This is a genomic window from Faecalimonas sp. LCP19S3_D12 (assembly GCF_052121495.1).
GTDB lineage: Bacteria > Bacillota > Clostridia > Lachnospirales > Lachnospiraceae > Faecalimonas.
In genome coordinates this window covers 1-57671 of sequence record NZ_JBQKED010000007.1, presented here as the reverse complement: position 1 = coordinate 57671, position 57671 = coordinate 1, and the positions used below count along the sequence as shown (strand labels likewise).

Here is a 57671-nt window from a genome sequence, read left to right as displayed (position 1 = left end):
GTATGGATGATTTCCCTTCCATCCGCAACATAGATGAATACACTGGTTTCATCTATGGCATGATCAGCTGCAACAGTGATATCGAAGTTATTTTTATTGACGGAATTTTAAAACAGACTAGCATTTCCCTTGAAAATATTCCAAGATTTGTCGATCGTTTAAGCAATATCTCGAAAAAGCACAATGTAGATTTCTACGTAAGCGTAAGCGCTGACAGAGAAGGTCTAAAAGATGTGAAGATGGAAAAATGTGAATTTTTAAATTAGAACGCGAAAAGAGTTGTGGGTCAGCCTCACAACTCTTTTTTTGCTTTTCATTTATTTTAAATCGGTTACAGTGTTCATCTTTTCTCCCACTTTGTACTCTACCGTAATCTCCTGACCTACATCGTACTTGATGATGTCGATATAGTCCACTACAGATACATCAAAGATGTCCTCGGAGCCTTCTATCATAATGTAATAGTGTGAATTTCCATCCACGACACCTTGCGCAATCTTTGTAATCTTACCTGTCAGTGTCTGGGTTTCCCGCGTATCTTCCTCTTCCACTTGGATTCCTTCTTTTAAGAGCAGCTCTTGATACCTTTCTTCACATTCATTTACCGTATCTCCGATTGCAACAACCTGATATTTATGGACATTCACCATCGCATATTTCTTGACAAGTCCTGCCTCGTCCTTCAGCGCAATGAAATATGTCGGTTCGCCGGAAATATTCAAAAGCAGCGGAAATGCAGCCTTATAGCCAAGATCCTGCACCTCTCCCTGAGCAGAATTCATCGCTGAACTCTCTGTTGCCCCTTCAATAGCGTAATATTTTGTCTCCATCGTACGCTGATTCATCAATACAAACCCTACATTTGACTGATCACCGCTTACGGATGTAACACCTGTATACACCCACACATCATCATCAATTGCAAGATAATTGTATCCTTCTGTCGTCTTCAGACAATCTTTCTGTCCAAGCACACTATTGAAAAATCCGTGTTTCAAAGAGCCATAGTAATCATATAACTGAACTAACAGATCTGCCGAATATGCACGGTCAATCCATTCCGGTACTTCATCAATCGCATAGTCCACTGTCTCACCGGTAATCGCATTGCAGAGAACAACCCGTCCGATTGTCTCACCACCAAACAAACCAATGTTGAATTTCTTCACCGGACACACCCAGTATGGAACCCCGTCATCGTCAATTTCAAAACTTAAATCATTAAAAATATAGGTTGGATATTTAAAACGCAAATGTCTGTAAATATTTCTGTTGAAATACTCAGATGTGGAATACTTCATCCCTTTCTCTAATTTTACAAGTTCTGTTGTCTGCGTCGCCATATCAATTCGGATATATGCCGGAATCCCATCCGACTGATTCGTCAGCCATTTGATTGGGTTCGCATAACGAAGCGGCGATACTCTCACCGGCTTATCCCGGTAGTTGATCTGGGTGTAAATATCGTCCACTTCAAACTGAGATACCATATCTACCATGCTTCCCATCTTACGGTTTCCGAGAATCGTAGCAGAGTCTTTGTCCAAAAGCGGAATCTGATCAAACGATAACTCTTCAATATCTTTTGTGAATTCTCCGTCTTTCACAGTTAAAAGCTTTTGATATTTCTTTGCATTGACAATTGGGGAGGACAATAATGTTCCCACTCCATAAATCAACACAACGCCTAACAGAACAAACAAAATTCCCTTCACAACCTTGGACTGCTTAATCTCATCTTTTCCAAGACGCCTTTTCCATATATAATACACCAGAAGCGCCACAATCAGTAGAATGATAAAAATCCAAAATTCTGATGAATGGATATTGATTGCCGGAATGGTTACGTAATAATAAATACATGCCAACAAAATGACAATCAGTATTCCAATAAGTTTCTTACTTGATTTTTTCATAATCTTCTCTCCCTTAAAATTTTCTTCTCCACAAGTTCGATGAAAACAACATTAAAAACGGGAAAATTTCCAATCTTCCGACCAGCATATCAAAACAGAATACAATTTTTGATAACACAGAAAATTTCGCAAAATTTTCAACCGGACCAACCGCTGCAATTCCCGGTCCCACATTGTTCAACGTTGTGAGCACCCCGGTAAATGTTGTTGCAAAATCAAAATTATTGATGGATACAACAAGAACAGATGCTATCACAATAAAAATGTATGCCATAAAATACACATATACCGCATGCATCGTCTCACCACTCACTCTTTTTCCATTGACCTTTACAACACTGACTGACTTCGGATGCAGTGTCTTTTTCACTTCCTGCTTGATACTTTTTAACAAAATTAAAATTCTCGATACTTTCATACCACCACCGGTCGAACCTGCGCACGCCCCGACAATCATGACCATGAGCAGTAAACACTTCGACAGCTCCGGCCAAAGGTTATAATCTGCGGTCGCAAATCCGGTTGTTGTGATAACGGAAGCCACCTGAAATGCCGCATAGCGGAATGATTTCAGCGGTGTCTCATAAATGTACATAATGTTGAACGTAATGATAATCGTCGTAGCTGCGATGATTCCCAGATAGGCTCGGACTTCTTCATTTTTAAATACAGCCTTTACGTTCTTTAACAGCAACAAAAAATACATATTGAAGTTGATTCCAAACAGAATCATAAATACTGTGATCACACCATCTATATATGCGCTGTCATAAAACGCAACACTGTTATTCCGGTTGTTAAACCCTCCGGTTCCTGCAGTGCTGAATGCATGGATGACACTATCATACAGATTCATTCCCCCCGCAAGCAAAAATCCAACTTCTATCAAAGTCAGTGCAAGGTACATTCCATATAAAATTTTTGCTGTTCCTCTCACCTTGGGAACCAGTTTATCCGCTTCCGGTCCCGGAACCTCTGCACGCATCAAGTGCATCGTATTCTTGTCATCTAAAGATGTCAATACCAGCACAAAGACAAGCACTCCCATTCCACCAATCCAATGTGTCAGACATCTCCAAAAATTCATGCCCATCGGCAAAGATGCAATATCCGTCAAAATAGTAGAACCTGTTGTTGTAAAACCGGACACAGTTTCAAACAGTGCATCGATATATTTCGGTATCGTTCCGGAAATATAAAACGGAAGAGCTCCGAATACAGACCATAAAATCCACGCCAATGCAACAATCACAAAACCTTCTTTTGCATAAATCATCGTATTCTCGGGCTTTTTACGTCCGAAGACCAAAAACAACACTACTAAGACTGCGCTTGTGATCAAAAATGAGCGCATCGTCACTTCTGCATATATTGCGGAAACGATTGCCGGGATGAGCATTACAAGAGCCTCTACCCCTAACATTCTCCCTAATACAAAACTTGTCATTCTATAGTTCATAATTGCATCTTCCTCTAGCTCAGGATATCTGTGATATCTTGAATCTTTCTTTCCAAAGTTACAACTACGACACTATCGCCTACCTGAAGGACGTCTTCACCATTCGGGATAATAATCTGACGCTTTCTCCCAATGCAGGCAATCAGGTTATTTGGCTTAATCGTAATATTTTTAAGCGGTACATTCGTATAATTATTCTCTTTTCTGATGATAAATTCCAACGCCTCTACCTGCCCATCAACGAGACGGTACATCGTCTCCACATTCGCACTGCACAGAGAATTTTGCCTCGCACGCACATAGCTTAAAATGACATCTGCTGTTGCACTTTTTGCAGACACAATACTGTCAATCCCAAGTCCTTCGACCATCTGTGCTCTTGTGTCTTCGTTTACCTTTGCGATAATCTTATTCACACCCTGCATCTTTGCAAACAATGCCATAATAATATTCTCCTCATCCATACCGGCAAGTGCAATAAGTGCGTCTGTCTCATGAATTCCTTCTTCGATCAAAAGATCATGATCCGCCGCATCCCCATGAATAATGGTAGCCTTAGGCAGAGACTCACACAAAGTTTCGCACTTTTTTAAGTCTTGCTCAATAATCTTAACTTGCATTCCCAAAGACAGTAGTTGTTTTGCAAGGTAAAATCCCACTCGTCCACCTCCGCAGATCAAAACTCTTCGAATCTTATTCTTGCAATCTCCCAAAGATTTAAAGAACAATTCAATCTCCCGATGAGATGCTGCAATATGAAGTTTATCCCCTTCCTGCGGAACAAATTCTCCGTCTGGAATATAAACTTTCTTTCCTCTTTGTACTGCACAGACGAGTATCTTAATCTGATATTTTCTATAAATCTCCGCCAGACTGTGACCAATGATCGGATTCCCTGAACGCAGCATAAATTCAACCAGTTCCACTCTTCCTTTCACAAATGTCTCAATCTTACTCGCCACCGGAAAAATCAAAACTCTTGAAATCTCATTCGCAACTGCCAGTTCGGGATTCACCGCCATACTCAGCCTCAAATCTTCTTTCAAAATATCTATCTGTTGATAGTAAATCGGGTTGCGAACTCTGGCAATCGTATGCCTTGCCCCTAGTCTTCTTGCAATCAGACAACTCAACATATTGAGTTCATCTGTAGATGCACATGCAATGACCAGATCTGCGTGTGGCACATCTGCTTCTCTTTGCACTTCTGCACTCACTCCATCCCCAGTAATACAAATAATATCCAGCTTGTTAGTTGCCGCCTTTAATTTTCCTGCATTATTATCAATTAGCACTACATCATAATTATCCTCAGAGAGCTGCTTTGCAAGTTTATACCCTACTTTCCCATCTCCAATGATTACAATCTTCATCGATTTTCCCTCAACTTTTTATTTTCATTCTTTCTGGATTCCCCTATAAATTCCAGACAGCATGGCAATTATAGCACCTTTACCTCAAAAGTACAATACATTCTCCAAAGGTTGTGTCACACAGACAAAAAGGTAAGGGCACCTCTCAAAAGTAATGCCCTTACCTGCCTTATTTATTCCTCAGCTGCACGCTTTGCAATCTCTTTTTCCTGCACATCAGAAGGTGCCTGTTCATAACGAACAAATTCATATTCATAAGAACCTCTTCCACCTGTCATAGAACGGAGTACGGTGCAATATCCAAATACCCCGGTCATTGGAATGTCTGCCTCAATGATCTGTGCACCACCTGCAATCGGTGTCATTCCAAGTACACGTCCACGACGTTTGTTCAGATCTCCCATAACATCTCCGGTATATTCATCCGGCACTGTCACTTTAATCTTTGCGATTGGCTCCAATAACACAGGACTTGCTTCCATAAATCCTTTTTTGAACGCCTGCATTGTCGCTGTCTTAAATGCCATCTCAGAAGAATCCACCGGGTGATAAGAGCCGTCATATAAAACTGCCTTCACACCTACAACCGGATATCCTGCTAAAGGTCCTTTCAGTACAGATTCCTGCAAACCTTTTTCTACTGCCGGGAAGTAATTCTTTGGAACTGCTCCGCCAACTACAATCTGTTCAAATACATATGGTGTCTCTAAATCTCCGGAAGGTTCAAATTTCATCTTTACATGACCGTATTGTCCATGCCCTCCGGATTGTTTTTTATATTTTGTATCTACATCTGAATTCTTTCGGATAGTCTCTCTGAAAGCAACTTTCGGTGTCTCCAAATCCACATCTACTTTGTAACGGCTTGCTAGTTTGCTCACAACAATCTCTAAATGTTGATCTCCCATACCATACAATAACGACTGACGATTCTCACTGTCATTTACCGCCCTCAACGTCACATCTTCTGCCATCATCTTTGCCAGCGCCTGAGATACCTTATCTTCGTCCCCTTTCGTCTTCACCACATATTTCATATATGTATATGGAACGGAATATTCCGTCTTTCCATACAGAACCGGAGTATTCTTCGTAGAAAGTGTATCACCTGTCTTTACGCCGGACAGTTTTGCGATTGCACCGATATCACCTGCGTGTAATTCTGAGACTTCCACCGGTTTATTTCCCTGCATCGTATATAATTTTCCGAGTTTCTGTTCCGTGTCATTCTCTGTGTCAAACAGTATATCCTCACCTTTTAAGACACCTGAGCATACTTTTACAAATGAATATTTTCCAATAAACGGATCTACCATTGTCTTAAACACATACGCTGTCTTTCCTTTTGAAAAATCATAATTTGCTTCAAAAATATCATTTGTCTTGCGGTTGATGCCCACACAAGTTCTCTTATCCGGACTAGGGAAGAAACGCACAATGTCAGACAACAGATTTGCCACTCCCTGCGCCTCTATATTTGATCCCATCGCAACAGGTACGATATCGCCGTCCATTACTTCGGTACGCATTGCAGAACGAATCTCTTCGATTGAAAATTCTTCTCCTGCAAAATATCTTTCCATAAAGTCTTCGCTCGTCTCGGCAACCGCCTCCATCAGTGAATCTCTTAAAAGCTGTAAGTTCGGCAAGCAATATTCCGGAATCTCACATTCCTCTCTCTGCCCGATTCCGGTATATCTTCTTCCCGCATTCTTGATGACGTTGATATACCCCACAAGCTTTTCATTCTCACGAATCGGTTGAAAATGCGGGGCGATCTTCTTGCCGTATCTTGCCGTCAGATCTTCCACAACCTGTCGGAAACTTGCATCATCCACATCCATCTCTGTCACATACACCATTCTCGGAAGATTATATTTGTCACATAACTCCCAGGCTTTTTCCGTTCCTACTTCTACTCCTGCTTTTCCCGAAACAACAATTACGGCTGCATCCGCTGCACTTACCGCTTCTTCTACTTCTCCAACAAAATCAAAATATCCCGGTGTATCCAAAATATTGATCTTTGCTTTTTCCCACTCAATCGGGATCAGACTTGTACTAATCGAAAACTCTCGTTTTTGTTCTTCTTTATCAAAATCACTAATCGTGTTATGGTCGGTTATCTTGCCCATTCGATTGGTTGCTCCTGATACATAAGCCATTGCTTCGACTAAACTAGTTTTTCCGCTGCCTCCGTGTCCTAAAAGTACCACATTTCTAATTTCGTCTGTTCTGTAAACTTTCATATTTTGCTGCCTCCTTATTTTTGTAGTTTCTCATGTGTATATTGTACTAAAATTCACTCAAAATTACAACTCTTTTATTAAATTTATACAATTTATTTGTCTTTTACTTTAGTGTACAATAATTGATAAGTGAAAATAAAGAAAGGATAGCAAATATTATGAACAAACCTTACAAAATCGGTTTTATCGGGCTTGGATTGATTGGCGGTTCCATCGCCCGTGCAATCCGTCAGTATTACCCTGATTCCGAGATTATCGCCTTTGACAAAAGTAGAGAGACGCTCGCGCTCGCCACGCAAGAATCTATAATCAACGTAGCCTGCACTTCCATCGATAACAACTTTTCCAACTGTCACTATATTTTCCTATGTGCACCGGTCTCATATAACACTGCGTATTTAAAGCAGATCAAACACTATGTTACCAAAGACTGTATTCTCACTGACGTAGGCAGTGTAAAGACTTCGATTCACGAGGAGATCATCTCTCTTGATATGGAAGAAAATTTTATCGGAGGACATCCAATGGCTGGTTCCGAGAAGTCCGGTTTTTTAAATTCCAAACCGATGCTGATTGAAAATGCGTACTTCATCCTGACTCCATCTTCGACCGTATCGCAAGATAAAGTGACTGCATACAGCACTTTTGTAGAATCGTTAAAAGCACTTCCGGTCATCTTGGATTACAAAGAGCACGATCTGATCACTGGAACAATCAGCCATCTGCCACATATTATTGCATCCACCTTAGTCAACTTTGTAAAGGATACGGATACAAAAGATGAGTTGATGAAACAGCTTGCTGCAGGAGGATTTAAGGATATCACGAGAATTGCCTCTTCTTCTCCGACAATGTGGCAGCATATCTGTCTGAAAAACGGAGACAATATTGTCAAAATTTTGGACGCTTACATTGACATGTTGAAAAATGCAAGAGATTCTGTCGCAGAAAGCTCCGAGCAAAAATTATATGATTTATTTGAGACATCTAAAAATTACCGTAATTCCATTCCGGAAGGTTCCTCCGGACCGATCAAAAAAGTGTTTGCGATCTACTGCGATATCATCGACGAAGCAGGGGGAATCGCAACAATTGCGACCATACTTGCCTCAAACAATATCAGTATCAAAAATATTGGCATTATACATAACCGTGAATTTGAAGAAGGTGTTCTGCGTATTGAATTTTACGATGAATCTTCTTCCCATAAGGCAACTGAGTTGCTGCAAAAATACCGCTATATTGTATATGAACGTTAAAAAGACGGGATTCCCGTCTTTTTTTCTTGCACAATATACTAATCATAAAATTCCGTTAAACAGTTTTATCAATACCGGAACCGCTGCCGAACAGATAATTCCATTCAAAACTGCCATCATCACCACTTCTCCTGATGTATATTTCATCAGCATCGGAAGTGTCGTATCCTCACTCGTAGCTGCAGCGGGAGCAATCGCCGCATATCCGTTAAAATATTTTACTACAACCGGTATGATCATAAACGAGAAGATTTCCCGCAAAAGATTACACAGAAACGCAATCGTACCAATTTTTGCACCTGCTAGCTCCGTCACCAGAACTCCAGAAAGGCTGTACCAGCCAAGCCCCGACACAATCATCAGACTGTCCCTTAAGCTTTCCCCTAAAAACAGACTGCACACAACACCTCCAAAAATGCTTCCCAAAATAACTCCTATTGGAATCAATAAAATTTTCACATGATGCTCTCTTAATTTCTGGAATACACCTTTGTTCGCTCCAACGCTGATCCCGACAGAAAACATCAGCACATACAACACATGCTCTGAGTGTCCGGTCAGAAAATCAATTATATCCTCCGGAAGAATTCCATTTCCCAGAAACACTCCCGCTGCCAGACAGCACACTGCGATCACAACCATCATATTTCCGCATCCTCCTTACTCTTCATAAATACTTTCGTAAGTCCATAGACGATCAAAATAGATCCTGCCACCGCAGACAACATATAGAGCACACTCTTCCAGCCAAGTTCTGCCAGTTCATTAAAAAAGTTTTCTCTGCTTCCAAGCGAGACGCCCATAATAAAAATCAAAATCCCGGTTAAAACAATCTGAAGCACTCCATTTACCTTCAATGTTTTCTTCAAATTCAGTTTCATACCGATGATAACTCCAAGCATCATAATTACAAGTATTAACATATTTCCTCCAACTAGTAGTATTTTACGCACACCTGTTTTCCCATCTTCCTTGCCACCTCCTGAAGCTGTTCTACCAGATTCATTCGGATACTTAAGTCAAATGGAAGATTGGAATTTTGGTGTGCTTCATTCGTTGCCGTCCCCACAAATAAATGAATGTCCGTACATTCTTCGATTAACAGCCTTGCAAGTCTGGATGCTCCATTATCCGCATCCAACTCATCAAAAAATTCCACGTCAAAATCATCTCTCTCATATTTCTTGAGCAGTTTTAATGCTTTTCCAAGTGTCAGAACTCCCTCTGTCACCAAATCCAAACCTTCAATCGCAGCAGTCGGCGGCACTGATGAATCTTGATAATTCACCGATGTGACAATGTTTTTCTGCAAAACTCGCGCCATAATATTCGCACTCGTCCCTCCTGACACAACCTTTGATCCCTCTTCTGACATAAATTCCCGCACCATACGCTCATCATCATCTTTGCTTTTTGGCGGACCGGTAAAAATGTTCACGATTTTTCGATTGGTCACACGCATGACTGCAATCGTCGTGTCATCCCCCGGACGGTGGGCATACAATTCATTGCACAGATCACTCAAAAGAGCGGTCAATCTCGAAGCAGAAAGTGTATCTTTTGTGCATTTCAGCGTATATTCTGCCATCTCGTTCCACGTCCAGCTCAAATTCATAAGCTCTCCTTCTCCGGCGTAGGTCACACCATCGCTCATCAAAACAAAGCAATCATTGAGCTTTACCTGAAAACGATATTCACGTATTGTTTTCCCTTCGATTATACGTTCTTTGTACGGATAATCCACAATCTTTTTATCCCGGATAAAAATGCAGCTTGGATTGTCAAATTCGACGAGATACGCTTCTCCATTGTGAGCAATCTGAAGAATGCTAAACGTTGCATACGCCACCTCTCGCACTTTGCAGATCGGCAGGGTCTTTGCGATCGTCTCCACCGCAAGCTCAATGGAAGCTCCATCCCGAAACATTGTCTTTAGGATTTTTGAAGTGAGTGTTGCAAGTATGTTCGCTTTCACACCGCTTCCCATCCCATCAGCCAGAATCAAAACATCTGCCTTATCCGTCTTCAGCACCTCCACCTTATCTCCGCAGAGTTCTTCCTGATATTTGTTCAGACTTTTCCACGCAACATCCACACTAACACCCATGCTACTCCTCCTCATCCATCAGGATTGAATCCCGTAATTTCGTAAGCGTAACCTTTGTCTCCGCCGTTGTCTCTCCTAAAAGTCCCGCAATTTCCTGCGCCACCATCATCTGCTTATCAATAACCTTCTGTGCAGCATCGATTGTCTCCATCTTTAAACGGTACCGCTTTTCCTTCGCCTTCTCCTCTTTCGTGATATCCTGATAAATGACAAGCACTGATGTAAGATTCGGAATATACACAATTTTTTCTTCCGCCTTCAAGTGAATCTGCGGTAAATCTACTTTTTTACTCATAATAGACTGTTTCGTTTCAAGCACCATCTCGATATCTTCCGTCTCGATAAACTCGAATATGTATCGCTCCAGCGCTTCTTCCCTGCTGACTCCCAAATGCTGCTGCGCCATTCGGTTGCACTCTCGAATCCGCATCTCATCATCTATGATGAAAATCAGATTCGGTGTCACATCCAGCACAATATTCGACATCGATTCTGCCTGTGCAATCGCATACGGAAGACACATCCCAAGTTCTGCCTTCTTCTGAAATACCGCTGTCGCTTTCGCCCGACAGGTCGAATACCCGCATGCACCACAGTTCAATTCATCCTCTTTTTTATACTTTCCGATTGCCTGCAGTAATTCTGTCAATTCCTCCTCTGTCGGAACTTGTTCGTGCTGACTGCGATCCAAAAATGTTTTTTGCATTGATATGCAATCATATGGAATATCCTCAGAAGCGGGTGCATGTTCCACCTGTGCTTCAATCTGCACCTTCGCTTTCACAAAAGAATTCTGCCACTGATCCGATGCCGGTCCTTTAATGCAGCCGCCGTCACATACATTTGCCTCGATAAAGCAGTGGCTGAGTTCTTCCTTCTCCATACTTTTAAATAGTTCCATACAGGCATCCAGACCGTCCACGTAAAGTTTGTGATATGTATCCTTCATCTCTTTTTGTTCCATCACGGACTTTACAATTCCTCCTCCAACCGGATAAATGCGGTTGATCCTCGGATCCGGATTTCCAAACAGTTTCTCTTCGCATTCCGATATTGCGATTCCTTCTGCTTTCAGCCATCCGCCAAGCTCCTCGAATGTCAGAATTGCGTCCACAGCCCCAAATACCCTGTCATCTCCAACTGCCTCTTCTTTTTTTGCAATGCAAGGCCCTAAAAAAACAACCTTCACATCCTCACCATAGATCTTTTTGATCAGCCGCCCATGCGCGATCATCGGCGATACTATCGGAGTCATATATCTTGTCAGACTTGGATAGTATTTTTCGATCAGATCATTCACACTTGGGCAACAGGTTGTAATCAGATTTTTCATTACTCCTTCTTCCAGAAGTTTCTGATATTCACGTGTGACAAGCGCCGCTCCCTCTGCCGTCTCGCGCACTTCAAAAAAACCAAGTTTTAACAGTGCATCCACAACCTGTCCCGGATTTTTATACTCCAACACTCCAAGATAAGATGGAGCAATAGAAATCACGGTTTTCATCCCCTGTCTCAGATACCCTTTGACACGCTCCATATCACTTGCGAATGTTTTCGCATTCTGCGGGCAGACCTCCAGACAATGCCCACAGTGAATACAGGCTTCCCGAATAATATGCGCCTGTTCATTTCGAACTGAAATTGCTTTTACACTGCAATTTCGGACACATTTATAGCAATGCCTGCAATTTGCATCTTGAAAATCAATCACTTTCATTTTCAATCTTCTCCCCTTTCCCAGAGTCGCATTTTCTTCTTTTTAGTATACTCAATTTCTCCGGTTTCCGCAAGGAAAACCCCTTCATACCACTACCGATATGAAGGGGTTCTCTCATTCTTAATTATCATCTTTTTTTCTGCGTCCCAAGATATAGCCGCCCGCTAAAATCATAGATGAGAAGATGCCCAATACGCTTGTCGGATCTCCTGTTTTTGCCGGTTTCTTGCTGTCTGGCTTGTTCTTATCCAGCTCAGTCTGAGTTGTTGTTTCCTTCAATGCACCATATGCTGCATTCAACACTTCTAATGCTTTGTCAACACTGCTTTGTGTCGCATTTTCATCTGCCAATACCGCTTTCGCATCTACCAATGCTTTTGCAAACATTTTCCAGCTGTCCGGTGTATAGGCTTTTTCCTCTAATTTACTGTAGGCATCTACTTTTTCCTGCAATTTAGATTTATCAACTTCTGGTTGAGGGTTCGGAGTCTCTGCTTCTTTCAGATTTTCACGCGCTTGCACTAAATCCTGAAGCATTGCATTCACAGTATCCTGTGTTACGTTTCCATCTGCCAATACTGCTTTTGCCTTATCTAATACTTTCACAAATGCCTCCCAACTATCTGTTGTGTATGTATTTGAATCTAGTTTGCTGTACTCATCCACTTTCGCCTGCAATTTCGTTTTGTCTACTTTTGACTCCGCTTTTTCCAGCTTTCCGTATGCTTCCACTAAGCTTTGAAGCATTGCATTTACTGTCTCTTGTGTCGCTTTGTCATCTGCTAACACTGCTTTTGCATCTGCCAATACCTGTTCAAATATCTCCCAGCTGTCTGCCGTATATGCATTTGGATCTAATCTATCGTACTCATCTACTTTCGCCTGTAATTCCTTTTTATCCACTTCTGGTGTTTCAGGTTCGTTTGATTTTTCTTTCAGACCTGCAATCGCATTTTTCAAAGTCTTTGTACCTCTGTCCACAACTTTTTGTGTAATTGCATTTTCTTTTATATTTTGCGCATTTTCATATGCTATTTTAAATGCATCATAAGACTCTTCTGTATATTTGTCCTGTTCCTGTTCTTTTGTTTTTGCAATCGCAAACTGCTCTTCTAAGGCTTTGTAATCAATCTCTTCTGTTTTTTCACCTTGAACAACGACATTCACACTTGCTTTTTTGTTCTCAGTATTTACAATATCATTCAGACTCAACATTCCGTCAACAGTATGTGTATCTTCTGTGCCCATATCTACATTTCCAGCTTTCCAGGTTACTGGAACAAGTACCTTCATAGGATCTTTCATCTCTTCGACTGTAACCCAAACTCCATTTACAGTCGGAAGCTTCGCATTATCAAATGCACTGTCTTTCTGAACGAAAATATCCATGTTTCCAGATACACTTTGAACGCTCGCATTTTCATGTACATATCTTCCGATAACTTGTGCATCATTGATTCCAATGCCATGACCTGCCGCTGCACTATTCATCTCTTTGAAAAGCATTTTCACATAGCGGGCAGAAACCGGCGTCTCAAACTGAATATCGTCTTTTGGATGCGCCTCACCATCGTGTTCTCTTGTTAAGGTTTTTACCGTCGTCCAAGTCTTGTTGTCATTTGATACTTGTACTTCATAATTTATCGGATATACTTTATTAAAATACGAAACTTTCAGTCCATCAATCAAATTGGTCTGCTCACCAAGATCAATCGCAAACCACGCTTCCTCACTTGTGGCTTCCTCTCCTTTAATGAGATCACTATCCCATTTTGTAGTTTCGTCTCCATCATTAATGGACTCTGGCTCACCATTGCTTGTTCCCGATACTGTCACTGTTTTTTTCAGACCAATATTCTGCTGTTCCGTAATTTTCAATTGAAGTGATTTTAATGCCTCCTGCAATTTTACGGTTGCCTGCGTCACTTGATCCTGTGTCGCATTTTCATTCTCTGCAACCTTCTTCGCCTCTGCAATAACTGCTTTCAAGCTTTCTTTTGAAGCTTTTGTGTAGTCTTTTGACTCTACTTTTCCCTCAGCTTCTTTGATTACCTCGTTGAGAGTAATTTTATCTACAGCTTTTATTTCACGTCCGTAAATCTCAATTTCTTTTACACCAACACCATTTCCTGTTGCCGCTGTATTGAGCGTATTAAAATACAATCTCACATATCTTGCGGTGAATGGTGTTTCAAAATCAATCGTTTCCACTGGGTTGACCGGACCATCATTATTTTTTGTCATAGTCTTTGTAATATCTTCCCAGTGTTCCCCATCCTCAGATGTCTGTACAATCCATGAGGTCGGATAAATTTTGTTATGGTAAGAGACTACAATTTTATTCATCTCATACTGCTTTTCTGAACCAAAATCGAGATAAATCCATGCATCCCCGATATCCTGCGCTTGTTGTCCCTGTCCATTCTTAATACTATTGCTATCCCACTTTGTATTTAAATCATTATCATTTACATTGTTTTTGTCTCCATCCGAATGACCTGATTCTTCTACTTTAGCAACTGATGCAATATTTTTGTATGGTTTTTCACCCGGTTCAACAACTATCGGATCTACATATGTTCCTATGTCATCTGATGTATTTTCCCCAAATACAACATTAATTTCATGTAGTGAAACTTCCTCTTCCTTTTCCCACTCGATGCGAATGGATTTTATCGGTTCTTTTTCTTTGACATCCATCACAGTAACACTCTTATCTAATGTACCGAGAAGTTTCTTTCCATTCTGTGTTACCGCATATAATTTGCCAGATCCAGCTGCCCCCTGCAAAACAGAAATCTGAGTTATATTCGTATTTTCCGACAGTCTGTATTCAACATAATCCTTTGCCTTTACTTTTGCTGTAACTAAAGATGATATATCTTTATCCACAATTGCATTGAGATTCCCTTCAATACTTCCAATGATTGTATCTGCCTGCTCACCAGTCTCTACCTTATCATTAATCTGAATTTCATGTAATTTCAATTCATTGTTATTTGCTCCTGTAAAATAAATTCGCATATATCTTGCACTTGCACCTTTTCCATTTCCCCTTACATAACGATATGGCACTTCAAATACGGAATCATCATTCACAACTGTTGCTACATCTGTCCACGTTGTATTATCTTCCGAAATTTGGATTTTCGCATTATAAAATCTTTGATCTCCGTCTGTCGTCACAGCAGTCACATCGTGGATCTCCATCATATTCCCAAGATCAAATGTGACAAAAGTATCTTTTACTTGCTTTCCCCTTGTCAAGGCATATGTAGATAAATCACCGTCAAAAATATTATCATAGCTTCCTTCTGCCAAGCCTTCTGTATTTGTTGCAAGAAATGTTGGTTCTGCATGCAATCTTCGTACAGTCATTCCTATTTTTTTGATGTCTGTCTGAACTGCTGCATCTGTTTTATTAACCAAACGCAAATATTTTACACCTACATCTCCATTTGCTTTTGAAACATCTGTCCAATCTAATGCATTGTATGAATATTCCAAAGCAAGTCCTGTCTCTTGGGTAAGCTCTTTTGAAAAAGCAGTGGCAATCACCGGCTGTTTCAATTTGATTCCTACATACTGTCCTTTGTTCAATGACACTGTATTCAAATCTCTGACACTTATTTCTGAACCATCCAAAGTTAACGGAGTAGCTTTCAGTGACTCCACATTTGTATAAACCCTATCTTTCGCCACTTCCTTTTTATTGACTGTAAACTCTCTTACATGAGTCCAATAATTAGGCTTAGAACCAAGTCCAGTCTCTACAAGATAATACCTCACATATCTTGCCTTTATATTTAGATTATCCACACTAATGGAATGCCCGTCAGCTTCACCATTGGAATTATCAACAAGTGTTTTCCAATTCTTTCCATCTTCTGAATATTCCAAACGCGCCTTATGGAAAATATCATGATCTTCACCATTATTTCCTTGAAGAATGGAAATATCTTTCACATTGATTACACCGCCAAGATCAAGTCCGAAATAATCTCCACTTTGCTGATTCATATTCCAAGTTACAGCTGTCTCAGAATTTCCATCATACATTTTCTTTCCATTTGCATCTAATGTTTGTTCTGCTCCGCCAATTCTTGCATATAAAGTAGGTTTCAACATTTCACCACTTGGATCTAAAATTGGCGCAAGCTTATTTTTCGATGCAGTGATTAACTTTTCTACAAATGGCGCAATTCTTTTAGACCCCGACTTGGCAATACTGTTAGATTCGTTCTTATACGTATAAGATGCCTCGTAACCTTTGCTCGCACCACTTAATTTTTCCCATGCCAAAGAAGGATTATTGTCTTCTAGTGCGATTAGACTTTCAATTGCCTTTTGTCCTGCCTGTGTCAAATCATTAAGCGAGTTCAGCCATGGTTCTAGTTCTTTTACCAAGTCTTTGTTGGTACATTTTTCTTTAAACTCCTTTACTGCAGCAACAATATCTTTAAATTCTTGTGCCACTTGTTTTACTGTTTCATTGTCCTTGATAGTTTCTTCTGAATCTACTAATGCCTTCACCGTATCAAGTTTTTCTTTCAAATATTCTGATTCTGGGAATCCATTCGGTATTCTGCCAGACCCCGGACAGTTCGCAACATTACTTGCAATTTTGAAATAAGCATCTCTTACTTCTGGCTGCAAATAATTAAATGCACTCTCCCAAATTTTCTGTGCATTCTCCGTATAATTCGCATTATTCCAAACTAGAGCCGCCAACTGATATAAGCCAACCTCATTTGCATAGGCATATCTACTCGGGTTAGAATGGAAACCTGCAAGCCCTGTTACTCCATTATTTGCATAATGTGTGATATCACCAAGAAAGATTCCTGATCCTGCGTGCTCATTAACCGGATAATTCAACCAAAAATCCGGGGCATGATTTGTCTTTTCTTTCAAAAAGTTTACCGTCTCCTGCGTGATTGGCGCATTTACATCAGCTCCAGTCCAATAGATATTAATATCTTCATCTAACTTTTTCATCGCCTCAAGTTCTTCACCTTTTCCAGACCACGCCTGATTATAGCCTTGTGGACAGTAAGTCAAAGGCTTACAGCCTTTTTCTTTCAAATATTTATTAATTTTATTCAACACTTCCACAACTGTTGCATGAGAACCACCACCGAAGTCATCATTCAACACGTCAATTCGCTTCACACCAATTCCAATTAACTGATCTAACTTATCCGTCAGTTTTTTGTACTGAGTTTCAAAATTAGGATCTGATGTACTTGTAAACGTTTTAAAGAAAGAGCCTAAATGAATAGACCAGGCAAATTCGACCTTCGTCTCCTTTCCTTTTTCCACCAACTTCTTTAACTCATCTAATGTGTCTTCTGGGTATTTCTCAGCCCACTTACTCGTATGGTATTCATCCCCCTTTGCTGCATAGACATAACTGTTCATCTTATAGTCTTTTGCAAACTCCATCAGATCAGCGCGCTCTTTAAAATCCCATGCACCGTAAAATCCTTCGATATAGCCTCTAGTCGCAACTGTCGCATAATCTTCAATATGTGCATCTAAGAACTTCTTCCCCGAGAACGAAGAAAACATCATCTGCAAAGTAGAAACACCGTGGAAAGTAGCATCTGTATCTTTTCCCTCGATTACAATTGTTTTTGTTTTTGCATCAGCATCTAAAATGTAAGCATCCGACTTCTTAAACAACTCTTTGTCATTCTGAGAAACAGACTTTTCTTTCATATATGTATCAGCTGCACCGTCTGTCTTTTCCACACCAAGGATAATATTCGTATCTCCAGATTGTACATTCTGAGATTCCGAAGGTGTGATTCCATACTCTTTCAAAACCTCTTTCACATATTTTTTTGTATGTTCATCGACACCCTTTTCTGTTACAATTGTCACTTTTTCCTTATCTAATGTAAACTCCTGTTTTTGTTCCGGATACGTCACTTTCTGTGGAAGTGGATAGATTGCATAGGCATTCGGGTCTTTGGAACAATCATTTTGCTCCGCAGGTGCCGCTGGTGTTGTTTCCTCATTCTTCTTTGCAGCAGCTGCCGGAAGAACAGAGGTTGCTGTCATCGCACAAACTAACGCTGCACTTGCTACACGTAAGGATTTTCGTTTCTTTTTCATATTTTTGCTCCTCTCGTTTCTTTTTTCACATATAGTTCATTATAGCATATTTACAATTTCTTCCAAAGAGTTTTTTTCTTTTTAGATATATTGTATAAATACTTTTTTTATTTTTTGCTATAAACAGACAAAAGACAGATTACCGTGTAACAATCATCATTGTCTTATCACACAGCAATCTGCCTTTTGTCATTACTAGAGCAAATTAATCGTTCTCTTTACATAAGATGTATGTAAAATCTCATGCGCTTTATGACTTCCCGGTCTTCCCAAAAATTCTTCATATAATTTCTGAATCGAAGGATTCTCATGGGATTTTCGAATTGCTTTTTTTGCATCATTGTCATACAGTACTTTCGCACGTGCCATTCTCACATCGGTAAAGTTTCTTACATCCGCAGAAACTTGTGGCTGTCCACCGCCATTTACACAGCCTCCCGGACATCCCATAATCTCAATGAAATGATAGTCTGCTTCTCCTGCATTGACTTTGTCAAGCAGCTCTTTTGCATTTCGCAGTCCGGATGCGACTGCTACTTTCACATCCATTCCCGCTACATGGTAAGTCGCTTCTTTAATTCCATCTGTTCCTCGTACATCTTCAAAGTCCACTTTTGCGAGTTCTTCTCCCGTAAGCGTCTCCACCGCCGTCCGAAGTGCCGCTTCCATAACACCACCGGTTGCTCCAAAGATTACTGCTGCTCCTGTTGATTCTCCGAGCGGATCATCAAAATTCTCTTCCGGAAGTCCTGTAAAATCAAGTCCTGTACGTTTGATCAGTCTTGCAAGCTCTCTTGTTGTAATAGCAATATCCACATCCGGTACGCCCGCCGCATTCTGGTCCTTGCGTCCAATTTCAAATTTCTTTGCAGTACAAGGCATCACACTCACACACACGATATCCTTTGGTTCCAGCCCCATCTTTTCGGCATAATAGGTCTTTGTAATTGCTCCAAACATCTGCTGCGGTGATTTACAGCTCGACAGATTCTCTGTCATATCTGGAAAATAATGTTCACAGTATTTGATCCATCCAGGTGAGCAGGAAGTAATAAGTGGAAGTACACCACCATTTTGTACTCTGTCTATAAATTCATGCGCTTCTTCCATAATAGTGAGATCTGCACTGAAATCCGTGTCAAACACTTTGTCAAATCCGATTCTTCGAAGCGCTGCCACCATTCTGCCCTCCACGTCAGTTCCAATCGGATATCCAAACTCTTCTCCCAACGCCGCTCTTACGGAAGGCGCTGTCTGCACTACAACATGTTTTTCCGGATCGGCAATCGCCTCTAACACTTCATCTATATAATCCTTTTCTTGAAGAGCCCCAGTCGGACAGACTGCAATACACTGTCCACAAGACACACAGCTTGTATCTCCAAGACCCATCTCAAACGCCGATCCAATACTCGTTGCAAACCCTCTGTGATTCGGTCCAATCACACCGATTCCCTGTACTTTCTCACAGACTGCCGAACATCGTCTACACAAAATACACTTATTGTTATCCCGAATCATATGTGCCGCCGTTACATCTAATTCATACTCATTTTTCTCACCATCAAAATAGTCTTCCTCTGCAACTCCAAGTTCACGGCACAACTGCTGCAATTCGCAGTTCCCACTTCTCACACAAGAGAGACATTTTCTGTCATGAACAGACAAGATTAACTGCAGAGTCTTCCTTCTTGCCTCCAACACTTTCGGTGTATTCGTCCATATCTCCATCCCATCACTGATTGGATGTACACAGGATGCAACCAAAGTCTTTGCACCTTTTACTTCCACCACACAGATTCGACATGCCCCGATTTCATTAATCTCTTTCAAGAAACAGAGAGTAGGTATTTTGATTCCAGCCAAATGTGCTGCTTCCAAGATTGTAGACCCTGCCGGCGCCGACACGGCTCTGCCGTTTAATTTTATCGTTACATTTTCCATCATCTTACCTCCCCTATTACTCTTTGTAAATAGCACCAAACCGGCATTTTTCCATACATGCTCCACATTTGACGCATCTAGACTGGTCAATCATATGTACTTCTTTTACCGATCCAATAATCGCATTGTTCGGACACGTTCTTGCACAAAGTGTACAGCCTTTACATTTATCCGCATCAATTTTGTATTGCAGCAACTCTTTACAGACTCCCGCAGGGCATTTTTTATCTACGATATGTGCAATATATTCGTCCCTGAAATAGCGCAGAGTAGAAAGTACCGGGTTTGGAGCCGTCTGTCCAAGCGCGCAGAGCGAGTTATCCTTTAAGTGATAACAAAGTTCCTCCAATTTATCCAAATCTTCCATGGTTGCCTGCCCCTTTGTAATCTTATCCAAAAGTTCCAGCATACGTCTTGTGCCGATACGGCAAGGTGTACATTTCCCGCAAGACTCATCTACCGTGAATTCCAAAAAGAATTTTGCAATATCCACCATACAAGTATTCTCATCCATAACAATCAGACCACCTGATCCCATCATGGATCCAATTTCCATCAAGTTGTCGTAATCGATCGGAACATCAAGATGTTCTGCCGGAATGCATCCGCCTGACGGTCCTCCCGTCTGAGCCGCCTTGAATTTCTTTCCATTCGGAATTCCTCCGCCGATTTCTTCCACAATCTCACGAAGTGTCGTTCCCATCGGAATCTCCACAAGTCCGGTATTATGAATTTTACCACCTAACGCAAACACTTTTGTTCCTTTTGATTTTTCTGTTCCCATACCCGCAAACCATTCCGGCCCCTTTAAAATAATCTGCGGAATATTTGCCCAAGTCTCCACATTATTTAAAATCGTCGGTTTTTGGAATAAGCCTTTCAATGCAGGGAATGGCGGACGCGGTCTTGGCTCACCACGATTTCCTTCAATGGATGTCATCAATGCCGTCTCTTCTCCACAGACAAATGCTCCCGCTCCCAGCCTCAAATCAATATCAAAATCAAATCCGCTTCCAAAAATATCTTTGCCAAGCATTCCGTACTCTCTCGCCTGACGAATTGCGATTTCCAAACGTTCAATTGCGATTGGATATTCCGCACGCACATAGATGTACCCTTGTGACGCCCCGATTGCATATCCTGCAATTGTCATTGCCTCCAACACAACATGAGGATCCCCCTCGAGCACCGAGCGATCCATAAACGCTCCCGGATCTCCTTCATCGGCGTTGCAACAGACATATTTTTGATCTGCCTGATTGCCTTTTGCAAATTTCCATTTCAACCCCGTCGGGAAACCTGCTCCTCCGCGTCCTCTCAGTCCACTGTCCAAGATAACCTGAATGACGTCATCCGGTGTCATCGTCGTCAAGACTTTTCCAAGAGCCTCGTATCCGCTCGTCCCTATGTATTCTTCAATATTTTCCGGATTGATCACGCCACAGTTGCGAAGCGCAATTCGCTTTTGTTTCTTATAAAATTCCGTCTCTTGAAGCGGCAGTATTCCATCTTCACTGACCGTCTCCTGATATAAAAGACGAGTAACAATTCTTCCGTTTAACAAATGTTCCGATACGATTTCCGGAATGTCCTCTTCTTTTACCATGGAATAAAATGCGCCCTCCGGATAAACGATCATAATCGGCCCCAACGCACACAGCCCGAAACATCCTGTTTTCACGACTCCAATCTCATTTTCCAGACTATTTTTTCGAATCTCTTCATGCAGTTTTTCAATAATTTTCTTGCTGCCGGAAGAAGTACACCCGGTACCTCCGCAGACCAACACATGCTTGCGATACGGGTTATCTTCTGTCCAGACTCCGTCTTCTGAACGAAACTCTACCTGTCCCTGCATCTTTTCTTTGATTGCTTTCAATTCTTCCAGTGACTTCATGCATATCCTCCATTTCTATTTTCATACGATCCTAATCATATTTTGCTAAAATATCATCTATGTCATCTACAGTCAAACGTCCGTAGACATCATCATTTACCATCATGACCGGCGCAAGACCGCATGCCCCGACACATCGGCAGGCATCCAGTGAAAATTTACCGTCAGGTGTACACTCCCCACCCACGATTCCAAGCTTTTCCATCAGATAATTATAAATATCCCCGGAACCTTTTACATAACATGCCGTGCCAAGACAGACTGAAATGCGATATCTTCCTTTTGGATTGAGCGTAAACTGTGAATAAAACGTTGCAACTCCATATATTTTCTCCAACGGAATCTTCGTCTCATTTGAAATCATTGTCTGCACTTCTATCGGAAGATACCCGTATATTTCCTGAGCCTTTTGCAAAATGGGCATCAAAGCACCTTTATCATCCTTCAATTCCGCAATCACCTGCAATAACGCCTCTTCCTGCTCTTTTGTTCCATGAAACGGAACCCCTCCTGTTTTAGAACACATCCTGAAACCTCCTTTTACTGTAGTTTTCCGTTCTGCACCTTGTGCATCTCGATATACCACTTCATATTAACACAGATTTGTGCAAAAATCTATATTTAAGCACTTTTCTTTTATGTATTTTTACTATTATTTAAATTCATTTTTGATAATTTTTGTAATTTTATACAAAATCCTGAAATTAGACAGGCTTTAAAAGACAATAATAAAAAAAGAAACCTTGTACAAATCTTACTAGAAGAATCTACAAAATTTCTTTTTAGATAAAAATAAATTATGATCAAACTATTCCGGATGCTATCCGCCTAAAGTTACATCTTGTTTGTCATACCACCTGATTGCTTTATCAAAATCTCTTTCTTTATAATCCGGCCAAAGATTTTCTACCACATAGAAATCTGCGTAGACTGACTGCACAGGCAGCATCCCCGACAATCTTCTCATATTTCCCCAACGAATTACCAAATCAATTCGGGAAATATCCTTCGAATGTATTTGAGTCATTACATTATTCTCTTGCTCCATACCCTCTTTTCTTATCGCGCTCAAATCCCATTCCCAGCCGTAATTCACAAGAAAATTCACCTTGATATCAGCAATTCCGATTTCCTTTCTCTGTGTATATTTCAAAAGTTCTTCCGGGAAATGTACTGAGCTCGAATCTCCCACAACCAAAAGCGATACATTCCCTTCTTTTTGAATCAGCCGCACTGCATCTACGCACGCTTTTTTAAATGCATTTTGCTGCACTTTCGGCCGTTTACAATTGTCCACAGTAAACCCATAATACGTAATTTCCGCGACTCCATACTCCTTTGCTTTGCGCAGCACTTCAAGTCCCGGGTTCAGTCCGTGCTGATACCCATCTTTTTTCTCCATCTGATGTTGTGTCGCCCATCTCCTATTTCCATCCGGTATAATTGCAATATGTTTTGGAATTCTCAACGCAGTCCCTCCTAAATTTTGATACAAGGACTATTCCCATAATAACCGATATTTATTCCAATCACACAGAAAAGCCCCGGAACTTCAAGTTCCGAGACTTCATTTTTCACCGTCTATTTAATAAACATCGCATCCCCAAAGCTGAAGAAACGGTATTTTTCTTTCACAGCCTCCTCATAAGCCGAGAGCACCTGTTCTCTTCCTGCCAATGCAGATACCAACATGACCAATGTAGACTCCGGTAAATGAAAGTTCGTGATCAGGCAATCCAACACCTTAAATTCATACCCCGGATAAATGAAAATCTCCGTCCAGCCATTCGTCGCATGAAGTTTTCCATTTTTATCTGCAGCAGATTCAATTGTGCGACAGCTTGTTGTTCCGACACAAATTACGCGATGCCCGCTTTCTTTTGCACGATTAATCTTTTCAGCCGCCTCTTCCTCAATCTGATAAAATTCTGAGTGCATGTGATGCTCCAATATATTATCGACTTTTACAGGACGGAATGTTCCAAGTCCTACATGTAAAGTCACACGTGCCATCTGCACGCCTTTCTCTTCAATCTCTTTTAACAACTCCGGAGTAAAATGCAGTCCGGCTGTCGGAGCTGCCGCAGAGCCGGAATGTTTCGCATATACCGTCTGATATCTGTTTTTATCTTCCAATTGGTGTGTGATATACGGCGGCAGCGGCATCTGTCCTAATTGATCTAAAATTTCCTCAAAAATTCCTTCGTATTCAAAATGGATCAGACGATTGCCTTCTTCTACGATATCAACGACTTCACCGACTAAACGACCGTCTCCGAAACTGATTCGAGTTCCCACTTTCGCCTTTTTCCCAGGCTTTACAAGCGTCTCCCATACATCGTTTTCTTTTCGTTTTAGCAACAATACTTCTATTTTTGCATCCGTGCCGATTTTGGAACCAATCAGCCTTGCCGGAATTACTTTTGTATCATTGATAACAAGACAGTCCCCTTCCTGCAGATAATCTATAATCTCCCGGAACACATGGTGCTCCACCCTGCCAGTCTCTTTATCCAACACCAAAAGTCTTGAGCTTGAACGGTCCTCCAATGGATCCTGTGCAATCAATTCTTCCGGTAAATCAAAATAAAAATCTTCTTTTCTCATCTTTTTGAAACTTCCTTTCTTATCCAATGCCGCCATATAAAATCCCCAATATATAGACAACAATCGTCAAACCAACAAAAATATATTTTGTCATTGGCTCAAACCATTTTCCAATCTTTTTCTTTCGTCCCATCTGTACCTGCTCTCTTGCAAACCCAGGAGGGCATACCCAGAAAAACATAATTGCGGCAAGCAATGCTCCCAGTGGAATAATGTAAATTGAAACCACATCCATCCATGTGCTTACCACATCACCGGATTCAATGACAACTCCAACCGCCACAGCCACAACTGCCACAATTGCGACTGCTATCTTTCTCGATACTCCAAAGCGTTCCTGAATCGCCTCCACCGGCGTCTCAAACAAATTGATCAACGAAGTGACTGCCGCAAATAGAACTGCCACGAAAAAGAGAATACAGAAAAATGTTCCGACCGGCATCTGCTGAAATACTTTCGGCATCGTAATGAACATCAACGCAGGTCCTGCACTTGGATCTAATTGGAACGCAAACACTGCAGGCAAAATCACAAACGCTGAAAGAAGCGCTGCCAATGTATCAAAAATCGCCACGTTTCTCGCACATGCAATCACATCTTCATCTTTTTTCAGATAGCTTCCATAAACTATAGTTCCTGAACCTGCTAATGAAAGCGAAAAAAATGCCTGCCCAAGTGCATACACCCAGGTTTTTACATTTCCAAGTTCACTCCATTTTGGCTTTAGCAAAAAGGAATACCCAGATGCAGATCCTTCCAGAAAGAACACTCGCACCGCCAGTATCAGGAACAGGCAGAAAAATGCAGGCATCATAAACTTATTAACCTTTTCAATACCTTTTGCAATCCCAAACAGCATGATCGCAAACACAATCACCAAACCAAGCAGATGCCACGGAATACTTCCAAATGAAGCAGATATCTCTCCGAAGTACTCTTCCGATTTTGTTTTCATCAGACTTCCCGTCACAGATCCGACCAAAAATTTCAAAATCCATCCCACAACAACCGAATACCCGATTGCAATTCCAAGCGAACCAAGTGTCGGCACAAGTCCGACGAACTCGCCCCATCTTCCGCCTCTCATCTTCGATGCTCCGCGAAACGCCCCGATAGGACCAGCTTTCATCGCACGTCCAAACGCCATCTCACCTGCAACACCCGCAAATCCGAGCACAAAAACAAATATAAAATACGGTATCAAAAATGCAGCACCGCCACCTTCGCCTACACGATATGGAAACAGCCAGATATTCCCCATTCCAACAGCAGAGCCGATACATGCCAGCACAAAGCCAAACCGATTTTGAAATGTCTCTCTTTTTTTGTTTGTCATCTCTTTCCCCTCTTCCTCATTTGCATTTTCGCATATATAATTACATTATATATGCTTTGTTCTAAAAACGCCACCCCTTTTTCAATGAATCATCTGATTCACCAGCAGCCAGTTTGCCCGAAACGGACGCATCAAGTTCCAATACCCGACGCCACGGATATCCTTTTCTGCAGCCAGCTGCAATTTTGCATAAATACTTCTCACATCTTCAAACCAGACTTCATATCTCCTTCCACCAATTTCATAATAGAAAAACGGACTTTGATAACGCTCATCGTACTGAATCTCCACACCTCGCTCTGCCGCGATGACATTCGCCTCAACATTTCCAATCAATCTTGCTTTTGTCACCCCCCGCTCATATGGAAGTGGCCAACTGTACCCATAATTAGGAATCCCAAGCACAATTTTTTCTTTCGGAATTTCCGTGAGGGCATACTCCAACACCTGTCGGACATTTGGCAGCGGCGCTACCGGAAGCGGTGGTCCGTATGTATACCCCCATTCATACGTCATCAGAAACACCGTATTTGCACTTTGCCCCAACAGATGATAATCCATTGCCTCATACAACAGCCCTTTTTGATAAGAAGAGGTCTTCGGAGCAAGCGCCACCGACACCCGATATCCATTTTCATTCATCGTCTCCCGTAAACGATTCACAAAATCTGCATACCCTACCCGATCTTCCGGCCGAATATATTCAAAGTCCACATCTACACCTACATACCCCTTTTCTCGTACTGTCTCCAAAAGATTTTCAATCAAATTGTCCTGAACCGTCTCATTTTCCGATAATATTTGAATCAACCCACTGTTAAAGGTCCCCGTCTCCGCAAACGGCGTCAGCACCAGAATCGGTTCCACCTGCTGATTCCAAGCCTCCTGAATCACCCACGTCTCGTCAATCTGAGGTGGTATCAATTCTCCTTCTGCCGTAAATCCATAAGAAAAAATAAGTATTTCATCTATATAAAGAAGTACCTCACGCAAAATATACGGCTCAATAAACGGATATGCATACCCGCTGATCCTACCTTGCATAAGCGGTTCTCCCTCATAAGAAATGACCAAACTCTGTCCCTCTAACAAATAGGTCTGATTCAACAGAAACGGATTGTTTTGATATAGATTTTTGACCGTGATACTATATTCTTCCGCAATCTGCTCCACCGTCTGTCCTTCTCTCACAATATGAACCCGACTCGGCATCAGAATCAAAAGAGCTTGCCCCGGAACAAGATTTTGCTGCGCTGCCAGCTCATTGTCATACACAATCCGGTCAGCTGAGACATCATATAGCTGAGCGATCGAATAGATTGTCTCTCCACTTTTTACAACATGTATCGGCATGGTTATTCTCCACTTTTATTTCTTTACTTTTAATATATTCATCTATCGATAACCCCAAAACCGACTCCTGGATTTTTTCCCGATAAAATATAGTCTTTCAAAGCTCTTTGAAGGCTTGTTCTTTCTGGGTAAGTTTCTTTCTCTTCACGTATTTCTCCAAAAACTCTTTCCTCGGCCTGACGAACATGCATATTCACTTTCTGTATTTGAAACCGCTTTTGAAATTGAATAATACTTGTATTTTCATCCAGCATTTCCAAAAGCGCCGGTGATAGCAACCACGATTCACAGTCATATGTGCGGTATGATTGATCAAAAAATTTATCCGCCTGAAAAAATGCATCATCACAGGCTGTTTCAGACAGCGGTTCTCCCTCTGGCACATGTACATGAATCTGCTTTTTCTTCTCATCCAATTCAAACTGAAGCCGCCCCAACCGAAATAGTTTCATTTTCAAATGACATTTCAACCATCTTTCCTCTGTAAGTCCAATCATCTTTTTCTCTTTCACGCAATGCCAATACCAAATAGTAAAATCTGAAAAAGTATTCCAAAATATCTTATCTGATATTCCTCTTTTTACATACTGCGGATAGAGCTCTATCGCAAAACGAACGTACAGATACAAAATAAGCTGTTCTTTCTCTTGCTCCTTCTCTAGCTTTTGAAAAAATACTTGTTCATTTTCGTAAAATAATGACTTCCATTTTTGATATATTTCCCTTGTCATTTCGTATTGCAACACACATCTTTTTCCTTCTTCTGGCAATTTAATTTGTTCCATAAAATTACTAATCTGTTTTTGCATATCCACTTCACATTTGCCCATTCTCCTCTTCCTCCTACATCTAGTTTCGTCTTACACAAAAAGTACCGCCATCCGACGGTACTCTCCTTCTTTTATTTACTGTCTTAATTCAATTCCCATTTCTTCCAATGCCTTCAAGATTTTCGTCATCGCAGAAGTCACATCTGCCTCTTCCAACGTCTTATCCTTTGCACGGAACACAATAGAATATGCAACAGATTTGAATCCTGCTTTAATCTGCGCTCCCTCATAAAGGTCGAATAATTTGTAGCTTTCTAAGTAAGCGCCGCCTTTCTTCGCAATCACTTCCTCGAGCTGACCAACCAAAATTTCTTTCGGCACAACCATACTGATATCACGAGTCACTGCCGGATATTTTGCAATTCCTTCATATTTTCTGTCAAATGTAGCAAGTTCCACTACCTCCGGCATATCAATCACTGCAACATAAGCTCTTGTCCCGATTCCGTAAATATCTGCCACTTCTGGATGTACTTCTCCCAAGTATCCTACTACTTTTCCACCGTAAATGATATTTGCCTGACGTCCCGGATGCAAGAATGTCTTTCCTGCGTTTGGATCATATGTCTCTTTTTCATGCATACCGATTTTTTCAAAGAATTCTTCTACAACGCCTTTCATGCTGAAGAAATCACCTTCTCCATACATACCAAGTGTGAACTGCATACGTTCTTCCGGAAGTTCTGTGACCGGAAGCTGTTTTGGAAGATAAATATTTCCAAGTTCATACAAACGAACGTCTTTATTTCTTCTGTTATAGTTTGTCGCAAGCGATGTTAACATTCCATTCAAAGAAATTGTTCTCATAATACTGTAATCTTCTCCAAGCGGATTCATAATCTCCACCGCTTCACGGAGTTTTGAGTCCGCCGGAAGCAACAGTTTATCAAATACTTTTGGACTTTCAAAAGAATATGTCATTCCCTGACTGAATCCACAGAACTCTGCAATATTTCTGGCTACTTCCTCCACACGAAGTTTGAATGACAATTTTCCTGTTGTTGCCTCTCCCCTTGGAAGTGTTGTCGGAATATTGTCATATCCGTAAAATCTTGCAACTTCTTCTGCAAGGTCTGCAAGTCTGAATAAATCATGTCTGAATGTCGGTGTGATCACTTCTTTTGTCTCTGCATCATATTCCAAACCGATTTTTTCAAAATATCCAAGCATTTCTTCTTCTGAAATATCTGTCCCAAGCATCACATTGATTTTCTCTGCATCAAATGGAACGCGAACCGGTTCTTTTACTTTTCCATATACATCAACGGTTCCTCCGACAACTTCACCTGCACCTAATTCTTCAATCAACTGGCAGGCTCTGTCGATTGCCGCTTTCGCATTGTTCGGGTCAAGTCCCTTTTCAAATTTTCCGGAAGCATCTGTACGAAGTCCGACTTTTTTGCTTGATTTACGGATATTTGTTCCATCAAAACATGCCGCCTCAAACAATACGTTCTGCACATCATCTGTAATCATAGAGTTTTCTCCACCCATGATACCCGCGATGCCAACTGATTTTTCTCCGTCGCAGATCATTAGGACAGATTCGTCCATCTCTCTTTCCTGTCCGTCTAATGTCACAAATTTTTCTCCTGCTTTTGCTGTCTTTACAACAATCTCATTTCCGGCAATCGTAGACAGATCGTAAGCATGCATTGGCTGCCCATACTCTTCCATCACATAGTTTGTGATATCAACAAGGTTGTTGATCGGGCGGATTCCAACAGAAGCCAGTCTTCTTTGCATCCATCTCGGAGATGGTCCGATTTTTACATTTTTCACAACTCTTGCACAGTAGCGTGGGCAAAGCTCTGTGTTCTCCACAGTTACTTTAATATAATCATTGACATCTTCGTCATTTCCAGTCTCTGTCACAACCGGAGGGCAGAATTCTTTTCTAAAAGTTGCCGCTGCTTCTCTCGCAATTCCCACTACACTAAAGCAGTCCACACGATTTGATGTCACTTCGTATTCAAATACAACATCATTTCTTCCAAGTGCTTCAATCGCGCTGCTTCCAACTACTGCCCCTTCCTCGAAAATATAGATTCCGTTCTCTGGAGCCTCCGGGTACATATCTGTTGTAGATCCAAGTTCTTCGATGGAACACATCATACCAAAACTTTCCACTCCACGAAGCTTTCCTTTTTTGATTTTGATTCCGCCTTCTACAACTTTCCCATCATGGCTTCCCGCTACACGTCCACCGTCTAATACAACCGGCACCTTTGCCCCTTCAAATACATTCTTCGCTCCGGTTACAATCTGAACAGTCTCTGTTCCAACATTCACCTGGCAGACAACCAGTTTATCCGCATCCGGATGTTTCTCAATTTTATCAATCTGACCAATTACAATTTTTTCAAGGTCTGCATCCAACACCTCAAATCCCTCTACTTTTGTTCCGGAAAGCGTCATCGCATCTGTGTATTCCTGCGCTGTGACATCAAGGTCCGGCACATATGCTTTTATCCATGATAATGATGTATTCATTTTCTAAATCCTCCTAAAAATTTCTACTTTTTGGCATATCTTATCTAGCTCCAGAATTCAGCCTCTTCGATGCTGCGCAGTACGCTGTACTGCTTTCTAATTCTGTCGCGCCGCTTGCACACAGAAGTAAATACTTCGCTTCGCTCGTGCTTCCTTCTCGTGTGTGCTCGCTAGAATTGCTTTAAGAATCTAATATCGTTTTCGTATAATAATCTCATATCGTCGATTTCGTATTTCAACAGTGCAATACGTTCCAATCCTACACCGAATGCGAATCCGTTGTATTCTTCCGGATCAATTCCGCACATTTCCAGTACATGTGGATGAACCATACCGCAGCCTAAAATCTCAATCCATCCGGAACCTTTACAGAAACGGCATCCTTTTCCGCCACATTTAAAGCAGGTCACATCCACTTCAGCGCTTGGCTCTGTAAATGGGAAGTGATGTGGTCTGAATTTTGTCTTTGTCTCTGGTCCGAACAATTCTTTTGCAAATACTTCCAGTGTTCCTTTCAAATCTGCAAATGAAATGTTTTTGTCAATCACAAGTCCTTCAATCTGATGGAAGGAAGGTGAGTGTGTCGCATCCACTTCATCCGAGCGGAACACTCTTCCCGGTGCGATCATACGAATTGGAAGTTTTCCCTGTTCCATCACACGCGCCTGCACCGGAGAAGTCTGTGTACGAAGTACGATGTCTTTGTTGATATAGAATGTGTCCTGCTCATCTTTCGCCGGATGATCTGCCGGAATATTCAATTTCTTAAAGTTGTATTCGTCATACTCTACTTCCGGTCCTTCCACCACTTCATAGCCCATGCCGATAAAAATTCTTTCAACTTCTTCCAGCGCAATTGTATTCGGATGACGATGCCCAACCATGTTTTTCTTAGATGGAAGTGTAACGTCAATAACCTCTTCTTTTAATTTTGCTTCACGGATCGCTTTTTCCATTGCTGTCTTTGCATTGTTAAGAGCTGTCTCAATCTCTTCGCGAGCTTCATTGACAAGCTGACCAACCTTCGGTCTGTCCTCAGCCGCTACATCTTTCATTCCTTTTAAAACAGCTGTAAGCTCTCCTTTTTTCCCAAGGAACCTTACTTTTACATCATTTAATTTTTCCGGCGCATCTGCTGCCTGAATCTGTGCCAACGCTTCTTCTTTGATGCTTTGTAATTTTTCTTTCATCGTTTTTATCTCCTTTAATTTTTTTACTTATAAAAAGAACCCCGCCCCCAAAAAAGGGACGAGGCTATATCGCGGTACCACCCTACTTCTCACAGAAATCTCCGTGAGCACTCGGACTGCGTAACGTGCAGATACGTTATCTTCTACTTTTCTTTATATCGTTCAAAGATACAGCTCCCGTGCGAAATTCGATTCCCATTTGAACTAAAGGAAACTTCCAGCCGATGATTTCCTCTCTCTGTTAGAAAATAGTGCTCTACTAAACACGTTCCATGCCTTTTTCTATTCAAAATTCCTTTTCATTTTAACACATTAATTCGTAATGTCAAGATGTTCCTCAACCAAAACATTAATTTCTCCGCCCAAAAGCATGACATACATACAGAAATATAGCCACAGCATAATCAATACAATCGTCGTCAAACTTCCATACATATTGGAAAATCCTTTGAAAATATCCATGTAAACCGAGAAAATGAAAGATGCCAGCGTCCAACCAAACGCCGTAAACACAGCCCCCGGAAACTGATACTTCATCTTTCCCTTATGATTTGGGAGAAAACGATAAATACAGGTAGAAAATACAATCAGCACTAACAGCGTCGTAACCGTTCGAATTTCAATAATAAAATCCGTCACATACCGGAAAATCGGAACATGTTCGTTGACAAACATACTAATACTGTTACCAAATCCAAGCAGGACAAGAGACAACACAATCGCAATGATAAAAAGTACCGTGTAGAAAGCTGCCCGGATTCTCAAAAAAATATAGTTTCTTGTCTCAATTTCCTCATGAATGCAGTTCAGTCCGTTTGTGATTGCAAGCACCCCGCGCCCCGCAGACCACATCGTCATAAGTGCTGTCAAAGGGATTACCGCACGTGATTGGTTATACACTTCATTCACAATAGAAATCATTGTCGCACGAATTGTCTTCGGAAACACTTCATAGACCGCCGTCATCACATCCGCTTTTGTTACCGGCGTATATCGCACCAAAGTCAGCAAAAGCAAGATGATCGGAATCAAAGAAAGTACAAGAAAAAATGCAGACTGTGCCGCATACGCCCCTACATGGTCTCTTCCTACTTTTTCTAAAAACTCATTTACTTTTTTCATCAAGACTCTCATAAAACGATTCCTTCTCTTTTTTATCTTACGCAATCATATCACGAAACATTCTTTTCGTAAAGTGTCTTTCACCCCACCGTCACTCCCTGATAAAACAATTGTAAGATCTCTATGTATGTTTTCCCACATTTCGCCATCTCATTCGCCCCGTTCTGACTCATCCCAATTCCATGTCCGTATCCACCTCCATTTATAATATAATTTCCTTCACTTTTCTCTATTTGGAAAAACGCGCTGGGCAATAAAGTTTGACTGTCCACCACTGTCCCGTCTTGTTTTTCAATTTTGTATCCTTTCCCTCCCAAAGCTCTTCGTATCTTATTTTCGGTATCGACAGTCACGCTTCCATCATCTCCCTGTGCCACTATCTGAAGTGCCACACCTCCTGCTCCCTGCTTTGTGACCGACACATTCTGAAGCGTTCCTATTTCCGTTGCTGTGTTTAGTTCGATCAGATTAGACAATACCCCTTCCGGCACTACCGCCTTCCATCTATACCACGGGAGTTCTGCTTCATATGCATTTCCATCTTCCTTGCAAATCTCCACACTTTGCAGATACTGATTTTGTTCATCCGGCGTCGTCCCCCACGCTTCAATCCCGGTTGATTTTCCGCAGGAAGTAGAATAGTAGTAAGCAGTTACAACCTGATTCTGATACCATAATTTTTGTCCCTGCGTCTCATTTACCGCTTGAATAGCCGACTCCTGCTCCTTAGAATTCCCATACACCTGAAAAGAAGTGCTGTCATCTACATGTGCATTATATTCCGGATAAGACAATCCTTGTGTCTGATTATAAGCATAGCTTCTCGCACAGACCGCCTGTGCTTTGAGCGCTTCCAACTCGTAAGACGCCGGCATCTCACTTGGAACGACCGCATACAGATATTCCTCCAAAGGAAGTTCATTTACAAGAATCATTCCTTCCGCACTGGAAAACAATTCAAAACTTCCCCGATATGACGGTATTCCATACCCTCTATTGAGACTGGAAACTGTAATTTTATCTTCAGGCACAACAGATTCTACTTTAATCGTGCCTTTCTGAAACATCGCATCATCAGGTGTGACAGCAAACACCTCGCCTTGACCATACTCCCTTCTTTCATCTCCTGCAGTCGCAATAAGTCCCCCTTCTGCCTGAAATTTTATTTCTGCATGTGCAATTTCTTGAAATCCATTCGTTTTGATCACTACTCGAATCATCTGCGCCTGTTGCTGTGCCTTTGATTGTGCCTCCTCTTGTTGTATCTTCGGAAGCTTCGACTCAATATCAAGTTCTGTTTCTCCTTTTTTTCTTTCTGGTAACATAATCACAAGAAAAATTGCAACAACAAAAAGCATTATTCCATAATACATATATTTTTCATTCCATTTTTGTTTCACAAACTACCTCTTGTCCACTCTTTTTTATAATATATACAAAAATATCTTTTTTTATGAAACTAGTGTACTGGATTCTTTACACTAAAATAAGCAGCTACTTTCATAGCTGCTTTTCTCTTTTGTAGTCCCCCAAAATGCCGTTTTCCATATTTTGACTCCTAGCAAACGCTAGGTGGGCAACCGCATCTGCTTTTCTGCCTTCCTCTGCAAAAACCGGAGGCTTGACATATTACAGAGATATAAGAATCCCGTTTAAAGTACTGTAGGTTCAAAATAATGGAAGTATCGCACATCTCAGGTTCTTTCTAAATCTATTATAAGACATTGTGTAGCATTTTTCAACTATATTTCACAATTCTATAAAGAAATACCATACCAGTATTTCCACCAGATTTTTTTCCACAGTGTAACATCAGCAGACACTTCTTTTTTTATCTTGGAATATAGTTTTTGACACATTTGATACTCTTCTTTTTGGATTTTTTCATTCCCAAAATTTTCCCGGTAAACAAGCTCCAACATCTGTTCTGCTTCCTCTTTTTGAACACTCGGATATGCTTCACAAAGTTTCTGAACAAATTTCTCATCAACCGCCTGACTTTTTTCAATCTTTCTGGCGAGAACAAGCAATTCAAACATTGAATAAAACAAGTCTCTCAGGCGACCTCCATATCCTTTTTTTCTTCCTATTTTTCGATTTCTTCGGAGCCATATCCTCCGTCCAACAAACAGAGCAGATACCGTCAAAGGTATTATGATAACTATTCCAAAAGCAACATACTGCGGATATCCAGACGCCTCATTTTCTTTTGGCAAACCAACCCCTACTGTATTCTTCTTTGCATCCGTTTCTTCTTTCTCCTGTTCCACATTAGTATCCTGTTGCGACTCATCCTGTTGTGGTTGTTGTGTTTCTGTCTGCTCTTCTGCCTCGGCTCTGGCATCTTCAGAATAACCTGGTGTCGTTTCCACCGGAATCCACCCCCATCCCTGCACATATGCCTCCGCCCAGGCGTGTGCAGAAGCGCCCGTGACAACAGCCTCATACCTTCCCTCATCGTTCTTAACAAACGCGCTCGGTTTCACCACATATCCCGCAACATACCGAGCAGGAATCCCTCTCATGCGAAGCATCAGTGTTGCAACGGTTGCAAAATGTTCACAATATCCCTTTTTATTCTCAAAATAAAAATATTCTGCGACATCTTTCCCCTTTGGTGTCTTTCCAGGTCGAAGGCTATAGTCCGCCTGCTTGTCCAAAGTCTCTTGAATCTCTTTCATCACGCCCCAGACATCTCTTCCCATTACATGATTTGTCATCTCATTCTGAAAACTCTGTTCAATATATTGCGACACTTCTGTATCGTATTCCGATACATATTCCAAATATGCACTTTCCAGAGATGTTTCTGTACTTTCTAATTCTTGAAAGTTGAAATCTCCAAGTGGGCGATATTGAATCTCATAAGATTTTGTGTCTCCTTTCACATATAGATCAGCTACAATTTCATCTTCCTTTGTATAATATCCCCCATATGGAATATATTTATACTCTTTATTTGCACCTACATTTTTGATATGAAGTACCTCTTCTTGAACAAAATTTTTTAAGTTCTCATACAAAAGATTTCTTACTTCCTCTGTCTGCACCTTTTGTCTTGTAATCCAGCTTTCAAATTGTGTTTTCTCATCTACTTTCCATTGATTATCCTCATATACAGTGCCAATGTAACCTTGCAAATATATTTTTTCTTGCGGTTTTGTGTTAGTTGTAACTATCAGTTGTTTTTTGTCATCCTTAGCAAAAACCCCAGCTCCTCCAACCTCTCCGTCACTGACTCCTCCCTTTGCTTCTCCAAAAAGAGCCAATGATTTTTCTTCCAAGAATTGAGAAATCTGTTTGGGAACCCCATTCTTATCCTGTAAATAATCTTGAATCTGAGTCCCTTGAAAAAAACTTCCCACTCCAAATGCAACTACTGCAAGAGCCATTCCAATCACTCCCGGCTGTCTGTTTGCCTGAAATTTTCTCCCCATTTTTTCTGACACAATTCCTGGAATCACAAACAGACAGAGCGCCGTCTCTGCTATCTGCGGTACTTTTCCCACGGCAAACGGAATCAAAATACTGCTTCCTAGCAGCACAACAGAGAACCATGAATGTCTCATACACACAATACCACAGGCAAGTAACACTCCTATAATTGCCCCAAACATAAGCATTCCAAAATCTGCCGTTCCAGACACATTTCCCTTACTTCCCAAATAAATTTTCAAGTAATCTTCAATTGCTGTCAATACCTTCTCTTTTATATACCAAAATGACTCATGCACACTTTCTCTCTGTACCAAATATAAAACTAAAATACTTCCAAATGGAACAATCCAGACAACAAGTTTTCCAATCTTCTTTTTCATCAGAAAGAGCATGGTTGTAATTCCACTAAAAACCAACACAAATGAAAATACCTTCGCTCTCTGATATTCCAACTCAAACGCGTTTGTAACTGCAAGAAGTACTCCTAACACTCCCATATAGACATAAAGCAGCATCGCATAATGATGTTTCCACTTTCTCATATACGTCCTCCTATACGACAATTTCAACTGTGTGAAAAAAATTCTCCAATCCATCTTGAAGCATGTTCATTTTTTCTTTTCCATTAATTTGCAGTTGCATTCCTGTATCTATTTTCACCATTGCTGCATAGGTATCATTTTTATACGTATAACGATACTGTTCTTCCACATTTTGTTCCAGACAGTTTTTAGAAAATTTCAAAACTTCCATAATACATTCATATAAATCTTCTTCCGTTCGAACAAGAACCCTCGTAATTCCATTCTCATCTTTCTTTTTCCATACTATATAATGCACACATTCTCGTTCTAAAAGCGCTGTCGAAATGGATACTACTGCCTCCATGAACAGATTTCCGACACCATTTCTTTGCCCATCTTCCTCCAACAGCAGTACAACCGCCGCTCCTAAGGGATAACTAAATTCTTTTATATACAACGCATCTTCTCTGGCACTTAATTTCCAATGCACTTTTTGCATCCGGTCACCCGCCTGATATTCCCGAACATCATATATCTCCGCACTATCCTCTCCACTTCTATCCTGCGCATACGATTCACCATCCACCGGAAACCACTTTGTCCGGCTACTCACGATCAGGCTTACTGGATATGTTTTCGGCATCACCGTTGCAAGTAACTTTTCCTTTGACCTTTTTGCAATTGCCCAAATACCAAGCACATCATAGCAGACCATTTTTTTGATCTGAATCTCTATTTTTCCGCAGTATTCCGGAGTAATCTCACACATCAAGTGCTGTTCCTCCCTACCATTCATATACACACGATACACCGTTTTTTTCTCTTTTTCATCTGCCACATAGCGATAGCAAAACTGCACTTTGACCGGAACAGGAAATGTCATTCGATTCTTCAGACTCATCTTTACATTACACATTTCTTTTTGTTCCAACATGATTTTATCCATTGTTATATGCCCGGTAATTCCTCTTATCCCAAGCACTGCCATTACCAAGCAAAACAGTAGAAATACAACTTCTGCCATTAATACTGCAATACCAGACCGCCACTCATATAGCAAATTCAGATAAACCGTAACAGCTAGTAGCAATATATACATTCCTTTTTTCATCTGTTCTACTCCTTTTATCTATGCTTCGGATTAGGAGCTTGTACATTAATCAAAATCTCCTCTATGATTTCCTGTACCTTCACACGATTGAGCCTTGCTTTTGCATTCAACTGGATGCGGTGTCTTGCCACATTTTCAAAAATCTCCTGTACATCCTTCGGAACACAATAACTTCTTCCATTCAGGTACGCAATTGCTTTTGTCATTTTTGCAAGTGCTACAGTCCCTCGTGGACTGATACCAAGCTCAATCATTGGATGCTTTCTCGTCTCTGTGACCAATTCACCGATGTAATTATAAATCACATCGTGAATATACATTTCTTCCACTTCTTCTTGCAGCAGCGTAAGTTGCTCCGCTTTCAAAACAGATTTAATCCTCTCTGTCAAATTCCCACTTTGATTTCCTTTTACAATTTCAATCTCCTGCTCCATATTTGGATACCCAATTGTAAGACAGATAAAAAAACGGTCAAGCTGCGCTTCTGGAAGCATCTGTGTTCCGGCCGAACCAATTGGGTTCTCCGTTGCAATTACAATAAACGGATGCGGAACTTCTCTGGTTACCTTGTCAATTGTAACCGTTCCTTCCTCCATAACTTCCAAAAGTGCTGACTGTGTCTTAGGTGATGTTCGGTTAATCTCATCAGCCAAAAGAAGATTGCACATCACCGCCCCTGGTTCATAATAAAATTCTCCTCTTTTTTTATCATACATCGAAAATCCCGTGATATCCGCCGGAAGCACATCCGGAGTAAATTGTACTCTATTCTGTACAAGACTCATACTCTTCGCAAATGCAAGTGCCATTGTCGTTTTTCCCACTCCTGGTATATCTTCAATCAAAATATGACCACCTGCTAAAATTGCAGCCAAAATTTTTTTCACACATTCATCTTTTCCGATGACTGCCTTCTTTACTTCATCCATAATTGTCTGTGCCACTTCTACATATTTTACCATTTTTTGACCTCCTCTATATACTCCCAATTTTATATTTATCTTATCATGTTCTCGCATTTTATTCTATAGCACAGATGCGAAAAAACCGGGTATGCGAGGAAACATACCCGGTTTTTTATCTACCTATATTTTTATAACTGTGGACCAGCAGAAATAAGTGCTTTACCTGCCTCATTGCTTTCATATTTTGCGAAGTTCTTAATGAATCTTCCTGCAAGATCTTTTGCTTTTTCTTCCCACTCTGCAGCATCTGCATAAGTATCACGTGGATCAAGAATATTTGTATCAACTCCCGGAAGTTCTGTAGGTACTTCGATGTTGAAGTATGGAATCTTCTTTGTAGGAGCTTTCTCGATATCTCCGTTCAGGATCGCATCAATGATACCACGTGTATCTTTGATAGAGATACGTTTTCCTGTTCCATTCCATCCTGTATTAACAAGATATGCTTTTGCACCGTTTGCTTTCATCTTCTTAACAAGCTCTTCTGCATATTTTGTTGGGTGCAGTTCCAAAAATGCCTGTCCGAAGCAAGCTGAGAATGTCGGTGTAGGCTCTGTGATTCCACGCTCTGTACCTGCAAGTTTTGCTGTAAAGCCAGATAAGAAGTAGTATTCTGTCTGTTCTGGTGTCAACACAGATACTGGTGGAAGTACTCCGAATGCATCTGCTGACAGGAAGATTACATTCTTCGCTGCTGGAGCTGCTGATACAGGACGTACAATTTTTTCAATATGGTCAATTGGATAAGATACACGAGTGTTCTCTGTTACACTCTTATCATCAAAATCAATCTTTCCATTTGCATCTAATGTTACGTTCTCAAGAAGTGCATTTCTCTTGATTGCGTTGTAAATATCTGGCTCAGATTCTTTGTCAAGATTAATAACTTTTGCATAGCATCCACCTTCAAAGTTGAATACACCATTGTCATCCCATCCATGCTCGTCATCACCGATCAGAAGACGTTTTGGATCTGTAGACAATGTTGTCTTACCTGTTCCTGAAAGTCCGAAGAAGATTGCTGTATTCTCTCCGTTCATGTCTGTGTTTGCTGAACAGTGCATAGAAGCAATACCTTTCAATGGAAGATAATAGTTCATCATAGAGAACATACCTTTCTTCATCTCTCCGCCGTACCATGTGTTCAGGATAACCTGCTCACGGCTTGTAATGTTAAACATAACAGCTGTCTCAGAATTCAAGCCAAGTTCTTTATAGTTTTCAACTTTTGCTTTAGAAGCATTGTAAACAACAAAATCCGGTTCGAAGTTCTCAAGTTCCGCTTCTGTTGGCTGAATAAACATATTCTTAACAAAGTGTGCCTGCCATGCTACTTCCACGATAAAACGAATTGCCATACGTGTATCTGCGTTCGCTCCACAAAATGCATCTACTACGAATAATCTCTTATTAGAAAGCTCTTTAATTGCAAGTTCTTTACATGTATCCCAAGCCTCTTGAGATGCTGGATGATTATCATTTTTATATTCATCTGAAGTCCACCATACAGTATCTTTTGAGTTCTCATCCATAACGATAAATTTGTCTTTTGGAGAACGTCCTGTATAGATACCTGTCATAACGTTGACTGCGCCAAGTTCACTTTCCTGTCCTTTTTCAAAACCTTCCAACTCTGCTTTTGTCTCTTCTTCAAATAACACTTCATAAGAAGGGTTGTAAACTACCTCTGTAGTTCCACTGATACCATACTTGCTTAAATCAATTTTTGCCATCTTACTTCTAACCTCATTTCTTAATATAGTAGTTTGAATTTCTCCAAGTTTCACTGATTTTAATTATACATACTTCACTCATAAAGTCAATACTTTCTTGAAAGATATAACGCGTATCTAATTCATTTATTTCTATAAAAACATTAAATTTCTATAAAATAAATCTCAAAAATGCAAGATTAAAATATATTTCTTGCGTTTTTAATCCATTTTTATCTGTTTTCAATTATATTCCATTAATTTTTCAACTAATTTTGCAATTTGTTTGTCAAAAATTTCACGTTCCTATAACCCTGTCATAGATATCACTCTAAAAATGCAAACAGTCCTAAAATCACGATTAAACTTGTGATTTCAGGACCTCTCTATAGTGAAATAAATTAATAATATTTTTTCTTTAATTTCAAACTCATTCTACTGAATACAATCAGTTCAACTATAAAAATTATCATCATTACAATGTTTATATAAAATACATCTGTAATAAAACTATTAATCATATCCACCAAACCAGATAATGTCGTAACAATTGCAAACAGACACAAATGCGGGAACATCTCTTTAATATAGGCCTCTTTGTCTTTGCACTTTTTAAACTGATACTCTCGCCCCAAAAGAATATTTTGATTAATTTCACCTTTTGTCTTCATCATAATCGTCGCATATAGACAATAAATTCCACATGCAAAAACCACAATTCCAACCCAGCTTGTAACATCCGCCATGAATCATATCCTCTTTTCTTATACACCCAGTATATCTTTTACAGTATTTTCCATCTTGTCCGCATCACATTCTCTTGTATGAACAATCTTGGCATCTCGAATTTCTTCAATTGCTTTTGGAATCTTGACACATGAAATCTTTTCCAGTTCCGATATCAAGTCAAATTCTTCCAACGCATCATACTTTTCATCAATGGAAGTCATCACACTTCTTGCAAATTTGTACGGACTTGCAGTAGATGCAATCACTGTTTTTCTCTCATCTTTGTTTTCCTCAAGATATGCTTTCCCAACCGATGCCGCAACTGCTGTATGCGTATCGATCACATATCCTGTAGATTTATAAATCTCAGAGATTGTCTTCTTCACCTGGTCTTCCGTTGCATATCCTGCCGCAAAATCATCCAGGTTGTCCTTCATCTCTTTTGAGATCTCATAAACACCCTGTGATTTTAATGCGCGCATCAAATCCTGATTCTTTACAGCATCCTGACCTGCAATGAGATAAATCAGACGCTCTAAATTGCTTGAAATCAAAATATCCATCGATGGCGATGTTGTCAAAATAAATTCTCGATTCTTATCATACACACCTGTTTGGAAGAAATCGAACAAGACTTTGTTCTCATTCGATGCGCATACAAGTTTTGCGATTGGAACTCCCATCTGTTTTGCGTAATATGCCGCCAAAATATTTCCGAAATTTCCAGTAGGAACAACTACATTAATCTGTTCTCCCTCTGCAATTTCTTCATTTTTAAGCAATTTTGCATATGCATACACATAGTATACAATCTGTGGCACAAGTCGACCGATGTTGATAGAATTAGCAGAAGAAAATTGATACCCCGCAGCATCCATCTCTTTTGCAAGCTCTTTATTTTCAAAAATTGCTTTCACACCACTTTGCGCATTATCAAAATTCCCATGTATTGCAACAACCGATGTATTGTCGCCTTTTTGTGTCACCATCTGAAGTTCCTGCACCTTGCTCACACCGTCTTTTGGATAGAATACAATAATCCTTGTCCCTTTTACATCCGCAAATCCTGCAAGCGCTGCCTTCCCAGTATCTCCGGAAGTCGCTGTCAGAATCACGATCTCATTCTTTACATTATTTTTCTTCGCAGAAGTCGTCAATAAATGTGGTAAAATGGACAATGCCATATCTTTAAAGGCAATGGTTGCTCCATGAAATAACTCTAAGTAATACATACCATCTGCTTTCACAAGAGGCGCAATCTCTTCAGTATCAAATTTTGAATCATATGCTTTTGTGATACAGCTTTTTAATTCTTCTTCCGTAAAATCGGTAAAAAACTGTTTCATCACCGCATATGCAGTCTCTTGATAAGACATCTCTTTCAGTGTCCCCATATCGACATCCAGCTTTGGAATCATCACCGGAACAAAAAGCCCTCCGTCATCTGCAAGACCTTTTAAAATTGCCTCGGAAGCTGTCACTGTTTTTTCTGCGTTTCTTGTACTTTTATACAATAAATTCATCTCAACCACCCTTTTTCACATTTTTTCACTATAGATATAAATATATCACAAAACTCGCGACTTCGCAATTTCGTTTTTTGCTGCGACGGACATTTGTCACTCTGCTACATACGTTTCCGTTCTTTTCGGAACAAAATAAAGCAGATTGCACTAATCGCCATGAAAATCGGATAATACAGATACGGTATGATCTCAAACGGTGTAAGCGCCGTTAATGTTGCTGCGGAAAGAAGTTGTGCTCCATATGGGATCAACCCTTGTCCCACGGATGTAAAAATATCCAAAAGGGAAGCTGAACGTTTCGGATCAATGTCAAACTCTTCGCTGATTTCCTTTGCAATCGGTCCCGCCATTACAATTGCAACCGTATTATTCGCCGTACATGCATCAACCAAAAGAGAGAGTCCGGCAATTCCAAGTTCTCCACCTCGTCTTCCGCTGATTTTCGATTTGATCAGATTTAAAATAAACTGAATACCGCCATATTCCTTTACAAGCGAAACAATACATGCCACAACGATTGAAATCACCGTAATATCGTACATTCCTGTCACACCATCTCCAATTACGCTGAACATCTCAGACACTGCAAGTGTTCCTGTCGCCACACCTACAATAAGAGACAAAACGGTTCCACTAATCAGCACTACAAATACATTAATTCCAATCAGGGCACCGACCAAAACAAGAATATATGGAAGTACTTGCCATAAATTATATGTAAGCTCTTCAGTTATTTCATAATTTCCATTCCTTGTAATAATCAGGAATATGATAATTGTAACGATTGCTGCTGGAAGTACAATCAGAAAGTTCGCCTTAAATTTATCTTTCATCTCACATCCCTGTGTCTTTACTGCTGCAATCGTAGTATCTGAAATCATCGATAAGTTATCACCAAACATCGCACCACACACAACTGCACCAATGCAAATTGCCATCTCATAACCAGTCTTTTCACTGATCCCAACAGCAATCGGTGCAAGTGCTGCAATCGTTCCCATCGACGTTCCCATTGATACTGAGATAAAGCAACCAATAACAAAAAGACCGACAACCGCAACATTGGACGGCAATACTGAAAGTCCAAAATTAACTGTACTCTCCACACCACCTGCTGCTGTCACCGCCCCGGAAAATCCTCCGGCACACAAGAAAATAAGACTCATCGTAATAATATTCTCATCTCCTACGCCTTTTGAAATGACTGACAATTTCTCCGCAAATGACAATTCTTTGTTTTGCATAAATGCTACTGCCAACCCAATCAAAAACGCTACGATTGCAGGCATCGCATAAAAATCTCCTGTTACAATACCGGAACCTAAAAAGATTACCAGAAATGCTCCTATTGGGAGCAGGGCTACCACCCTTCCTTTGTTCTCTACTTGATTCATTCTTTTCCTCCTTTTTCGTAAAGTTGCCTTATTGTATCATATATTTCCCCGGCAATCAAATACCCCGGCATAAAAATCTAATGCCGGGGTATCTTTTTCTATTATTTTTTCTTACTGTTTGTATAATTTACTAATCCGCCTACCTCAATCAGCTTCTGCATAAATTCCGGAAATGGTTGTCCCTGAAACTCTGTTCCTTTCGTACGATTATAAATCTTTCCGCTGTCAAAATCCACTTCCACTTCGTCTCCTGCTTCAATCCCATTCGCTGCTTCCGGACATTCAATGATCGGAAGTCCGATATTGATTGCATTTCGATAAAAGATTCTGGCAAATGTCTCTGCAATCACACAGCTTACACCCGCTTCTTTCAGGCAAAGCGGTGCATGTTCTCTTGAAGAACCACATCCAAAATTTTTATTTGCGACAATCATATCACCCGGTTTTACTTTTTTTGCAAATTCTGGATCAATATCTACCATCGCATGGCTTGCTAATTCTTTTCCGTCAAAAGAATTTAAGTATCTTGCCGGAATGATTACATCTGTATCTACGTTATCTCCATATTTAAATACATGTCCTAATGCTTTCATTATTTGTCACCTACTTTCTCTGGATTGGCAATGCATCCTGCAATCGCGCTTGCCGCTGCTACTTCCGGAGATGCCAGATAAATAAGTGAATCTACATGTCCCATTCTTCCCACGAAGTTACGATTTGTTGTAGATACACATTTCTCACCTGCTGCCATAACTCCCATATGTCCTCCCATACAAGGTCCGCAGCTCGGAGTATTGAACGCACATCCCGCCTCAATAAATGTTGTCACAAGTCCTTCTTCAATACATTGTAAATAAATCTTTTGTGTTGCCGGAATTACCATCACACGTACATCCGCATGCACTTTATGTCCCTTCAAAACCGCTGCCGCTCTGCGCATATCTTCCATTCTTCCGTTTGTACAAGAGCCAATCACTACCTGATCAATCTTAATCGGTTCCATCTTTTCTACTTCGTCAATTGTCTTTGCGTTGCCCGGCAAATGCGGAAAAGCTACTGTTGGTCTCACCTTTGACAAATCAATCTCTACCACTTCGTCATATTCGGCATCCTCATCAGCAGTATAAACCTTATACTCTTTCTCGGAATGTTCTTTCATATAAGCTTCCGCTTTTTCATCTACGATGAAAATACCATTTTTAGCACCGGCTTCAATCGCCATATTCGCCATTGTAAAACGGTCATCCATAGAAAGATTCGCAATACCATCTCCTACAAATTCCATCGATTTGTACAGTGCTCCATCAACTCCGATTTTTCCTATAATATGTAAAATAATATCTTTTCCGCTGACATATTTCCCCGGCTTTCCGGTGAGCACAAACTTGATTGCACTTGGCACTTTAAACCACAATTCTCCTGTTGCCATACCAGTTGCAACATCCGTCGTACCTACGCCTGTAGAAAACGCTCCAAGTGAGCCATATGTGCAGGTATGAGAATCCGCACCGATGATACATTCACCTGCAACTACAATTCCTTTTTCTGGCAGAATCGCATGTTCAATCCCCATTTGCCCGATTTCAAAATAATGTGTCAGGCACTGACATTTTGAAAACTCACGGATTGATTTTGAATTTTCTGCTGATTTAATATCTTTATTTGGCGTAAAATGATCCGGTACTAACACTACCTTATCTTTGTCAAACACTTTATCTGCCATCTGATAAAACACCGGAACCGCCATCGGTCCTGTAATATCATTTGCCATAACCACATCTAGCTTGGCTTCAATCAATTGTCCTGCAGTTACAGATTCTAATCCTGCATGCGCGGCAAGAATCTTCTGCGTCATAGTCATTCCCATTTGGATGTCCTCCTTTTCCTGTTCTGTCTGATATTCTATCATATTAAAAAAGGATGTGACAAGGTGCGATATTAACCTATTTCTTCTTTTCCTTCATTCTCCACATACATAAAATCGCTCCAACAACCCCCATACTCATACCCATGCCATACCATATTTTTGACATTTCATCTCCTGTCTTAACCGCTTCTTTCTTGGGTTTTTCACGAATCGAAGTATGCTTTGGAATTACTTCAATCTCATAAATCATCTCACCACTTTGCTCATTCCATGTTGGCATCGCAACAAGAAATGGTGAAATACAATCATAATCTTTTGTCTCTTTTGCCGTAATCAAGTACACACCTTCACTGAGATCTTGTATCTCCGCTTCACCATTTCGATCTGTCTGAATGCTGCCATCCATTCTCTCACAAAGTTCCCCCAATTCCGTCGCAACTTCTTCCAACTGCTCTGCGGTTTCAATTTGATCCAAATCTATATTGGATGTTGCAAACCGTCCTCTCATCTCGTAACTTCCATCTTTCCAATCCGCTACTTTTATATAAGAAAATTCAACTCCTTCTTTTTTTGTTCCCTCTTTTCCATCTGTTAAGATAATATGAATTTTCCCATAGGTTTCTCCTTTTGCTGCCTCTACACTGCCCCCCATTAAAAATAGTGCAGACACAAACACTATTAATATGTTCTTCGTTTTAAACATCTTCTCCTCCTGTTTTTTTCTTAGGTATAAAGACAGATATAAAAAATGCAATTGGGAGACATGCAAAGCACACTTCTCTTATAGAAGGAACACTTTTTCTAAATTGCAGCCCTTCCTTTTTCTGGTAAGCTACTCTTCTTCCTGTCACTACAAGGCGATGTGTGTTTAATCCATACGGGGTACATGTGACAAGTGAGACCAAATCTTCACCTCGTTTAGGTTCTATGGCTTGTATATCCTCCGGTTCAATCACTTCAATCTCTGATACCTCATAGGCAAGAGTCTTTTCACAGACATCTAAAAAAAACAAATCTCCTTCTTTCATTTCATCTAGTCTGGTAAACAACTTGGAACTTGGAAGCCCTCTATGCCCGGTGAGCACACATCTTGTATTCTCCCCTCCAACTGGAAGTGCTGTACCTTCCATGTGACCTGCTCCAGCAGCCAAGACTTCCTCTTCTGTTCCGTGATAAATGGGTAGCTCTACATTAATCTTAGGTATTGAAAGAGTTCCCATAATTCCTGTTTGAGAAACATTCAAAAGCGTTTCATAATGTTCCTTACGAAGCACTTTTTCCACCACTCCCGCCACAATTTTTCCATGCATCTGTGCTAGCATTTCGTTATAATATTGTGCCGATTCCCACACTAATTGCATATCTATTGTCTCTTTTACATCTTTTTTGTATGTTGCAATCGCTTTTTTCTGCCTATTATGCTCAATTCGACTACTCACAATCGGATAAGAGCAAAGAAACAATCCAGTTACAAAACACAATACCGTTATTATTTTTTGTTTCATATTTTCAATACCTGAATTTACTGATTTTTACAATTGTCTGATTTTCTATGACGATAAATGATAGAACTTGCCAATAAAAATATACCTGTCCCGGCTAAAAAAAGCATAGCTGATGACCCAGTCACTGGTAATTTTTTTCCTGCCGTATTAATGATATTTAAGTTTACTGCCCCATCCTTATTATCCGTCACAAGCGCTGTGTGTCGTTCTTCCAATGCTCCGTCTAAAAATTCTTTTATATATACATTTGCCTCTAATTTCTTCAAAATTTTTTCGGTGCCACCGTCTCCCTTCATATAACTATTTCGCCCTTCCGTGAAAATTGCTTTCAATTCCAATACGATCGGATCAAGAAGTGGACGGTATCCAGTCGGTGCCTCTGTTTCCTTCAGATAGTACGTTCCACTATCTAGACCAAAAATCACAAAATTGCCACTTTGATCTGATTCCATCTCAACAGCTTCTTTCGGAACAGTATTTCCCGCTAAATCACGATTGATCACACAATAGCCCGATGCTATTTTCTTTACGTACACTTCGTTCTTTAACCCTTCATCTGAATACAAACGAAACTTTGCTCCTTCTAATTTTGTTCCCTGATCGTTCGTTTTTAATCCATTCAATTTATAAGTAAAACATACGACTGTGTCCCACGGAGTATATCCTGTACTCCCCTCTCCATTAGAGTCTGGATCATTTGAGAACTCTAAACGTACATCGTTCTCAAATCCGGGTCTACCTGTATCTTCCACCGCTTTCTCATTTAATGTTGCTTCATATGTCAATACTACTTTCTGCCCATATACATTTTCATTCATCGCATTTTTCCTGTCAAACTCTCGATCTACGATTAATTTCAGATCTTTGATTTCTATTTTAAATGTCTCTTCATTTCCCGGATTTGTAAATACTTGAAATTCATCTCTTCCTAATGTGTAATATTTTGATTGAGAACTAGATGTCGCATATATTGTAATGTTGACAGAATCCTCATGGAATGTCAGTTCTTCATCCATGCGATCATGCCAGGCATAATAGTACGTATTATAACCATTAATATTTGGAATATTCGATTCATATCTATACGGAACAGTCTGCCCAATTTCATAGTCTGCGATATCATTCCATCCATCATTTCCAATAGATTCTCTTTTGTCATCTTCCTGAATCTTTTTTGTTACACTTGGATAATCAGATTTCACATTCATATCTGCATCTGGATTCGCTGTTGTCACAATACAAAGAGACGAGGAGGCATGACTTCCATTTACACTACTTATCTCATCGGCCATGTAGTACCCATAGTCTAACCCTCCGATTACAATCGAGTTATCTTTTCTCGTCTCTGTTACCATCACCACATCTGTCTCCACCTGATCTTCCACAATCTGATCTCTCAATTTTTCAACAAAATACCGATAGGAACTATAGCTTCCTTCTAACCGCTGCTCTGCGTCTGCACCTTCTATCTGATTATTGTTCAGTGACTGAATATAATCAATCACCTCATACTCTGTCACTTGTGTTGCATTCTTATTAAGCGCTTTACCTACAACTATTTTCACTGATTTCTCGTAGTTTGGATTGAGTGTATATTGGATAGATTCTCCACCAGATGCATTTTCTGCGCGAAAGAGCTGATATATACGAAATATTTTTCCACGGAGAGACTGTCCACCATTTCCTCGAATTGTGATACTGGCATTTCCTCTTTCAAAATCAGCTGTTCCTGTCGGAGTCTCTACAGAATCGCAATTCTTTGTTTCTGTTTCACGTGATGCCAACACTTTCGTAGTTCCAACTCCTCCCGAAACGAACAACATGGTCATACAAATCGAAATACACATCACTTTTATTATTTTATTTTTCATGATTCCATTCTCCTTCTTCTTTTTTGCTGTCCGACTGCAAACAGACACAATACCCCACCGGTTGTTACAATCGGAATCATCCATTTTGAACCTGTATCGGGAAGCTTCATACCTGTTTCATTGATTACTGTCACATGAATTTCCCTGTCTGCTTTCGTTCCCCCTACGGTAAACATGCCATTTTGATCCGATGCATCATATTCTTTTCCATTTACATAAAAGATAAATCGATCTTCTGTCGGAATACTTTCTACCCGAAGTTCATATAGCAAAGGTCTTCCTAATAAATCTGTAGGGATACGATATCCGTCTGGTGCTTTTGTCTCCTTCATATAATATAGCTTTCCAATCTCCAAATCTTTTAAATCTAAAATTCCATTTACATCTGTCTTTCCTTTCATCACTTCGTTCTCACATGTTTTCTCCGTGTACAATGTAAACTCTGCTCCTTCCAGACGTTTTCCTTTTTGATTTTCTTTGTGAACCAAAAGAGAAAACGGTGCCAGTGGATCTTCCATTTTGACAATCATATTTCCTTCCTTTGTCACTTCTATTTCTGTCTTTCCAAGAGTATTGTCTATTTTGGATGTAATTCGAATACGGTTATTGGACGCAACGTGAAATTCAATTACATTCCCATTCAACAGATAGCCATCCATCACTGCAATTTCCCGTATTCGATGTGTACCATACTGTAATCCCTTCAGTGTCAATTCTCCATTTTCATCCGTTTTCACGACTTCCTTTGTTCCATCTGGCTTTTCATGTTCAAAATCTACTCCTGGAATTGGAATATCCGACTCTTCCTGCTTTTTAACCAAATCCAATCTCAAAATTTGTTCTGAAACTACGGGTGTCTCATATGTGTCTACCCATTCTGCGTCTCCCTCTGCTGTAATTTGGCTTACGAATACTTCCGAATTCAGTAAGTATCCTTCTGGAGCTTTCGTCTCCTGAATCGTAAGTGTCCCAATCGGAACCCCTGGTTGTTCATTCAAATTCTCATATAACTTATCCCCCGACACTAGATACTTCTTTTCATACGAACATTGTCCATTTTCATCTGTCTCAAACACCCATGTTCGCTTTGGTATTTTACCTAACTTTGCCGGATCCATATTTTCCCCCCATAATCCATCATAATATTTTACAGTGAATCTCGCTCCGCGCAGTGTGGCATTTCCTTGTGGTCTGTTTTCCCCTGTATTCATATCTACTTTTTTAAGAAGTACCTTAATTGGGCAAAGTTGTGGCACATCTGCAAACCGCACAGTGCTTTCACTCCCCGCCGATACAGTCACCATTTTTATATCTCGATTTAATGCATATCCTTTTGGCGCCCTAATTTCTTTCACATAATAAGTGCCTGCAGACAACGTGAGTTCATTCGAAATTCCATTTGCATCCGTTTGAAGTATACCTACTTGCTCCTCCGCCGAACAAGATTCCTTGCTATATACACCAAATTCTGCACCTTCCAGAGAATAGCCGCTATTTTGATCTGTCACAATAGGATTCCCCGATTCTTTTTCTAATTTTACAATTCCAAATGGTTTATATGTTCCACCCCACTTGCTCAACGGCTGACCTGAACCTTCATAAATTGTTCCATATGCATCTTGGAAGTACTTATAATTATTTTTTGCCCATACCATTCCATTTGCCATGTATTCACTTTTATGTGTTGAAATCAAATGTCCCCAATTACAATTCACACCATTACCAGTCTCTATTACAGCGTTGCCATACCAGTGATGTACTTCATTCAACACCCACCAGACAGCACACTGCTTAAGCAGATATCCATAATTATCACTAATTCCACCACACATATAATGATCATAATAATAAAACATTGCCGCAATCATCTGAATCGTGGTCTGATTATAATACCTTGAAGCATCTACTGCAGTCTTATAGCCCGAACGAAACGAAAGTGTTGGATTTGCACAGTACAATGACTCTCCACTACTAGCTCCCAATCTCCCTTCGTTCCAATGCTCTAAAACTACCCACGGAACACCATCCGGCGCAGTCTGATTGTAATCTACAATATCAATTGCACCTACATTCGCCTCCAACACCTGCGTATAAATACTGCTTTTGGTTATAAATTCTGGCTTTGAAATTTTGTCGCATCCCTCCACGGTGCCGACTCCTACCTCTCGCAGAATTTTCCGTATTTCCTCGGCCATCCGAAGCTTTTCTTCCACAGAAGGGGAATTCTTCGTGTCCTTGGCATAAACACTCAGTGCACCAAAAACAATTGCGCAGATTAAGACAAATGAAAAAAGTCGTTTCATTTTTTTCAAACTTTTTCCTCCAATCTAAAATTTGCCTGTTAATATAGTTTCTCTTGTGCGATCCTCCTTTCCGTTTTCAAATTGTTCTCGTTTTGGATACTTGGGATGATCATCCCTTTTGAATAATTGAATTGCTCTTAGACGAGTGCCTTTATCATAGTCTCATTCCATCCATTTGTCAACAGAAAAAAATAAATAATAAAATAAAAACTAGAAACGTTTCTTATTCTCTGATAAAATAAATATATTTCAAAAGAAAGAAGGAATTTTATTATGGCTATACAGTCTTCTGCAGCCCTGCAGACTTTATTAAATCAAATACACCGTAAAAGTTATCCAGCTTACAAAGAAACGAAAGGTATCTATCAGTTCGACCACTATGTGCTCTCTATCGACCACGTGCAGGGAGACCCGTTTGCCTCCCCATCCAAAGTGAGCATCCGTGTTCTCGGAAAAGATGCTTGTTTTCCATCTATACTGTATGACAGTTATGAAAAAAGGATTGCACTTCAAGATTGCCTGACTCGCAAATTTCACCAGGGGATTGACCGTTATAATTTTAAGGCAAAGGGTTCTGGGAAAAGCGGATTATTGTCCATCAGCCAATGCAGGCAGGAAATTTTAGAGCGTACTGCCTGCACAATTCAGCCTAAAAACGGAGATATTGTACTTCGAATGGAAATCGGATTCCCAGCAAACGGACGAACGATCAATGCACAAGAGCTCATTCGAATCTTGTTTGATTTTCTTCCTAACTGCGTGTATAACACCTTGTTTTATGCAAAATTGAACCACCAGAAATTACAGCAGATCCATGATCTCGCAGAAGATCAGGCATACATTCGTCACGAGCTAAAAAGACGAAACCTCGTAGCTTTTGTTGCAAACGGATCGGTTCTTCCAAGAGAATCTGGTATTTCACCACAGCCGCTGAAAGATGCCGTGCCTTTTTCTTCTCCTGCTTCTCTTGAAGTTACGATGTCTCTTCCACATAAGGGCGAGCTTACCGGAATGGGGATCCCAAAAGGAATTACATTGATTGTAGGCGGTGGATATCACGGAAAGTCAACACTGCTCAACGCTTTGGAACTCGGTGTCTATAATCATATAGCAGGTGACGGCAGAGAGTACGTTGTCACAGATGACACTGCCGTAAAACTCCGTGCAGAAGACGGGCGCAGTATTAAACACACAGATATTTCTATGTTTATCAACAATCTGCCAAACGGCAAAGATACTGTTTCTTTTTATACTGAAGACGCCAGCGGAAGTACTTCACAGGCTGCCAATGTCATCGAGGCGATGGAGACCGGTTCGTCACTGTTTCTGATTGATGAGGACACCAGTGCAACAAACTTTATGATCCGCGACGAACTGATGCAGCGCGTTGTCAACCGCAACAAAGAACCAATCACACCATTTATTGAGCGTGCCCGAATGCTCTTTGAACAATATGGTATTTCTTCCATCATCGTAGCCGGAAGCTCTGGATCCTATTTTCATATTGCAGATTTGATTTTGCAGATGGATCAATACGTGCCATTTAATATCACGGACTTTGCCAAGCAGGAAGCAAAAGCCTTTCCATTGCCACATTATGACCATTTGGCGATTCCTAATGTGCCGGATTACAAACGTATTCCCAAACCAAATTCTGGATTTCGGTCGCAGGGAAAATGCAAGGTTAAGACACTTGGAAAAGATGCTGTACAAATCAACCGGGAAACGATTGATCTGCGCTACGTGGAGCAGCTTGCCGACTCCGAACAGACAACTGCACTCGGATACATCATCAAGCATTTAGAAAGTAATGCAATTGACGGAAAAAAGAACTTGCAGACATTAGTAGATACTCTGTATCAAACATTTGAACAAAACGGATTTTCCAGCATTGCACCGAACACAAACATGGCACTTCCGCGCAGACAAGAAATATTTGCGGCATTGAATCGTTATCGAAAACTAAATTTATAGATTTGTTTGTTTTTAACTAGTTTCCTTTTATTTTTCGACATTTTTTTTATTAAATGACTAGTAATTGTGAAAATTCTGTGATAAAATTATAAAAAATTTTTCCAAAAATAAGGAGGATAACTTATGAAAAAATTTAAAAATGTGATTGTAGCTTTATTGGTACTGATTATGGGAACTCTTTCCGGATGTGCTGCTTTTCAAAAATTTGACGCATCTGGATACACAAAGGCCTGTTTGGACGCAACGTACAAAGGTGAGTTTGATGAATATATAAAACTCACAAAGCAGACAAAAGAAGATGCCGAAAAGACCTATAACCAAAACTTAGAGCTTGCCACACAACAGTTGACAGCTGTTGGTGTTTCAGAAGAATTATCTGAAAAATATATGCAACTTTTCACTGACTTGTTTAAAAATACAAAATACACTGTAAAAGAGGCAAAAGAAGACAAAGATAAAAATTACACAGTAGAAGTTGAGATTGAACCTGCTCAGGTATTTGAAGGTGTGTTAGAAGCTACACAGGCTGAAGTTGAAACACTTGTTACTGCACAGGCTGAAAGCGGTACAATTCCTTCTCAAGATGAAATTATTGAACAGACTTTCCAAATCTTATATGACAAAGTTTCTGCTAACATGAAGAATATAACTTACGGTGAAAAACAGGTTATAGAAATCAGTGTAACAAAAGATTCTAATAATGTATATTCTATTTCACAAGAAGACTATTTAAAATTAGATGCAGCAATGTATGACAAAAATAATTTATCTCTATAATATAACTTATCTCTATAATAACAAGGACGGGAAAATTTCCCGTCCTTATTCATTACATTCTTAAATTCTAATTGCAGATATCTTCCAAATCTCTCAACCAGATATTCGCGCATGCGTCACTTGGCATTCGAAGATCCCCACGCGGTGACAGTGCAACACTTCCTGTCTTCGGTCCATCCGGCAGGCAGGAACGTTTGAACTGCTGTGCAAAGAATCGTCGATAAAATGTATTGAGCCATTTTAAAATCGTATTCTTGTCATACATTCCTTCAAATGTCTGTCTTGCAAGACGATAAATCTTAGAAGGTGCATATCCAAATCGCATCATATAATACAGATAAAAATCATGCAGTTCATATGGTCCCACAAGATCTTCTGTCTTCTGTGCGATTTCCCCTTCTTTTGGCGGAAGGAGCTCCGGACTTACCGGCGTGTCTAAAATATCCACTAACACTTCCTGTAACTCTTTGTCTTCACAAGTATCTGCACAATATTGCACAAGGTGTCGAACCAGTGTCTTCGGCACAGAAGAATTTACCCCGTACATTGACATATGGTCTCCATTGTAAGTTGCCCATCCAAGCGCAAGTTCGGACATATCCCCTGTGCCAATCACCATTCCGCCTGTCTGATTAGCAATGTCCATCAGCACCTGTGTTCGCTCACGTGCCTGCGCATTTTCATACGTCACATCATGTTTCTCTTCAGAATGACCGATATCTCGGAAATGTACCCTCACTGCATCCTGAATATTTACTTCACGAAGTGTTGCCCCAAGCTTTTTCGTCAAGACACATGCATTTTGGTATGTTCTGTCAGTTGTTCCAAAGCAAGGCATTGTGACAGCTTCTATGCAGCTTCTGTCTATTCCCTGCAAATCAAACGCCTTTGCCGTCACAAGCAACGCCAACGTAGAATCCAATCCTCCTGAAATCCCAACGACTGCACTCTTACAATTAGTATGATTCAGACGTTTTTTTAGTCCCATCGCCTGAATCATCAAAGATTCTTCACAGCATCTATTTCTCAGACTTTCATTCTCCGGCACAAATGGCAATTTTTCAAAAGTTCTTGTAAGTTTCGTATCTTCCACCTTAATTGAAAATGGAACACGAATAAATCGATCTAAGTCTTCCTCCATCTGGAAAGTCGTATTTTTTCTTCTTTCACTGACGATTCGATCCACATCGATCTCACTGTAAATAGTCTCATTCATAAAGCGTTCTGATTCGCTTAAGATGCTTCCATTTTCAGCGATAATATTGTGTCCACCGAACACTACATCTGTGGTTGACTCTCCATCTCCTGCATTTGCATACACATATCCCGCAATGAGTCTTGCAGACTGTCCGGAAATCAGCTGCTTGCGGTACGCATCTTTCCCAACTGTCTCATCGCTTGCAGAGCAGTTTACCACAATTGTTGTACCGGCAAGTGCCGCCTGAATACTCGGCGGAACCGGAGACCACACATCCTCGCAAACCTCAGCTGATACAACTAAATTCGGAAGTTCTTCACACGCAAATAAAATCTGCGGTCCAAATGGAATCTCTTCCTCCCCATACGGAATCCAATCTGCCTTTTTAGGTCCCGGCTGGAATTGCCGCATTTCATAAAATTCACTATAGTTTGGAAGGAACGTCTTCGTTACCATCCCAATCACTTCACCATCGCATACTGCTGCCGCAACATTATACAACTTATTGCACACGACATATGGGAGACCGACAAAAAATAATCCGTCTTTTCCTGTTGTGTAAGCGGCAATCTCTTCCAGTGCCTTTGCTGACTGACTCAGCAAAATGTCCTGTGAAAATAAGTCTCCACAGGTGTATCCGGTAATACAAAGCTCCGGAAACACTACAATCTTTGCTCCATTTTCAATTGTCTCGTCAATCAGACGAAAGATCTCCCGCTTATTGTGTTCCACATCTGCAACTTTCGTGTTCAGTGTTGCCGCAGCCACTTTTACAAATCCGTCTCTCATCTCAACGGACCTCCTCTCTCATTACCTGCTTCTTTTTATAATCTCTTTCAGTTCATCTACTGTAAATTTATAATTCGTATTGCAGAAATGGCAGTTGACTTCAATCTCTTTTCCGTCATCGATCATCTCCTGAATATCTTTTTTCCCGATACTCACAATCGCTTTTTCTACTCTTTCTTTTGTACAGTTACAGTAAAATCTAGTTGGAACCGTATCTGTAAATTCTACATCCATCCCCTCAAGAACCGTCTCTAAAATCTGCTCCGGTGTGTAACCTTTATCCAGCATTGCTGTCACAGAATCAATTTTTTTAATATTTTCTTCCAGTTTATCAAGCACTGCATCTTCGACAAAAGGCATGACCTGAATGATAAAACCACCTGCCTGTTTGACAGTATTATCTTTTTCCATCAGCACACCAAGTCCAACAGACGACGGAACCTGCTCTGATGTCGCAAAGTAGTAAGTCAAATCCTCCGCAATCTCACTCGTCTGCAGAATTGTCTGTCCTACATATGGCTCTTTCAATCCCATATCTTTGATGACACTCAAAACTCCCAGATCAAGCGCTGCAGCCACATCAAGCTTTCCGGCTTTGCTTGGCGGAAGCATTACATCCGGATTCTCCACATAGCCTTTTACATTTCCATTTACATCGGCAGTCACAGTAAGACCTTTGATCGGTCCTTCACATTTGATCTGGATCGTCAGCAGATCCTTTTCGTTTTTCATCATGGTTCCCATCATGGCTCCCCCGGTCAACAGTCGTCCGAGTGCCGCCGTTGCCACCGGGCTTGTATTGTGATTCTGTCTTGCAGTCTCCACAACATCTCTTGTTGTCGCAGCAAACGCTCTGATCTGGTTATTTGCCGCTGTTGCTCTTACAATATAATCTTTCATCGTTTTATCCATTCCTTTCGCTTCGCTCAGGCACAAAACGTAATGAAAATGTTTCCCTGAGCTTATTTTTTCTTTATAATTCTTCTTGTAGGGAACTCGGTATACTACAAATCACG

The 57671-nt window shown here is 40.5% G+C and carries 40 protein-coding genes, 1 other RNA gene and 1 other annotated feature (1 of these 42 running past the window's edge); of the genes, 4 read left to right on the top strand and 37 right to left on the bottom strand.

What is annotated here, in order from left to right; all coding sequences use genetic code 11:
* Positions 1-266, top strand: the 3' portion of a protein-coding gene (locus tag ACTQXY_RS03460) for a hypothetical protein (protein ID WP_441658277.1). Its footprint begins 157 nt before the window's first position; only the last 266 of its 423 coding nucleotides appear in the window; its start codon lies off the left edge, out of view; the stop codon is at positions 264-266.
* A gap of 51 nt (positions 267-317) precedes the next feature.
* Here ACTQXY_RS03460 and ACTQXY_RS03455 read toward each other — a convergent pair whose 3' ends face one another.
* The 4 genes from ACTQXY_RS03455 to ACTQXY_RS03440 all read right to left on the bottom strand — a co-directional run bounded on the left by ACTQXY_RS03455 (position 318) and on the right by ACTQXY_RS03440 (position 6997).
* Positions 318-1916, bottom strand: coding sequence for a CvpA family protein (locus tag ACTQXY_RS03455; RefSeq protein ID WP_441658276.1), 1599 nt, complete (start codon positions 1914-1916; stop codon positions 318-320).
* Positions 1917-1929: 13 nt separating this feature from the next.
* Positions 1930-3375, bottom strand: coding sequence for a potassium transporter TrkG (locus ACTQXY_RS03450; protein WP_441658275.1), 1446 nt, complete (start codon positions 3373-3375; stop codon positions 1930-1932).
* A 14-nt stretch (positions 3376-3389) separates the two neighbouring features.
* On the bottom strand, positions 3390-4748 hold the full coding sequence (trkA, locus tag ACTQXY_RS03445) for a Trk system potassium transporter TrkA (RefSeq protein ID WP_441658274.1): 1359 nt from the start codon (positions 4746-4748) through the stop codon (positions 3390-3392).
* A gap of 173 nt (positions 4749-4921) precedes the next feature.
* On the bottom strand, positions 4922-6997 hold the full coding sequence (locus ACTQXY_RS03440) for an elongation factor G (RefSeq protein WP_441658273.1): 2076 nt from the start codon (positions 6995-6997) through the stop codon (positions 4922-4924).
* Between the two features lie 158 nt (positions 6998-7155).
* Between ACTQXY_RS03440 and ACTQXY_RS03435 the strand changes: the two genes are divergently transcribed.
* Positions 7156-8256 (top strand): prephenate dehydrogenase/arogenate dehydrogenase family protein, encoded by a 1101-nt coding sequence (locus tag ACTQXY_RS03435; RefSeq protein WP_441658272.1) that lies wholly within the window; start codon positions 7156-7158, stop codon positions 8254-8256.
* A gap of 42 nt (positions 8257-8298) precedes the next feature.
* Here ACTQXY_RS03435 and ACTQXY_RS03430 read toward each other — a convergent pair whose 3' ends face one another.
* The 31 genes from ACTQXY_RS03430 to ACTQXY_RS03280 all read right to left on the bottom strand — a co-directional run bounded on the left by ACTQXY_RS03430 (position 8299) and on the right by ACTQXY_RS03280 (position 51917).
* The gene (locus ACTQXY_RS03430; protein ID WP_441658271.1) at positions 8299-8901 is read right to left on the bottom strand and encodes a LysO family transporter; all 603 of its coding nucleotides are present in this window, start codon (positions 8899-8901) and stop codon (positions 8299-8301) included.
* Positions 8898-9179 (bottom strand): LysO family transporter, encoded by a 282-nt coding sequence (locus ACTQXY_RS03425; RefSeq protein ID WP_441658270.1) that lies wholly within the window; start codon positions 9177-9179, stop codon positions 8898-8900. Before ACTQXY_RS03425 ends, ACTQXY_RS03430 begins: the two co-directional genes overlap by 4 nt.
* Before the next feature lie 11 nt (positions 9180-9190).
* A complete protein-coding gene (locus tag ACTQXY_RS03420) occupies positions 9191-10363 on the bottom strand; it encodes a SpoIIE family protein phosphatase (RefSeq protein ID WP_441658269.1) in 1173 nt (390 codons plus the stop codon).
* Position 10364: 1 nt separating this feature from the next.
* Positions 10365-12080 (bottom strand): [Fe-Fe] hydrogenase large subunit C-terminal domain-containing protein, encoded by a 1716-nt coding sequence (locus tag ACTQXY_RS03415; protein ID WP_441658268.1) that lies wholly within the window; start codon positions 12078-12080, stop codon positions 10365-10367.
* A 120-nt stretch (positions 12081-12200) separates the two neighbouring features.
* Positions 12201-18200, bottom strand: coding sequence for a beta-N-acetylglucosaminidase domain-containing protein (locus tag ACTQXY_RS03410; protein WP_441658267.1), 6000 nt, complete (start codon positions 18198-18200; stop codon positions 12201-12203).
* A gap of 195 nt (positions 18201-18395) precedes the next feature.
* Positions 18396-20144, bottom strand: a complete 1749-nt coding sequence (locus ACTQXY_RS03405; RefSeq protein WP_441658301.1) for an NADH-dependent [FeFe] hydrogenase, group A6 — start codon at positions 20142-20144, stop codon at positions 18396-18398.
* A 16-nt stretch (positions 20145-20160) separates the two neighbouring features.
* Complete coding sequence (gene nuoF, locus ACTQXY_RS03400) at positions 20161-22002, bottom strand: NADH-quinone oxidoreductase subunit NuoF (protein WP_441658300.1); 1842 nt, start codon at positions 22000-22002, stop codon at positions 20161-20163.
* 70 nt (positions 22003-22072) lie between these two features.
* Positions 22073-22567, bottom strand: a complete 495-nt coding sequence (locus tag ACTQXY_RS03395; protein ID WP_022250842.1) for an NADH-quinone oxidoreductase subunit NuoE family protein — start codon at positions 22565-22567, stop codon at positions 22073-22075.
* A 294-nt stretch (positions 22568-22861) separates the two neighbouring features.
* A complete protein-coding gene (uppS, locus tag ACTQXY_RS03390; RefSeq protein ID WP_441658266.1) occupies positions 22862-23509 on the bottom strand; it encodes a polyprenyl diphosphate synthase in 648 nt (215 codons plus the stop codon).
* Between the two features lie 113 nt (positions 23510-23622).
* Entirely contained in the window at positions 23623-24648 is a 1026-nt protein-coding gene (gene queA / locus ACTQXY_RS03385) for a tRNA preQ1(34) S-adenosylmethionine ribosyltransferase-isomerase QueA (RefSeq protein WP_441658299.1), read from the bottom strand.
* A 19-nt stretch (positions 24649-24667) separates the two neighbouring features.
* Positions 24668-25984, bottom strand: a complete 1317-nt coding sequence (locus ACTQXY_RS03380; protein ID WP_441658265.1) for a sodium-dependent transporter — start codon at positions 25982-25984, stop codon at positions 24668-24670.
* Between the two features lie 81 nt (positions 25985-26065).
* A complete protein-coding gene (locus tag ACTQXY_RS03375) occupies positions 26066-27337 on the bottom strand; it encodes a glycosyl hydrolase family 18 protein (protein ID WP_441658264.1) in 1272 nt (423 codons plus the stop codon).
* Positions 27338-27375: 38 nt separating this feature from the next.
* Entirely contained in the window at positions 27376-28167 is a 792-nt protein-coding gene (locus ACTQXY_RS03370) for an acyltransferase domain-containing protein (protein ID WP_441658263.1), read from the bottom strand.
* A gap of 75 nt (positions 28168-28242) precedes the next feature.
* Positions 28243-30660: a phenylalanine--tRNA ligase subunit beta gene (gene pheT / locus ACTQXY_RS03365; RefSeq protein WP_441658262.1), complete on the bottom strand. Its 2418-nt coding sequence runs from the start codon at positions 30658-30660 to the stop codon at positions 28243-28245.
* A gap of 170 nt (positions 30661-30830) precedes the next feature.
* Entirely contained in the window at positions 30831-31850 is a 1020-nt protein-coding gene (gene pheS, locus ACTQXY_RS03360; RefSeq protein ID WP_441658261.1) for a phenylalanine--tRNA ligase subunit alpha, read from the bottom strand.
* Between the two features lie 51 nt (positions 31851-31901).
* Positions 31902-32132 (bottom strand) — a binding site (T-box leader).
* A 30-nt stretch (positions 32133-32162) separates the two neighbouring features.
* Positions 32163-32984, bottom strand: a complete 822-nt coding sequence (locus ACTQXY_RS03355) for a YhjD/YihY/BrkB family envelope integrity protein (protein ID WP_441658260.1) — start codon at positions 32982-32984, stop codon at positions 32163-32165.
* Positions 32985-33052: 68 nt separating this feature from the next.
* Complete coding sequence (locus ACTQXY_RS03350) at positions 33053-34372, bottom strand: SpoIID/LytB domain-containing protein (RefSeq protein ID WP_441658259.1); 1320 nt, start codon at positions 34370-34372, stop codon at positions 33053-33055.
* Between the two features lie 122 nt (positions 34373-34494).
* Positions 34495-34676: non-coding RNA, 6S RNA (ssrS, locus tag ACTQXY_RS03345), on the bottom strand.
* A gap of 53 nt (positions 34677-34729) precedes the next feature.
* Positions 34730-36952, bottom strand: a complete 2223-nt coding sequence (locus tag ACTQXY_RS03340; RefSeq protein ID WP_441658258.1) for a transglutaminase domain-containing protein — start codon at positions 36950-36952, stop codon at positions 34730-34732.
* 10 nt (positions 36953-36962) lie between these two features.
* Entirely contained in the window at positions 36963-38045 is a 1083-nt protein-coding gene (locus ACTQXY_RS03335) for a DUF58 domain-containing protein (RefSeq protein ID WP_441658257.1), read from the bottom strand.
* 14 nt (positions 38046-38059) lie between these two features.
* Positions 38060-39007 (bottom strand): AAA family ATPase, encoded by a 948-nt coding sequence (locus ACTQXY_RS03330; RefSeq protein ID WP_441658256.1) that lies wholly within the window; start codon positions 39005-39007, stop codon positions 38060-38062.
* A gap of 131 nt (positions 39008-39138) precedes the next feature.
* Positions 39139-40743: a phosphoenolpyruvate carboxykinase (ATP) gene (gene pckA / locus ACTQXY_RS03325; RefSeq protein ID WP_441658255.1), complete on the bottom strand. Its 1605-nt coding sequence runs from the start codon at positions 40741-40743 to the stop codon at positions 39139-39141.
* 380 nt (positions 40744-41123) lie between these two features.
* On the bottom strand, positions 41124-41468 hold the full coding sequence (locus tag ACTQXY_RS03320; RefSeq protein ID WP_441658254.1) for a hypothetical protein: 345 nt from the start codon (positions 41466-41468) through the stop codon (positions 41124-41126).
* 18 nt (positions 41469-41486) lie between these two features.
* A complete protein-coding gene (gene thrC / locus ACTQXY_RS03315) occupies positions 41487-42974 on the bottom strand; it encodes a threonine synthase (protein ID WP_441658253.1) in 1488 nt (495 codons plus the stop codon).
* Between the two features lie 104 nt (positions 42975-43078).
* Positions 43079-44371: a Na+/H+ antiporter NhaC family protein gene (locus ACTQXY_RS03310; protein WP_441658252.1), complete on the bottom strand. Its 1293-nt coding sequence runs from the start codon at positions 44369-44371 to the stop codon at positions 43079-43081.
* A gap of 101 nt (positions 44372-44472) precedes the next feature.
* Positions 44473-44964, bottom strand: a complete 492-nt coding sequence (gene leuD, locus ACTQXY_RS03305; protein ID WP_147611285.1) for a 3-isopropylmalate dehydratase small subunit — start codon at positions 44962-44964, stop codon at positions 44473-44475.
* Complete coding sequence (gene leuC, locus ACTQXY_RS03300; RefSeq protein ID WP_441658251.1) at positions 44964-46238, bottom strand: 3-isopropylmalate dehydratase large subunit; 1275 nt, start codon at positions 46236-46238, stop codon at positions 44964-44966. The genes leuD and leuC overlap by 1 nt, the downstream gene beginning before the upstream one ends.
* Before the next feature lie 76 nt (positions 46239-46314).
* Positions 46315-46941, bottom strand: coding sequence for a pilin N-terminal domain-containing protein (locus ACTQXY_RS03295; RefSeq protein ID WP_441658250.1), 627 nt, complete (start codon positions 46939-46941; stop codon positions 46315-46317).
* Positions 46934-47743: a class C sortase gene (locus tag ACTQXY_RS03290; RefSeq protein WP_441658249.1), complete on the bottom strand. Its 810-nt coding sequence runs from the start codon at positions 47741-47743 to the stop codon at positions 46934-46936. The genes ACTQXY_RS03295 and ACTQXY_RS03290 overlap by 8 nt, the downstream gene beginning before the upstream one ends.
* A 17-nt stretch (positions 47744-47760) precedes the next feature.
* Positions 47761-49614 (bottom strand): isopeptide-forming domain-containing fimbrial protein, encoded by a 1854-nt coding sequence (locus ACTQXY_RS03285; protein ID WP_441658248.1) that lies wholly within the window; start codon positions 49612-49614, stop codon positions 47761-47763.
* Complete coding sequence (locus ACTQXY_RS03280; RefSeq protein ID WP_441658298.1) at positions 49611-51917, bottom strand: SpaA isopeptide-forming pilin-related protein; 2307 nt, start codon at positions 51915-51917, stop codon at positions 49611-49613. The genes ACTQXY_RS03285 and ACTQXY_RS03280 overlap by 4 nt, the downstream gene beginning before the upstream one ends.
* A gap of 273 nt (positions 51918-52190) precedes the next feature.
* Here ACTQXY_RS03280 and ACTQXY_RS03275 point away from each other — a divergent pair, with 273 nt between their 5' ends.
* Both ACTQXY_RS03275 and ACTQXY_RS03270 read left to right on the top strand, forming a co-directional pair.
* Positions 52191-53891 (top strand): P-loop domain-containing protein, encoded by a 1701-nt coding sequence (locus tag ACTQXY_RS03275; protein WP_441658247.1) that lies wholly within the window; start codon positions 52191-52193, stop codon positions 53889-53891.
* Between the two features lie 123 nt (positions 53892-54014).
* Positions 54015-54668 (top strand): hypothetical protein, encoded by a 654-nt coding sequence (locus ACTQXY_RS03270; protein ID WP_441658246.1) that lies wholly within the window; start codon positions 54015-54017, stop codon positions 54666-54668.
* A 67-nt stretch (positions 54669-54735) separates the two neighbouring features.
* On the opposite strand, the gene ACTQXY_RS03265 is transcribed toward ACTQXY_RS03270, so the two are convergent.
* Both ACTQXY_RS03265 and hslO read right to left on the bottom strand, forming a co-directional pair.
* Positions 54736-56655 (bottom strand): NAD(+) synthase, encoded by a 1920-nt coding sequence (locus tag ACTQXY_RS03265; RefSeq protein WP_441658245.1) that lies wholly within the window; start codon positions 56653-56655, stop codon positions 54736-54738.
* 21 nt (positions 56656-56676) lie between these two features.
* Positions 56677-57555 (bottom strand): Hsp33 family molecular chaperone HslO, encoded by an 879-nt coding sequence (hslO, locus tag ACTQXY_RS03260; RefSeq protein WP_441658297.1) that lies wholly within the window; start codon positions 57553-57555, stop codon positions 56677-56679.
* Between the last annotated feature and the right edge of the window lie 116 nt (positions 57556-57671).

Excerpts from the sequence above, each read along its gene's own strand:
- ACTQXY_RS03375 (WP_441658264.1), bottom strand. The coding sequence starts at position 27,337 with ATGCCGATACATGTTGTAAAAAGTGGAGAGACAATCTATTCGATCGCT.
- ACTQXY_RS03405 (WP_441658301.1), bottom strand. The coding sequence starts at position 20,144 with ATGGAAAATGTAACGATAAAATTAAACGGCAGAGCCGTGTCGGCGCCG.
- thrC (WP_441658253.1), bottom strand. The coding sequence starts at position 42,974 with ATGAATTTATTGTATAAAAGTACAAGAAACGCAGAAAAAACAGTGACA.
- ACTQXY_RS03420 (WP_441658269.1), bottom strand. The coding sequence starts at position 10,363 with ATGGGTGTTAGTGTGGATGTTGCGTGGAAAAGTCTGAACAAATATCAG.
- leuD (WP_147611285.1), bottom strand. The coding sequence starts at position 44,964 with ATGAAAGCATTAGGACATGTATTTAAATATGGAGATAACGTAGATACA.
- ACTQXY_RS03275 (WP_441658247.1), top strand. The coding sequence starts at position 52,191 with ATGGCTATACAGTCTTCTGCAGCCCTGCAGACTTTATTAAATCAAATA.
- pheS (WP_441658261.1), bottom strand. The coding sequence starts at position 31,850 with ATGAAAGAAAAATTACAAAGCATCAAAGAAGAAGCGTTGGCACAGATT.
- ACTQXY_RS03380 (WP_441658265.1), bottom strand. The coding sequence starts at position 25,984 with ATGACAAACAAAAAAAGAGAGACATTTCAAAATCGGTTTGGCTTTGTG.
- ACTQXY_RS03430 (WP_441658271.1), bottom strand. The coding sequence starts at position 8,901 with ATGATGGTTGTGATCGCAGTGTGCTGTCTGGCAGCGGGAGTGTTTCTG.
- ACTQXY_RS03335 (WP_441658257.1), bottom strand. The coding sequence starts at position 38,045 with ATGAAAAAAGGAATGTATATATTGCTACTAGCTGTTACGGTTTATCTG.
- ACTQXY_RS03280 (WP_441658298.1), bottom strand. The coding sequence starts at position 51,917 with ATGAAACGACTTTTTTCATTTGTCTTAATCTGCGCAATTGTTTTTGGT.
- ACTQXY_RS03265 (WP_441658245.1), bottom strand. The coding sequence starts at position 56,655 with ATGAGAGACGGATTTGTAAAAGTGGCTGCGGCAACACTGAACACGAAA.
- nuoF (WP_441658300.1), bottom strand. The coding sequence starts at position 22,002 with ATGCAGGGACAGGTAGAGTTTCGTTCAGAAGACGGAGTCTGGACAGAA.
- queA (WP_441658299.1), bottom strand. The coding sequence starts at position 24,648 with ATGAGAAAAGAAGATTTTTATTTTGATTTACCGGAAGAATTGATTGCA.
- pheT (WP_441658262.1), bottom strand. The coding sequence starts at position 30,660 with ATGAATACATCATTATCATGGATAAAAGCATATGTGCCGGACCTTGAT.
- ACTQXY_RS03425 (WP_441658270.1), bottom strand. The coding sequence starts at position 9,179 with ATGTTAATACTTGTAATTATGATGCTTGGAGTTATCATCGGTATGAAA.
- ACTQXY_RS03435 (WP_441658272.1), top strand. The coding sequence starts at position 7,156 with ATGAACAAACCTTACAAAATCGGTTTTATCGGGCTTGGATTGATTGGC.
- ACTQXY_RS03270 (WP_441658246.1), top strand. The coding sequence starts at position 54,015 with ATGAAAAAATTTAAAAATGTGATTGTAGCTTTATTGGTACTGATTATG.
- ACTQXY_RS03455 (WP_441658276.1), bottom strand. The coding sequence starts at position 1,916 with ATGAAAAAATCAAGTAAGAAACTTATTGGAATACTGATTGTCATTTTG.
- trkA (WP_441658274.1), bottom strand. The coding sequence starts at position 4,748 with ATGAAGATTGTAATCATTGGAGATGGGAAAGTAGGGTATAAACTTGCA.
- ACTQXY_RS03415 (WP_441658268.1), bottom strand. The coding sequence starts at position 12,080 with ATGAAAGTGATTGATTTTCAAGATGCAAATTGCAGGCATTGCTATAAA.
- ACTQXY_RS03450 (WP_441658275.1), bottom strand. The coding sequence starts at position 3,375 with ATGAACTATAGAATGACAAGTTTTGTATTAGGGAGAATGTTAGGGGTA.
- ACTQXY_RS03285 (WP_441658248.1), bottom strand. The coding sequence starts at position 49,614 with ATGAAAAATAAAATAATAAAAGTGATGTGTATTTCGATTTGTATGACC.
- ACTQXY_RS03440 (WP_441658273.1), bottom strand. The coding sequence starts at position 6,997 with ATGAAAGTTTACAGAACAGACGAAATTAGAAATGTGGTACTTTTAGGA.
- ACTQXY_RS03310 (WP_441658252.1), bottom strand. The coding sequence starts at position 44,371 with ATGAATCAAGTAGAGAACAAAGGAAGGGTGGTAGCCCTGCTCCCAATA.
- ACTQXY_RS03395 (WP_022250842.1), bottom strand. The coding sequence starts at position 22,567 with ATGTGTTCTAAAACAGGAGGGGTTCCGTTTCATGGAACAAAAGAGCAG.
- ACTQXY_RS03330 (WP_441658256.1), bottom strand. The coding sequence starts at position 39,007 with ATGGTAAAATATGTAGAAGTGGCACAGACAATTATGGATGAAGTAAAG.
- ACTQXY_RS03370 (WP_441658263.1), bottom strand. The coding sequence starts at position 28,167 with ATGGGCAAATGTGAAGTGGATATGCAAAAACAGATTAGTAATTTTATG.
- ACTQXY_RS03410 (WP_441658267.1), bottom strand. The coding sequence starts at position 18,200 with ATGAAAAAGAAACGAAAATCCTTACGTGTAGCAAGTGCAGCGTTAGTT.
- ACTQXY_RS03340 (WP_441658258.1), bottom strand. The coding sequence starts at position 36,952 with ATGAGAAAGTGGAAACATCATTATGCGATGCTGCTTTATGTCTATATG.
- ACTQXY_RS03320 (WP_441658254.1), bottom strand. The coding sequence starts at position 41,468 with ATGGCGGATGTTACAAGCTGGGTTGGAATTGTGGTTTTTGCATGTGGA.
- pckA (WP_441658255.1), bottom strand. The coding sequence starts at position 40,743 with ATGGCAAAAATTGATTTAAGCAAGTATGGTATCAGTGGAACTACAGAG.
- ACTQXY_RS03355 (WP_441658260.1), bottom strand. The coding sequence starts at position 32,984 with ATGAGAGTCTTGATGAAAAAAGTAAATGAGTTTTTAGAAAAAGTAGGA.
- leuC (WP_441658251.1), bottom strand. The coding sequence starts at position 46,238 with ATGGGAATGACTATGACGCAGAAGATTCTTGCCGCGCATGCAGGATTA.
- hslO (WP_441658297.1), bottom strand. The coding sequence starts at position 57,555 with ATGAAAGATTATATTGTAAGAGCAACAGCGGCAAATAACCAGATCAGA.
- ACTQXY_RS03295 (WP_441658250.1), bottom strand. The coding sequence starts at position 46,941 with ATGTTTAAAACGAAGAACATATTAATAGTGTTTGTGTCTGCACTATTT.
- ACTQXY_RS03290 (WP_441658249.1), bottom strand. The coding sequence starts at position 47,743 with ATGAAACAAAAAATAATAACGGTATTGTGTTTTGTAACTGGATTGTTT.